We start from the raw sequence: 42,814 nt of genomic DNA on the forward strand, positions 1-42,814 counted from the left end.
TGCGCCTCGCAATGACAGTGGCGAGCGAAATTTGTCTGATTTGTCATTGCGAGAATTTTGCGCTAGCAAAATTCGTGGCAATCTACGAGTATAAACCGCCAGACACTGTAATTCGTGTCATTGCGAGACGGCAACGCCGTCGAAGCAATCCAGTAAAATTTAGAGTGAGTTTTTTAAAATTCCATAAAATATAAATTCCGATAAATTTTTCTGTGAATTAAAATTTGTTTGAATTTCCATGGATTGCAACGCTGGGCTCGCAATGACAGCAAATTTGGCGCAAGGAATTTTAAAGTCGTAGATTGCCACGCCGTGCAAGCACGGCTCGCAATGACAAATTAAAAGTCAATGAAAATCCCATGGATTGGCATGTTAGCTGCGTTTGCTTGCAAATGACAAATCATAGAAATTTATAAGCCCAAATTTGGGCTTATAAAGTAGAATTTGGCCTAAAAATTGCTAAGGAAATCGTCTAGCAGAAGGTATTTTTTATCAATACTACCTTTGTAAAATTTCTCGAAAGTATCGGTGTATGCGTGTTGGAAAAACTCCGCCTTTGTTAGCTCAATAATCGCGTTATTTACGAAATTTACAAGCTCTGCGTTGCCTTTTTGCGCGCCCACACAGATATAATCTATCTCGCCTACGCTTTTGATGCCAGTTTCTAAGCTAGGATTATTCATCACAACTGCGGCGGCTGTGATATTTGTGTGCATGTAGCCATCGACTTCGTTTGATAGCATTTTTTCCGCGCACTCTACGCCATGTTCGCAGTAAGAAACATCAAAACTATATTTTTGTGCATTTGTTTTGAGCCAATCATCGCTTGTGGTACCCTTTTGGACTATGATTTTTTTGCCCTTTAAATCAGATAGTTTTGTAACTCCGTCAGCTTTTCTGGTGACTACGACTTGCACATCTGCTAGGTATGGCACTGAAAAATCCACTTCCTTAGCGCGCGCTGGTGTGGCAGAAAAGTTGCCGACCACTAGGTCTAAATCGCCGTTTTTAAGCATAGGAAGTCTATCTTTTGCCTCGATGACTACTAAGTCGATTGAGCCGTCGCTTCCTACTAGCTTTGTGCCGATTTCTTTGGCCAAAGATACCTCAAATCCCTCGCTCCCTCCATTTACTTGCGAACTAAATGGAGGCAGGTTTTCTCGCACACCGATTTTAACCTTTTTGCTTGATTGAATTTCTTGCAAAGAGGCACCAAATGCACATGCACAGCCAAGTGATAAAAGTAAAAACTTTTTCATTATATACTCCTATAAATGAAATTTTAGTTTTTTTTAAAAAGATATTAGGAGTAATTTTACCGTGAAATTTTAAAATAAAATTTAAATTTCACGGCAAATGCGGGTAAATTTGAAGAATTTCTAGTATAAATTTTTAACCAAAAAGGCTATTTACGCTCTCGTCGTGATATACGCGACGGATAACCTCGCCAAATAGCGATGTTACCGAGATGACTTTGATTTTATCGCACTCTTGGCGCAACGGAATCGTATCTGTGACGATTAGCTCATCTAGCGCGCCCTCATTTAGCCTTTCATAAGCTGGTCCGCTTAAAACCGCGTGTGTGCAAAACGCCATAACGCTAGTCGCGCCCCTTTCTTTAAACGCAGCGGCGGCTTTGACGATAGTGCCAGCTGTATCGATCATATCGTCGATTAAAATCACATCTTTGCCATTTACATCGCCGATGATATTCATAACTTCGCTTTTGTTGGCTTCTTCGCGTCTTTTATCTACAATAACCATATCCAAATTTAACTTTTTAGCAAAGGATCTTGCGCGCGCCACACCGCCGACATCTGGGCTAGCGATGATAGGGTTTTTTAAATTTTTGTTTTTGAAATAGTCCAAAAATGCCAAAGATCCATATAAATTATCTACCGGAATATCGAAAAATCCCTGAATTTGTCCAGCGTGTAGATCCATTGTCACCACTCTATCAATGCCCGCTGTTTGCATCATATTTGCGACGAGTTTGGCGCTGATTGGCACTCTTGGGGCTGCCTTGCGGTCCTGTCTAGCGTATCCGAAATACGGCACCACGGCTGTGATTGATCTAGCGCTTGATCTTTTTAGCGCGTCGCTTAGGATTAAAAGCTCCATTAAATTTGAGTTAGCCGGAGCGCAGGTCGGTTGTATGACGAAAACATCCTTACCGCGCACACTTTCGCCGATTTGCACGCTAATCTCGCCGTCGCTAAATGTCTTGATAGAACACTCGCTAAGTGGCAGGGATAGGTATTTTGAGATTTTTTTTGCGAAGTCAGGATTGGCACTTCCTGATACGATTTTATAGCCACGCATATTTTGCCTTTGTGATAAGATGAGCCCTAATTTTACACCAAAGCTGATAAATTTAAGCTAATTTTCTACGATTTTACTCGGTTCGCCGAAAAGATTTGCAAGCTCGGTTTTTAAAATTTCTTCCTTGCTCACAGCCTCGCTTGCAAGCTTGGCAAGCTCGCTTCTGGTCTTTTGCATATCGGGCTTGGCTGCTTCGGCGCTGATTTCGTAATTGCTCAAATTTGTCTGATTTAGCAAATTTAGCTTGGGTAAATCCTTTGGCGGGGTTGTTAAATTCGGTTTTGGCTCCGCCTCGCGAAGTGGGGCATTTTGGGTGATTAAAATTTTAGCATTTTCGCCAAAAGTCATTTTCAAAACGCTATTTATCGCCTTTGACGCGGCGCGCAAATACTCTTTGTCCTCGTTTTTGGCGCGAGAAATCAGATACAAAGTGGAGTTTTCAAATTTGACAAATTCAATGCAATTATCAAATTTCTCGCCTAGCTCGTAGCTTCTATCGTATAAATTTGAGAGAAATTTATCATACGCCGAATTCGCATTTAGCGTATCTGCGCCTGTTTTTTGCGCTACTTTTTGCTCTAAATCGTTTAGTTTTTGGCTAGTGCTGTTTTGCGCAGGGGCTGGATTTTGCGCTGAATTTTGCGTAAAATTTGGCGCATTTCGCGGTGCGCTGAAATTTGCATTTGCCTGCGCGCTTTTTGGCGTAGCAAAATTTGGCGCAGAGCCCAAATTCGCCCCGCTTGCACCGCTATCACCAATGGATTTTGAAATTTCGATTAACTCGTCGATTTCTTGCAAATTCACAGCTTCCATCATCAAAAATATCATCATCAAAAGCGAGTAAGTATTATCCGAACTCACGCCTAGCATGCTTTTTGCGCCGGCTAAAATTCGGAAAAATCGCTCATAAATTAGCATGCTAAATTTGGTATCATTTCGCAAAAATTTCTCTTTTAAATTTGCAATCATCTCGTCGATTATGGTCTCGGCGTTGTAGTTTTCGATCTCTTTGACGATTTCGATAGCGCCCACGCGGTCTTGGCGCAAAACGATTTCTAAAATTTCATTGATTTTGGCGGGATCTAGGAGCCCCAGCATATCGGCTACTGCGGTTTGCGTGACATTTTCTTCGCTATAAATTATGGCTTGATCTAAAAGCGTGAGAGTATCTCTGAGCGAGCCAGAACCGCTTCTGGCTAGGATTTTGAGCGCGCCGTTTTCGTAAGAAATACCCTCGTTTTGCAAAATCGCTTCAAGGTGCGAAATAATCGCTAGTTGGGCGATTGGTTTGAAGCGGAAGTGTTGCGTGCGCGAAAGCACGGTCGCTGGTAGTTTGAGCGGGTCTGTGGTGGCTAGGATAAATTTCACATACGCAGGCGGTTCTTCAAGCGTCTTTAAAAGGGCGTTTGAAGCCTCTTTGGTAAGCATATGAACCTCGTCTATGATAAAAATTTTAAATCTCGCACTAGCCGGGGAGTATTTGGTCTGCTCGATTAGCTCCCTGATATCGTCGATTTTGCGGTGGCTTGCAGCGTCCATTTCGATGATATCGATATGGCGACCCTCGTTTGCCATTATGCAGTTATCGCAACTCTCGCAAGGCTTCGAAGTGGGTCCGTGATCGCAAAGCAGGGCTTTGGCGAAAATACGCGCGGTCGAGGTCTTGCCAGAGCCTCTAAGTCCGCTAAAAAGATACGCATGTCCTAGTCTTGCGCCGTCGAGTGCGTGCGCTAGGGAGCTTGCGATTGCGTTTTGTCCGATTAGGGCGTCGAAGTTTTTGGGTCTGTATTTTAGTGCGAGTGCTTGCAAAATTTCTCCTTGATTTAAAACCTTTAATAATACAAAAAAAACTATAAATTTAAAATTTATCGCTATATTACGCCAAATTTTTCAAAAAAGGATCAAAATGAAATCAATTTTTGTCGCAATCTTTGCACTTTTAATCGCAGGGTGTTCGAGCAATACGCCTGTTTTGGGGCTTAGTCCATATATTTCTGGTGTTGCGCCACAAGCAAAAACCAAAAGCGCTGGCGAGCTAAATATCAAAGACTCTCGCCAAAATACACTAATTATCGGCACTATCAACGATAATAGCGGAAATTTAATCGATGAGGTTTTGCTTAAAACAGATTTGAGTTCGTGGTTTGAAAACGCCCTTAAAACCGAGCTTGGCGCGCGTGGCGTAGCCATAGGCGCAGGTGGGGCTAGCATAAGCGTGGATATCAAAACCCTAAATGCCGCAATCGAGGGGTATTCTAAACAAAACATGAGCGCAAAAGCCGAAGTTTTCATCACTATCGTAAATGGCACCAGAACGATTACTAAGCGCGTAGCCCAAGATCAAAGCGAGTTTGCAGCCCTTCGCAATGCCCGCACAATGGAGCCTTTCGTCGAAAGTATGCTAAGAGATATCATCAAAAAATCAGCTGATCAAATCGTCTCTTCGCTCTAAATTTTAAATGCGTTGCATTAATTGTGGCGCATTTTCCCTGCGCCTTTTTTGCGCCTCTTGTGCGCGAACCCTCTCGCAAAACCGCCTAAACGCGCGTGTGGTGGAGGATTTCGTGGTATTTTATTATTACGGATACTCGGAGGTTAAAAATTTAATCCTTTCCAAGCACCATTTGCACGGAAGTGCGGTTTTATCGCGCTTGGCTAAATTTAGCCTGGCGAAATTTCCAAATGAATTTAAGGCTTTTTTAGATGAGAATTTGCCAAATATCACGCACGAAATACCAAATTTCAAATTTCAAGCCCTCCCGCTAGATGATGATATTGGCTCTGGATTTTCGCATACTGCCGTTTTAGCCCGCGCGCTAAACTCGCGCGAAATAACGCCAACTTATGGCGTAATCAAAGCCCAAAACAAGGTCAAATACGCAGGTCAGTCCTTGGAATTTCGCTTAAAACACAGGCGCGATTATAAAATTACAAAAGAGCCAAAATTTCCCGTGATTTTAGTCGATGATATCGTTACAACCGGGCTTAGTATGTTGGAGGCTAGGGAGGTTTTAAAAAAGGCTGGATTTAGAGTGGTTTTTGGCATAGTTTTGGCAAATGCACAAATTTAAGCAAATTTACGCGAATTTTAGGTTACTCAAAAGGTTTTTTTGCTAAAATCAAAAGTTTAAATTTGCAATAAGGAAAGATATGCAAGAAAGTATTTTTGACACACAAGAAATCATAGACATAGATGTTGAAGAATCAATAAAAACAAGCTATTTAGACTATTCGATGAGCGTTATCATAGGTCGCGCCTTACCTGATGCCAGAGACGGCTTGAAGCCTGTGCATAGGCGAATTTTATACGCTATGAACGACCTTGGAGTTAGCTCTCGCCAACCATATAAAAAATCAGCGCGTATTGTGGGCGATGTCATTGGTAAATACCACCCACACGGCGATACAGCGGTGTATGATGCGCTAGTGCGTATGGCACAAAGCTTTTCTATGAGAATTCCAACCGTCGATGGTCAGGGAAACTTCGGCTCGATTGACGGAGATGGCGCAGCTGCTATGCGTTATACAGAGGCTAGAATGACGCCACTAGCCGAAGAGCTTTTGAAAGATTTAGACAAAGAGACGGTCGATTTCATACCAAACTACGATGAGAGCCTAAGTGAGCCTGATGTGCTTCCTGCGCGCGTGCCAAATTTGCTTTTAAACGGATCAAGTGGTATCGCTGTGGGTATGGCGACAAATATCCCGCCACACAGCCTTGATGAGCTTGTTGATGGGCTTTTGCTTTTAATCGACAATAAAAACGCTAGCCTTGAAGAGGTCATGCAATACATCAAAGGTCCAGATTTCCCAACTGGCGGACTTATTTTTGGTAAAAAAGGCATAATCGATGCTTATCGCACTGGGCGTGGCAGGGTCAAACTCAGGGCCAAAACGCATATCGAAAAAAAGGCCAACAAAGATGTCATCGTAATCGACGAGCTTCCATATCAGACAAACAAAGCCCGCCTTATCGAGCAAATCGCGGATTTGGTCAAAGATAAGCAAATCGAGGGCATTAGCGAAGTGCGCGATGAGAGCGATTTCGAGGGAATTCGCGTCGTAATCGAGCTCAAACGCGACGCTATGAGCGATATCGTGCTAAATAATCTTTTCAAACAAACCACCATGGAGGGCACTTTTGGCGTAATTATGCTAGCAATAGATGGCAAAGAGCCAAAGGTATTCTCGCTAATCGAGCTACTTAAACTTTTCTTAAATCACAGAAAAACCGTCGTCATTAGACGCACGATTTTCGAGCTTCAAAAGGCGCGCGCTAGGGCGCACATTTTAGAAGGCCTTAAAATCGCGCTTGATAATATTGACGAAGTGATCGAAATCATTAGAAATTCAGCCGATACTGCGATAGCTAGGGAAAATTTAATGGCTAAATTTGGCCTAAGCGAGCTTCAATCAAACGCGATTTTGGATATGAGGCTAAGCAAGCTAACTGGCTTGGAGCGCGAAAAAATCGAAAACGAGCTAAAAGAGCTTTTGGTCGAAATTTCACGCCTTGAAAATATCCTAAAATCTGAAAATTTAATCGAGCAAATTATCAAAGATGAGCTCTTAGAAATCAAAGATAAATTTAAATGCCCGCGCATTACAGAAATCGTCGATGACTACGATGATATCGATATCGAGGATCTCATACCAAACGAAAATATGGTCGTAACTATCACGCACCGCGGATATATAAAACGCGTGCCAAGCAAGACTTACGAGAAGCAAAAGCGTGGTGGCAAGGGCAGGGTAGCAGTGACTACATACGATGATGATTTTATCGAAAATTTCTTCACTAGCAACACCCACGATACGCTTATGTTTGTTACAGATCGCGGACAGCTTTACTGGCTCAAAGTCTATAAAATCCCAGAGGGCTCACGCACAGCCAAAGGCAAGGCGATTGTAAATTTAATCAAACTCGTAGGCGATGAAAAAATCATGGCGATAATCCCGACTACCGATTTTTCAGATAGCAAATCGTTAGTATTTTTCACCAAAAATGGTATCGTAAAACGCACAAATTTAAGCGCGTTTTCAAATATCCGCTCGCTTGGCGTAAGGGCTATCAGCCTAGACGATGATGACGCGCTAGTAACCGCGCTAATCGTGCCAAATGAGGCAGGCGAGAGCGCACCGATTGAGAGCGATGATGAAAATGGACAAAATTTAGAAATTTCGCAAGAAATCGAAGAAGTTGAGAGCGAAATTTTAGATGAAAACAGCAGCGAAATCAACGAAAATATGATTTTCATCGCTACTAAAAAGGGTATGTGCGTTAAATTTAAACTCGGTAAAGTTCGCCAAATGGGACGCGTAGCCAGAGGCGTGAGAGGGCTTAAATTTAAAGAAGCTGGCGATGAGGTGATTGGAGCGACATTTATTTTAAATGATAATTTAGAAATTTTAAGCGTGAGCCAAAAAGGTATTGGCAAACGCACCACAGCTAGCGAATATCGCCTTACAAACCGCGGTGGCAAGGGCGTAATCTGCATGAAGCTCACAAACCGCACCGGCGATTTGGTGGGCGTAGTAATGGTCGATGAGGAAATGGATCTCATGGCACTAACCACAAGTGGCAAGATGATTCGCACAGATATCCAAAGCATACGCAAGGCCGGACGCAACACAAGTGGCGTCATCGTGGTAAATGTCGAGGGCGATGATGTGGTAAGCATTGCTACTTGTCCGAAAGCAGAAAGCGATGATGAGGGCGAAGTGGGCGAAGAAAATGGTGGCGAGAGCCTAAATTTAGAAAATAGCGAAAATCAAATCATACAAGGAGAGGGTGATGAATAGATATAACATCGCAATCGTTGGCGCAACAGGCGCTGTTGGCGAAGAGATACTTAGAGTTTTGTCTGAGTTAAATTTCCCAGTAGCAGATATTTTGCCACTAGCTAGCGCGCGCTCGGCTGGTGAGGTCGTAGAATTTGAGGGCAAAGAGTATGTGGTAAAAGAGCTTACTGAGACTACTTTTGAAGAAAACGAGATTGATATCGCGTTTTTTAGCGCAGGTGGCAGTATTTCGGCGCATTTCGCACCGCTTGCAGCAGCTAGTGGCGCAGTGGTAATCGATAATACAAGCCATTTTAGAATGCAAGATGATGTCCCTCTTGTGGTGCCTGAGTGCAATCCCGGCGATATCGAGCTATGGGAGCAAACAGGAATCATCGCCAATCCAAACTGCTCAACTATCCAAATGGTGCAAATCCTAAAACCACTAAACGACGCTTTTGATATCGAGCGCGTAGATGTGAGCACATATCAAGCCACAAGTGGCGCAGGTAAAGAGGGTATGAGCGAGCTAGTCGAACAGCTTCAAGCGTTTTTTGCCTTTAAGCTTGATGAGTGCGAGCCAAAGGTTTTCGCTCACCAAATCGCAATGAATGTAATCCCTCATATCGATGTTTTCAACGAAAACGGCTTTACCAAAGAAGAGCTAAAAATGGTAAATGAAACGCAAAAAATCCTACACAAAAACTTCCCAGTAGCCGCCACTTGCGTGCGCGTGCCTGTCATGAGAAGCCATAGCGAGGCGATTACGATTAAATTTAAACAAGATTTCACGCTTGAAAAGGTGCGCGAAATTTTAGCAAATGCAAAAAGCGTCGTGCTTTACGATGATCCAAGCGAGAAAAAATACCCTATGCCAATCGTCGCTACCGATACGAACGAGACTTTCGTAGGTAGAATTCGCCGTGATATTTATGATGATAAAATTCTCCACCTTTGGTGCAGTGCCGATCAAATCCGCGTCGGAGCGGCTACAAATGCCGTTAGAATCGCACTTGATTGGATTGAACTTCAAGAAAACAAATAAATTTATGGGCGCAAATTTAAGGCGCCCATTTTAAATTTTGCAAATTTCACTAAATTTAGCCTATTTAAGGAGCAATGATGATTTTTATCGACGCATGTTTGAAAAAGCCGACACCTTATACGCCTGTGTGGATGATGAGACAAGCTGGGCGTTATTTGCCAGAATACATGGCAGTGCGAAAAAGCGTGGGCGGATTTTTGGAGCTTTGCAAAAATTACAAAAAAGCTAGTGAAGTTACTATCCAGCCCGTGGATATTTTAGGCGTCGATGCGGCGATTTTATTTAGCGATATTTTGGTTGTTCCGCTTGAAATGGGGCTTGATTTGGAATTTGTCGCAGGCGAGGGTCCAAAATTTAAAAATCCTTTGAAAAATTTGGACGATTTAAAGGCTTTAAGTCCCGAAAAAGCCGTGAAAAATCTGCAATATGTCTATGATACGGTTGCACTAACAAGGCAGAATTTAAGCGATGATAAGGCGCTGATTGGCTTTTGTGGTTCGCCTTGGACGGTGGCGACATATATGATCGAAGGCGGCACGACAAAAACTTATGCGATTTGCAAAAAAATGGCGTATTCTAACCCTGAGCTTTTGTACGAAATTTTGCGAAGCGTAACCGAAGCCACCAAACTTTACCTTGAAAACCAAATCAAAAATGGCGTAAATGCCGTGCAGATTTTCGATAGCTGGGCGAGTGCGTTGGAAGAAAGCGCGTTTTTCGAGTTTAGCTGGAAGTATATTTTAGAAATTTGCGACTATTTAAAGGCGAAATTCCCGCAAGTGCCGATTATTGTCTTTCCAAAGGGCATTAGCGGATATTTGGATAAGATTAGCGGTAATTTCGATGTTTTTGGCGTGGATTGGAGTACTCCGATAGAGTTAGCTGCGGCAAAACTTGGGCAGAAATACACGCTTCAAGGAAATATGGAGCCAACCCGCCTTTACGATAAAAATGCCATAAAACAGGGTGTTTCGCAGATTTTGGAAGTTATGAAAAATCGCCCGCACATTTTTAATTTGGGGCATGGAATTTTGCCTGATATTCCTGTGGAAAATGCGAAATATTTCATAAATTTAGTGCATGAAATGAGCGCGAGATAATGAAATACATTTTCGGTCCCATAAGTTCGCGCCGTTTTGGGCAGAGCCTTGGGATTGATTTAAGCCCAAATTCGAAGCAATGCAACTTTAACTGCGCGTATTGCGAGTTAAAGGCGAAAAAGCCTATTTCGCAGATGAGCGAGATTTGCGATATTTTGCCCGTGCTTGATGAGCTAAAAACGGCTTTGGATAAATTTAAAAATACCCAAGTCATCACGCTTACGGCTAATGGCGAACCTAGCCTTCACCCTAAATTTGGCGAACTTGTAAGCGAAATTAAGGCTTTAAAATTGCCCCAAAAACTGCTAGTTTTATCAAATTCAAGCAGAATTTCGCAAAACCGCGAAGCGTTTTTGAAATGCGATATTTGTAAATTTTCCCTTGATAGCGTGGTTAGTGAAACTTTTAAAAAAATCGATAATCCGCATAGCAGTGTAAATTTGGACGAAATTATCTCAAATTTGATTAAATTTAGCTCTGAATTTAGGGGCGAATTAGTTATTGAAATTTTGGTTGTCGCAGGTCTTAATGATACTGCCGCCGAATTTGAAGCGCTAAATTCGGTGCTTGAAAAAATAAATCCCACTCGCATTGATTTAGGCACGATTGATCGCCCGCCTGCGTTTAAAAATGCTAAGCCAGTAAGCTACGAGAGGTTAGAATTTTTAAGCAAATTTTTGAAAAATCAGAGCGTAAATATAGTCGCAAAACCAAAATATGATAGCGAAAAGCTCGATTTTAGCGAAGATGAAATTCTATCTATGCTAATTCGCCGTCCCCAAAGCCTAAGCGATGTAAAAGCCAAATTTAGCGAACTCTCAAAGGCAAATTTAGCAAATTTGCTAAATTTAGGGAAAATCATTTTAAAAGACGGATTTTATAAAATTTCATAAATTTTGCAAAATACTGCCCTGAAATTTGCTTGTTATTGTCATTGCAAGAGTTTTGCAAATTTGTTTAATCTGTCATTGCGAGCTTTCGCAGAAAGCGAAGCAATCTACGAATTTAAAATTTCGGGGCAGTGTTTTTGCAAAATTTGTGTTAGGAATTTTATTTGCGTGAAAATTTTGCAATGACAAATCTGGCGCAGTGTCCCGCAACCCAGCTACTTCACACCTTCCCACCATCTGTTTTGCGGTAAATTTGACAGGTTGAAAACTTCTCCCACAAGCGGCGTTGCGATAGTGTATTTCGCCCCAGCTTCCTTACTAGCGCGCACCAATCTCTCCATTGGCTCGCTCCATTTATGATAGGCTAAATCAAATTTCGCCCAGTGTATCGGCAAAATTGCGCGCGCACCAAGCACGCTGGCGTTTTTAGCGCTTTGCTCTGGCATGGAGTGGATCTGCGCCCAAGCGCGGTTGTAGGCGCCGTTTTCTAGCATGGCGATATCAAAGTGTCCGTATTTTTGCGCGATTTGCGCGAAATGCTCGCCATCTCCGCTATCGCCTCCGTAAAAAATCCTAGCCTCATCAGCGATAATCGCATACGAGCCCCACAGCGTGGTATTTCTGTGAAATCTACCGCTAAAATGCCTAGCGCGTTCGAGCGTGAAACTCACACCATTTACGCTTGCGCTCTCTTCTAAATCTAGCTCCGTGATTTTCGCGTCCTGCACGCCCCAGCGAAGCAGGTGGGCGCGCACGCCAAGAGGCACGATATAGCGCTCTGCTTTGGCGTCAATCTCCCTGATAGCGCGCATGTCGAGGTGATCGTAGTGATCGTGGCTGATTACCACGCATAGCTTATCTGGCAGGTCCGAAATCCTAGGCGTTATCTCATACGCAAATGGCGCACCACCCACGAAAATGGGCGAGGCGCGGTAAAATACAGGGTCGGTGATGATATTTAAATCATTTATGCGAAATAGCACACTCGAATGCCCAAACCAAACAAAATCGCCGTTTTTGAGGGCGCTAGGCTCAAATTTCACGCTAGGAAGCGCACGGGAGGGGTTTTTGCCCTCGGGGGTAAAAATCATATCATAAAGCCAGCTTAGCATGCTTGGCATTTCATCGCTGGTCGCAAGCACCGTAGGCTGAGCGTTTTCGAAGGTTTTGCCATTGTATGCCTTGCTGGCGCGGATTTTCGCCATAGAAATCTCATCTGGCACTCCACCAAAAACAGGGTGAAATTTCACGAAGCAAAGCACGAGCGCGCCCAAAAACAAAACCGTAGCAAAAAACCAAAAAATCGATTTTAAAATCATTTTTTCCCTTTGAAATTTTTGGTTTATATTAGCGAAATTTTGAAATTTTGCTTAGACAAATTCTCCAAATTTATTGCCCAATTTTGCAAATTTTAGTAAAATGCGCCCAAAAATAGGAGAAATTTTGATTTACGATGTGATTGTTGTGGGCGCGGGTGCGGCTGGACTTTTTATCGCGATAAATTTGCGCGCAAAAAGCGTTTTGATTGTGGAGAAAAACGCCTTGGCAGGGCGCAAAATTTTAGCCAGCGGTGGCGGGCGGTGCAATATCACAAATGCGAATTTGAGTGCGAAAAATTATTTAGGAGATGAAAATTTTATCTCGCAAATACTGCGCCGGCTAAGCGTAGATGAGCTTTTGAGCGTATTTGCGCCTTTGGAATTTGGCTTAGAAAAAAACGCTCAATATTTTTGCAAAAACCACTCGCGCGCAGTATTGCAAAAACTACTATCTATGGCGCAAAAGAGTTGCGAAATTCGCACAAATTGCGAAATTTGCGAAATTTCAAAGAGTGGCGAAATTTTTAATGTGCTTAGCATTAAAGGCGAGAAATTTTGCGCCAAAAATCTCATAATCGCCACAGGCGGGCCTAGTTTTAGGGCGCTTGGCGCAAGTGATAGCGCGCTAAGCTTTGCGGTGAGTTTTGGCATAAAGTGCGAGAAATTTCGACCAGCACTCGTGGGGCTTTGCGTGCAAAAGAGCGAGTTTTGGTTTAAAAATCTAAGTGGCGTGAGCCTTGGTGTGCGCGCAAAGCTCGCAGGGCGCGAGATTGTAGGCGAGGCGCTATTTACGCACAGAGGCATTAGCGGGCCAGCGATTTTAAATGCGTCGCTGTTTTGGAGAAGCGGTAAAATCACTCTAAATTTCGCCCCAAATCACAATATGCAAAGCCTAGAAAAGGCCCTAAATGGCGGGAAAAAACAGCTTTCGAGTTTGCCATTTTTGCCAAAACGCTTTGTTTTGGAGTTTTTGCGCTCGCAAAATTTGCAGGATAAAATTTTCTCAAAATACAGCGAAAGTGAGTTGGAAAAAATCGCGCGAATTTTCTCTTACGAGTTTGCGCCTGCTGGCACTTTTGGCTTTGAAAAGGCCGAAATTAGCGCGGGTGGCGTTTGCACGGACGAGCTAGGCGCAGATTGTGAAAGTAGGAAAATCCCCAGGCTGTATTTTGCAGGCGAGTGTATAGACGCGTCCGGAATGCTAGGGGGATATAATTTGCATTTTGCCTTTGCTAGCGCTCTTTGCGTGGCACGCGCGATAAATTCTAAACTTAGCGCGTGAAATTTGGCTAAATTTGGTTAAATTTGCAAATTTGAGAAATTTTAAAATTCGCCAAATTTCGCAAATTTAGCCCAAAATTATCGCTCAATTTTTTCGATTATGATATCGCCTGATTTTAGCCCTTCGAGCGTGGTTTTGGCCTTTTCGTCGTCTTTAAACTCGGCGCAGTAAATCTCTAAATACTCAATCCCTTTGGCGTTGTTTTGATTCATTAGCTCGATTGCTGCGAGTGCCAAATACGGGCGTTTTGCGCCAAGAGCTGCGGCGCGAGATAAAATTTCTTTTGCCTTGTCTGTGCGAGTGGAATTTAGCAAAAACTCGCCATAAGTGGTTAAAACCTCGGCGTTTTGGCTATCGCGCGCTAGTATTCTCTCATAAATCGCGTCGGCTTTTTCCTTCGCACCTAGCACATCGAAATTGTGCTGGGATACATAAATTTGGGCGAATTTCATATCGAATTGCGTGCGGTCTTTGGCGTCGATTTTATCGGTGATAATCTCTTTGTTTATGTATTCAAAAACGCTCGCCATGAGCACGGAGTCGTTGTATCCTTGCTCGGCTTCGTCCTCGCTGTCAAATTTCAGCGGATACTCGCAGGCGTGTTTGCACAGCGCGTCGGAGTATTCGTAGAGTTTGGCGATGTCTAGGTTCGCACCACCATTAGGATTTTTTTTCATTACAGCGTCGTTTGAATACGCGCTATACGGCTCGGCGCAAAGTGCGCTAAATAGGGCGAAAATCGCGATTAATATGCGGTTTGTCATTTTCTTATCCTTAAATAAAAAAGTTACTAATTCTAGTGGAAAAATTTAAATAATTACTGAATTTAGACTAAATTTTTAAATTTCATTTTCAAACGCACTTTTTGGATACAGACCGATTAGTTTTTTTACCATTTTGCCGTTTTTATCGAAAATAAGCGAGGTTGGCGTGCCAAATATCCCGCCAGCGACATTTGATAGGTATTTCACAGAGGCTGGCGCGCTAAGCGTAGGGAATTTTACCCCTTTTTCGCGCGCGGTTTTAAGATCCGTTTCTAGCTCACCGCCACCACCTAAAACGCCGATTACAAGGGCTTTTTGTGAGGCGTGGATTTCATTTAGGATAGGGGTTTGCACCCCGCATGCCCCGCACGAAGCCGTGAAAAAAAACAAAATCACAGGTTTGTCGTTTCCGCCGACTATAAAAGAGCGAGTTTTTGGGTCAAATTTCGTCGCGATACTCTCGCCATTTAGGGCCAAATGGCGCTTTTCGCCATCACATGCACCAAGCATTAAAGCGCACGCTAGCCCTAGCGCAAATTTTAAAATTTTAAATTTCATTTAAAACCTCGATCTTATCTAATTTTCCGTGCCTTAAACGCACGACTTTATCGGCGTATTTGCCTAATTCTTCATTGTGCGTAACGAGTATGAGGCTCTTTCCCTCGGCGCGCAGTCCCTTAAAAAGCTCCAAAATCACAGCCTCGTTCGCCTCGTCTAGATTGCCCGTAGGCTCATCTGCGATGATGATATCAGGCTCGTTGATTAGGGCGCGCGCGATACAAAGCCGCTGCTGTTCGCCACCACTCAGTTCGCTTGGTCTATGCGCCAGCCTGTGCGCTAGGCCGACTCTTTCGAGCGCGCTTTTTGCACTTTTTTCATCGACACAGGAGTGGTAGTATTGATTTAGCATGACATTTTCAATGGCGTTTAGGTATGGTATGAGGTGGAATTGCTGAAAAACAAGGCCGATTTTTTTACGACGAAATTCTAAAATTTGCGCTTCATTTAGCGAGCTAGCATCATCTCCGCCTAGCAAATACTCGCCCTTTGTGGGGCTATCCATCAAAGAAAGTATATTTACAAGCGTGCTTTTGCCACTCCCGCTTGGACCCATTATGCTCACCCACTCGCCCTTTTTCGCGCCAAAGCTAATGTCATCTAGCGCTTTTACATCGCCAAAATATTTACAAATACCATTAAATTTTAAAATTTCCATATTATTCCTTTAATAAATTTGCCAAATTTGGATTTAGCGCCCGTTTTATGGGATAATAACTCGCACTAAGCGCGAAAATCAATGATAAAATCACCGCCATTACAAGCCCTATAAATCTAAAATCCACTCCGCTAGAAAATAAAATTTGACCCAAAATTATGGCTAAAAAATACCCGATTATCGCGCCAAATACTGCCCCGCTAACGCACAAAAGCAAAATTTCGCCCAAAATTATGTGAAAGATATTGGCTCTGTTTGCGCCGATTGCGCGAAGCAGGGCAAATTCTTTAATGCGAGAGAGTAGGACTTGGCTAAGGCTTGTATTTATGCAAATCGAGGTTATGGCTAAAATCGTAAAACCGCTTAGTAGCATTAAAAGCTTGATTTTATCTAGGATTATGCCTTGTGTTTTGGATACTTTGCCCACGACATTAAAGCTCATTTTCTCATCGCTCAAATTTTGTGAAATTTCGCTAAGACCCTTAAAATCGCTATCTACAATCGCTTCGGCGTAGTTAATTTCGCCTTTGGCGTTAAAGATATTTTGCGCCAAATTTAGCGAGATTAAAAGCAAGCCATCTTCCTTGCCTCCGTCAAAAACAATGCCCTTTATGCGGACTTTGTGAGTGAAATTTGCGCTCCCAGAGTGCGGAGAAATGCCGATTTCATCGCCAAGCTTCACGCCTAAAATTTTGGCTAAATCCTCGCCGATTAGGGCGTTTTTATCGTCGAAATCCACTCTGATTAGCTCGCCCTCTTTGAGTTGCAAAAATGGCATTGTTTTTGCTAAATTTGAAAACTCCACGCCCATTACCACAGCCGAATTTACCCCTAAATTCGCACTTTTAAACAGATAGCTATTGTGCGCTTTGAGATTTGGAATACTACGAAATTTCGCCCTTAGTTCATCTTCGCTAATGATAAAATTCTGCGAGGAATTTGGCGAGATTATCAAATTTGCCCCATAAGAGTTTAGCTCTCCTGCGACCTTTTTGTCGATATCTGCCCAGATATTCACAAACGCTGCGCAAACTGCCGAGCCAAGGGCGATTGCGATAAAAATCACAAACGAGCGCAAAGAGTTGGCAAAAATGCTTTTTAAGACTATCGTGCGATAAAATTTATTATTTTCTACCATATAAAACCTCCGCTGGTGGCAGTTTTAGCGCGCTACGAAGTGGCAAAATCGAGCCGATTAGACAGATTACAAACCCAAATGCAATGCTTAGTGGCAAAACTAGCAGAGCAAAGCCCAAAAACGAGCCAAAGATTTGCTGTGCGATAATTTGGCTTGCTAAGTATCCCGCGCTCGCCCCTAAAATCGAAGCGAAAAGGCACACGACGAGGGTTTCGGCGATGAATTGCAAATATATAGCCAAACCGCTAGCCCCAAGCGCCTTTAAAAGCCCGATTTCCTTTTTGCGCTTGAAGGTTTCGTTGCTAAGCAAGCTTGCAATGCAAATGCTAGAAATGATGAGCGAGAGGATACTCACCACGCCCATTAGGCCTTGGATTTTTTTGGTGATTCCGCTCTGGGCTTCGCTCACGCTAAGGACTGCTTTGGCGCTTGCGTTTGGGAAATCCTCGGCGATTTGGTATGCTATGGAGCTAACATAGGCTGAGCAATACCAAGTATCGTGCTCGACGGCGTCTAGGCTGTCTAAATTTCGCCTAGCCTTTACCGATAAATCATCTTCTGGGATTGTCATTGCAGATACTTCTGCTTTGGCGATTTGACCCTCGCGGTGAGTGAGCTTTTGCACGAAGGCTAAATTTGCGATAATTTTACCGCTGTATTCCTCCGCATCGTGCAAAATCCCCACCACGCGCACGGTGTAAATGCCTAGATCAATCTCATCGCCGATTTTTAAACCCAGCTTTTCGCCTGCGAGGACTTCATCATTTGCGCCATCCTTTGCCCACTCGCCCTCCATGCGCCAAAATGGATAAAGGTGCCTTACTCCGACCCTAAAATCAGGCTCATCGCTCACTCCTGCGGGTCTGTCGAAGTATGTCCCAACGACCTCAAATTCATCGATTTGCTCGGATAAAAACGGCGCGTAGCTTGTGATATTGTTGCGCCAAAAAATCTCTTTGATTTTTACCAAATCGCTTTCGGCTAAAAAATCATCGTTTGCAAGTGGCGAAAAATCGCGCCCTGCAATTTCGATATTTAGGTTAGCAGATCTGGGCAAAACCACGATATTTGCGCCATATCTTCCAAGCTCGCTTGCTAATTTGTCGCCGATTTTAAGAGTGATATTTAGCATGCAAGCGATTAAGCCAACAGATAAAAAAATCGTCAAAAACGCTAAAAATTTCGACTCCTTAGCCCCAAAAATCGAAGCTTTTAAAATTCTAAAAAACATTATTTAAGCTCCTTCAAAGTGCCGTTTTCATCGACGAAATTTTGTGGATTAAGGGTGAAAATTTCTTCGTTTTTTTCATTTTCGAAAAAGTAAATCCTGCCATAATACAAATAGCTAAATTTCGATGAATTTGAAATTTGCGCGCGCGAAACAGGGTCGATGACCTGTTTTTCGACGATTTCGCTAAAATAACTTGCCCCGCTTAAAATTTCGCTAAGCGCGATTTTTACGCGCTCGCCGTCAAAGTCAAATTTCATAGGGATTGGGTTGCAGCCACCCATTTTACCCACACTTGGCAAGAAAATTCGCACATTGCACGCTATGCAGATTAGCTCGCCCTTTTTTTTGACATAGCCCATATCTCCGCAAATCGAGCAGGCGTCAAAGACCGCAACCGGCGAGAGATGAGTGCTAAATTTATTTAGCAAAAAAAAGCGAATTTTATGCCCGTCGTCGCTGATATAGGCGTATCTGTGAAGGCGCCCGTCTTGCAAAGCCTGCGCGTCAAAGACAAACTCGCCATTTACGGGCTCTACGAGCGTAGGTGTATCGATCGTAGGCGGGCGAGAGGCCACTAGCAGATAATAGAGGCTAATAGCGCAAAATATGGCGCAAAGTGCGAGTGTGCAGAGGAAAGTGCGCCAAATTTTAAACCTTGCGCTTTTGTTTATGCGCCAAGCGATGATATTTTTATCTCGCGCTAGTTTTTTGGGGGCTAAATTTAGGTAGTAAATCCCCATAAATAGGGCGATTGCGCACAAAATCAATATCAAATGCTGGTTGTTGTGGTAGATGATTTTGGCGATTATGCTTAGAAATTCGCTCGAATTTATAAATTTTAGCGAGGCGAAATTTGCGAAGTATCCGCCTTGCCTAATCCCTAGCCCCACAAATCCGAGCTTTGCGATGAATAAGAGGGCGCAGGTTAAGGTAAGGGCGACAAAATTTGCGCGCGCACGATTTTTTAAAATTTCGCTATAAAGCAGGTAAAATAAAATTAGGCACGAAAGAGCTAAAATCACCATAAAAAGGTTGAGAATCGCCCCACTATCAAGGAGTTCGGTGCTAAAAATTTTAAAATTTGCGCTGATTAAAAAATACTCAAAACAGGCGCAAACGCCAAGAGTAAAAATGCAAAATTTAGCCAGTTTCGCAAGGCAAAATTTAGCGCAAAAAGGCAGTAAAAATAGCGCAACCAAAGCCAAAATATCAAAGAAAATTTTGCCCTCTTGCGCGATTAGACTATGATTTAGCGCGCTAAAACAGGCACCCCCAAACACTGCTCCAAAAAAGGCAAATGCAAAATCTTTTTTGCCAAAGTGCGCGGTGATGATAAATAGTGGCAAAAATGCCAAAACAAAATGGTAAAAAAATATCGACAAAACTGCAACCTAAATGTGAAATTTTAGAGCTGTTTGAAATAAAACGCAAATTTAAAATTTAAATTTTGTCTAATTTGTCATTGCGAGAATTTTGCGTTAGCAAAATTCGTGGCAATCTACGAGCTAAAATAACCAAAACATTTACAAGCGTGTCATTGCGAGCGAGTGTAACGAGCGAAGCAATCCAGAGAAATTTAAATTTAAAATTCAACCTAAATTTAGAATTGAATTATTTTTTAAATTTTAGGCAAAATTTTGCTTTTCTCGTAAGGGGGAAGGGGGCAATTACTCTGCTTCGCTTCGCTCGCAAGAAATGCCGGCTGTCGCCGTCGCTACGCTCATTTTGCGAGGTCGCGCCCCTTCCCCCTGCATTTAATTCGCACGCAAAAGCGCTGTTCGTGCCTTTTGCACCGTGCGAATTTCCCCCGACGACGCTTTACAAGGTGGCTAAATTTAGAAAAACGAAGTTTTTCTAAATTTAGCTGGTTTTATTTTTACGGAAATGCTTCGCATTTCTCACAACGCTAAATTTGCAAAATTCTTTTTCAAACACTTCTAAAATTTCACCCAAAAAGGGTGAAATTTCGTTATTCTTTTGGAGTTCCAGTGTATGCAAATGTGTATTTCACATCAAATGCGCCCCACCATTTGCCCACGCCTGTGGCCTTGTCAGCGTGGCGACCAAAGCCGTTTGCGCCTGGATTTTCGATATGGAAAATCAGCTCATAATTTCCCACGCCATTTTCCATTTTGACATTTGCGCCATAGTGTGGGCCGTCGCTTGCGACCATTGGCATGAAATTTCCCTTTTGGATTTTGCCGTTATCTAGGTTTTTTAACTCGTAGCCGATTTTTAGGTATGGGATCCACTCGCCCTCGCCAAAGCCGTTTGCATTGCCCTCGATCGCGTGGATATCAGCCTCTAAGTGAATATCAGCTAAGCTAGGGGCTAGATCAATGCCCTTTGGCTCCATATCGATTGGTTGTAGATACACAGCAGCGATCTCCATGCCGTTCATTTCGACTGGTTCGCCGATAGGTTGCTCGCCAGCGAAGGCGATACTTGAAGCAAGGCTTAAAGCCAAAACTGATGAAAATAATTTTTTCATAAATTCTCCTTTGAAATAGATTTGTTTTTTTGCTTAATTATCAAAATTCCAACTATTAAAGCCACGATTAGCGCAGCTTGCGGGATAAGGCTCTCTTTGTAAGGGTAAAATCCTAGCCATGTAATCGTAGGCAAGCCCTCGATTATGCTAGGCGTAAATACCTTGCCCTCGACTAACTCCATTATTCCCTTGCCGACAAAGACAATCGACATATAAAAAATAATCGCCGAAGTTATCATAAAAAACGGCTTGATTGCGATACGAAGCGAGAATTTTTTGATTAGGATATAAACCACGAGCAGTGCGATTACGCCTACGACAAACCCCGCGCCCACCATACCTAGCGCGCTCGGAGTTTTAGCGTCGATTATGAGCGTTAGATAAAACAGCACCGTCTCGGCTCCCTCGCGATATACTGCCAAAAAGACCATCCACCATAGCATTTTGCCGTCTTTTTCGCTCAGGCTTTGCGAAATTGCTCCACTGATATACGCGCTCCATTTTTTCGAATTTGCATTTGAAAGTAGCCAAAACCCGACATAAAACAGCAATCCCACGGCTACTAGCATGACCGCGCCTTCTAGGATTTCGCGACTTTGACCTGCTTTTGCGGCGCCAAAAATCGCGCTTATGCCCCACGCTGTGGCAAAACTAAGCGCAATTGCGACCGCAAGCGCGCTATAAACGATTTTTAGTTTGCCCTCGTTACCTGATTTGATAAGTAGGGCGATGACGGCAGCCACGATGATTAGGGCCTCCATACCCTCGCGCAAAATGATTATGAGCGAGTATAAAAACAGATCCCATGCGCTAGAATTTTGCGTCAAATTTAGGCTCTCTTCAAGTTGCGCAAAAAGCTCGTTTTGCGCTGCGATAATCTGCTCTTTTGGCGCGCCAGAGCTAATTAGGGCTGAAATTTTATTAAAGCTAGCCTCGGTGTCAAGTTTGAGCTGGGAGTTTTTCGCCCCCACGAGGGCTTCCATACCGCTTTCTTCGTATTCGTCGAAGTAGATATTTCCGCTCTCATCGATTGCCTCATCGGTTTTGCCAGCCTCATACAGAGCCAAAACCTGCGCCATTTTGGATTTTATGTTTGCTACGGTTTGGCTAAAATCTGCATTTTGCGCCACTTCGCTTTCGCTAGCCTCTTGCGCGCTTTGTGGGGCTAGGGCGTAAGTTTGGCTAGGCAAATTTTGTGTGGCACTAAGAAGCAAATCGTCTAAATCTTTTAGAGATTGGTTAAATTTCGCTTCGCCCGTATTTAGGCTATCGCGCAATAAATTTGAGATAATTCGTTGAATCATTTGGTCGTTTTTGCTAGAAACATATTTTCGCACGACCTCTTCGAATCTAGTGTTGCGATAAATGTCAAATTTAGCCTTGTTTAGAGCCGATTTTAGCGCGGTTTCGTCTTTGTTATCAAAGGCAGTTTTTGCATTATTTAACTCGGTGATAAAATCATTATAAACGCTAAGCCATGGAGAATTTGGGTCGGAATTTGGGGTTTGATTTGCCGAATTTGCACCCGAATTTGCACCCGAATTTGCACCCGAATTTGCACCAGAATTTGCACCAGAATTTGCACCTGAATTTGCGCTAGAATTTTGCGTGGTGTTTGGGGCAGAATTTTCGCTTTGATTTGCGTTAGTTTGAGGCTGTTCTTCGCCTTCGTTTTGATACTGGGCGACTAGTTTATGACCGCTTTCGATGACTGGCAAAATTTCAGTGATTTCGCTATTTAACTTCGCTATCATAGCCTCGATTTCGCCCCTTGGAGTGCCTGCTTTAAAGGCTTTGCGGATATTTCCAAACTGCTTTTCCATAGCGTAGGATTTTTTTTGCCCTAAATTTATGCGAATTCCAGCTTCTAAATTTTCAAAATGGCTAAAATACGCCTCTTGGGTTAGTTTGCGCGCACTAGCGCTATCGCCGCTATCATACGCGCTCAAAGCCTGCTCAAATTTGGCCTTTATCGCCTGGGCATGGACTTGGTAATCTGCGCCAAAAAGCGATGATAAAAACAGAAAAATCAGTAAAAAAGATGATTTTAGGATAAATTTCATAACCTGCCTTTTTGCTAATTGGTTTCAAAATCAGTTTGGGATTATACAGCAAAATACTTAAACTATAATAAAAATGTTTATCAAAAACAAGGATAAATGATAGCCGAAATTTAGCCAAATTTAAGGCAAAATTTATGCGGATTCAAAATCGAAATTTAGCAAAATTTAAAGATTAAATTTGAGAAAATTTATTGGAATTTAGGAGATAAATTTAAAAGTAGTCGGCGAACCGACTACTTAGTTTTAGTGAAGTTTCGACCAAACTTTGCTTTTCCAAAGTCCAGCGAAAACTGATAAAATCGCGAAATATAGCATTATGTAAAGTGCTGTTTTTTCGCGCTCATCTTTTTTGCTATCGCCGACTTCTTCGAGGTAAGCGACGACTTGATTTTCAGCTTCTTGTGTCAAGCCAACGCGAGGCATAGATGTGCCCGGGAGTTTCTTTTGTGTATCGTTGATAAACTCGTGCAAATAATCAGGCAACTTCGAGCGAATCATCATTGATAAATCTGGCGGTGTAGAGCCCATGTAGGCTGCGACTTTCTCCATATCGCTTGTGACTTTGCGACCAGCATATTTGACATCGTGGCATCTTTGGCATGAGTCCTCGAAAACCTGCGCGTTTTCCATTGCGCTTGGTGCGATTGAGCGTAGATATGCTACGATATCTGCGATTTCTTGGTTTATATCATCGCCAAGTCCGTAAAATGCTGGCATTGGGTGCGGGTTTTCATCGCCAAATTTATGATCTAGCTTCATCGCCATTACAGGATCTTTGATAAGAGCGGCTAGGAATTTTGGTGAGTATAGATATCCTGCACTGCTAAGATCTGGCGGATTTACGCCATAAGCTTCGCTAGCGCTTGTCGCGTCCATTGGAGCGTCCATGCCAAGCTTGCTTACGCCGTGGCATGCCACACAACCTGCGTTCATAAAGGTATCAGCGCCTCTTGTGGCATCACCTTTGATAATGTCGATTTTGTTGATTTCGTCCCAAAATAGCGTAACTTTGTCTTGCTGGTTTTTCGCGTCTTGAAGCGTTCTTGTCGCACTTGCGATCATACCCTCATCGCCTGAGTTTTGGGCTGTTTCTAGGGCTTTTTGCGCCTTTTCTACATTTGTAGTAGCAAGGGTGATATCCTCGGCTGCAAAGTCATAATTAGCAGGATCGACATGCGGGCTAAGTCTAGTATGAGCAAAAGGCTCAATCATCCAGTATAAAACCGCTACTAAAACAACGAGTATTGCTAATGTTTTTATCTCTTTCATCTTAACCTCTTTTCTTTCTTTCTGCGATTGTTATCAAAGGCAAGACAACTACTATCAATGCGATATAAAGTATCGATAAAATAAAGCCCCATTTTGTATTTGACATGCCAAGCTCTGCGCCGTCTGCTGGGAGTTTGCCAAATAGGCTTAAAAGTATCATATCGATTAGTAATACCCAAAACCAGATAAAATATGCTTTGTTTCTGTGAGCTGGGGCTACGACAGAGCTTCTATCCATCCATGGAACTATCATTAATGAAACGCCAGCGAACGCAAACGCCATAAGTCCGATATCTGCTGCCTTTAATGGTCCAACATCAAAGAAAAATCCGCGTAAAATTTCATATTGCCACAAGAAATACCACTCTGGGTAGATATGGTTTGGTGTTTTGAGGCTGTTTGCAGGGTCGAAATTTATCGGATCCATTGCGAAATTGAATTGAAAGCCAACTAAATAGAAGAAAAATATCATAAAGATTGAAAGATATAAAAAGTCTTTTGATAAAAATCCTGGCCAAAATGGGATAACTTTCGCATTTTTTGTATCGCCACTTAGGAATTTTTCACTTTCAACTTCAAAATCGATTTCCTCGCCGTCTAGGTTATTGACATGAGGGACGCGAAGCGCGTAGAAGTGAAGCGCGATGACAGAGATTACGACTATCGGAAGCAAGCAGACATGAAGCATAAAAAATCTTGTCAAAGTCGGATCGCTTACAGCGTAATCGCCTCTGATCCACTCGACCACAGCTGGTCCTATGACTGGAATTCCGCCGAATAAATTTGTAATAACCATAGCCGCCCAGTAGCTCATTTGTCCCCAAGGAAGCATATATCCGCTAAAAGCTTCGGCTGAAAAAAGTATGAAAAGTAGCATACCGCTGACCCAAATCATCTCTCTGCCTTGCTTATATGAGCGATAGTAAAGTCCCACAAAAGTGTGGATATAAATCACCAAAAACACGACCGAAGCAGCCACTGCGTGGATATGTCGCCATAGCCAGCCATATTCTACCTCTTGCATGATAGTTTTATTTACGCTATCAAAGGCCAAAGCGGCGTCTGGTTTGTAATACATTACAAGCATTAAACCGCTTACGAAAAGCACGATAAATAGCGTCATCAAAATAACGCCCATAGCCCATAAAAAGCTGATGTTTTTCGGAATCCAATACTCCGTCATCATAACTTTCATAAATTTATTAACAGCAAGTCTTTGATCTAACCAATCCAAGATGCCTGTTGATTTTCTTACATGCATATCAATCCTCCTACGCTTTGCCCATTAGAGCTTGATATTCAGGGCCCTCTTCGCCAAGGACAAGTTTAGTTCCGTCGATTTTAAACGGAGGTATATCCATACCGCGTGGTGGCGGACCAAACACAGCTACGCCGTCAGTGTTGAAAACGCCTCCATGGCATGCGCAAACGAATTGTTTAGAAGCTGGTTTGTAGCTAGGGATACAGCCTAAATGCGTGCATAAACCGATACAAAGCGTGTATCTAGCGCCACCTACGACGACATCTCGTTCATCGTTTTTGCCCATATCGGCTGTCTTTTTGAGAATAAATATTGGCTTTTTGCGCCACTCTGTCCTGTATAGCTCTCCGTCTTTAATCGGGCTTAAATCCACAGTCGTTACGCCGGCTGCTTTGACGCTAGGAAGCGGATCCCAGCTTTTTTTCATACCGCCTAATGCAAATACGCCACCCACAGCAGCGACCGCACCAAACGCAAGTCCGATAAAGCCTCGTCTATTTTCACTAAAATCAGATTTAACAGACATCTTTACCCTTTCTTTTTGTGAAATAAAAGGGTAATTCTAGCCAAATAAATATTAAATTTAATTGATTTGAGTTAAGAATTTTGGCTTAAAATGCCTATTTAAGGGAATTATTTAATGAAATTTTAAAATTTAGAGTTTGAAATTTTATTTTTGCAAACTCTAAATTTCATATAATAAATTTTACAATCTAGCCGATTTTCCCGAGCGAAAATATGCAACGATTGCCAAAATAAACATGGAAGCTGTCATTATATACGCCCAGCTTGGCACAGGGATTTTTTCGCCCGCTGCGTAAGAGTGCATACCTGTGAGGTAAAAATTTACTCCAAAATATGTCATTATGACGCTAAAATACGCAAACATCGATGCTACGGCGAAGGCAAATTGTGAATTTAGCTTTGGCATAAATCTAAAATGCACCACGATAGCATAGACAAAAATCGTAATCAAAGCCCAAGTTTCCTTCGGATCCCAGCCCCAATACCTGCCCCAGCTCTCGTTCGCCCACACGCCACCTAGGAAGTTTCCAGCTGTTAGCAAACAAAGCCCTAGAATCATCGACATTTCGTTGATTCTAGTGGCTTCTGTGATATTGCGCGCGATTTCTGGGTTGTTTTTGCCGAAGCAAAACATCAAAAGCGTGAAAATTCCAAGCAACATACAAAGCCCCAAAAATCCGTAGCTTGCGGTGATTACAGATACATGGATTGTCAGCCAGTGGGATTTAAGGACTGGTTGTAGGTTTGTGATTTGTGGATCCATATCGCTTAAATGCGCCACCATTAGCGTAATTCCCGCCATAATCGCCGTTAGCGCCAAAGAAATCGCAGATTTGCGCGAAAAGAAAATTCCACTTAATGCTAGCGCCCACGCGATATAAATCATCGACTCATACGAATTCGACCACGGCGCGTGTCCTGATACATACGCACGAAGCGCAAGTCCGAAAGTGTGGATCAAAAACGCCACTACATTTACAAACCAAACTAGATTAAACGCCCATTTTAAGCCTAAATTTGGCTTCATCATACGGATAAAAATAAAGATTAAAAGCAAAAATCCAGCGATTGTATAAATCGAAAAAAGCCGTTTGAAAATATGCGCGTTATTGTATAAAATTTCATATTTTATCGCACTCTCGCTAGGTGCTAACTCGCCACCATTTTTGAGTTGATAATCCTTGATAATGCTTAGCATTTTGTTTGCGCTTTGCCAGTCGTTTTTGTTTTGGGCGTAAATCACAGCTGTGGCAAACATCGCACTCATATCGCGCACCTTATCTCGCTCGCTTTCGCCTAGCATTTCAAGGGTTGCAAACGGCGAAATCCAGGTGCTATCGTTTGACTTTCCGGCAGGGATTATACGGAAGTATTCGCCCATAATCGCGCCGTAAAACACATTTACTCTCTCATTTACTTTGATGATTTCTTTATCGAGCGTAGAGCGGTTACCAAGGGGTTTGCGGTTGATTTCCTCGCTTAATTTATCAAGTTTATAAAAGCTCTCATTATCCTTCATTTCGAAAAAATCCATCATCGAAGCGTATTTTTGATTTTCGCTAAGACCTAGAATTTTGCGCAGTTCCTTATCGCCTACGCGTATGATTTTGGCGGTGCGCCAATAATCTTGATTTAGCATAAACGAAAGCAAAGCCTCGTTGTGATTGAGCGTAATCCCGTCCTCGCCCTTGTAGGTTTCGCCACGGTAAATTTTGTGCAAAATTTCGCGCGAAACTGTATCAAATGGCTCCATACGACCATTGAAACCTTGCACGACTAATTTGCCTAGTTCTTTGCTAAATTCCTTATCAAAATTTGGCAAATTTAGCTTGATTTCGTTTAAATTCACACTCTCGTTTCCCTCTGCATGGGCTAAATTTGGCGCAACACAGGCGAAAATTACAGCCAAAATCGCCACGCTTTTTGCTAGGTGAGTGTTTTCGCTGATGAGTTTAGAAAGCTTGAAAAAGCGCGAATTTGGGTTTAAAAAGTTTAAAAACATGCCAAGGCAGAGCAAAAAATATCCTAGATATGTCGGGAATTTACCAGGGTCGCGATTTACAGATAGCACGGTGCCTCCCTCGTCCCTGTCATACGAGCTTTGGAAAAATCTATATCCGCCGTGATCTAGGACATGGTTCATATAAATATCGTAATCATAGCTGTTTGCGCCGTCTTTGACTGCGACTTCGCTCTTGTATCCTGAGGGCGAGTTTGTGCCTGGGTAGCGATCCATGACGAAATCGCGCAAAGCTAATTTAAACGGCAAATTTACCATTTTTGGCCCCAAAAGCGTGATAAAATTTGCGCCACCGACTTCGTATTGAAGCCCCTTTTCGCCTTGGATTACTAGCACCTCTTTGCTTTCGTTGTTATAGCTAAGATCTGCGATAATGCCACCCATACCGGCTAAATTTTCCTCGACCCTAACAAATTTTTCCACAGCTGAGCTTAGCAGGCTAACTGGGGCGAAATTCGTCCCCTCAAAGCTATAAAGCGATAGATCATCGATTAGATTATCCTCATTTTTATTTAGTGCGATTTTTTCGCTAGTGCCCATTTTAGTGGCGTTTATGTCGAAATTCGAGTTTATATAGAATTTATCGGCGTCGTTTTTGACATAGATAAAATATTTGGTTTTTGGCATGGTATTAAAGCTAATGCTAACCTCGCCTAGCTCGATACTCTGCCCAGAAAGTAGCGAAAGGGGCTGTTTTTGGGTATCGTTTGAGAACAAAAACTCGATTCTAGCGGGTGCGCTTTGGCTCTCGTCTTTGACCCATTTTAGCTCGCCGTGCGGGATAAATTCTTTAAATTTCAAATTTGCGTTTTTGCCATTTACATCTAAATTTAGATCAAATTTCATCTTTCCTACGCTGCTTAGGTAGTTTTTTTCATCGGCTGAGATGAAATTTTTATCCTCGCCTATGCTGATTAATTGCACAAATTCGTCCTTGGTGCTAATTAGCGAGCTTTCCTCTCCCTCTCTAATGTGCAAATTCCCCTCAAATCCAAAATATCTCGTAAGCCCAGCCCCAAGCAAAATAAAAAGAAAGCTTAAATGAAATATAAAGGTCGGAAGTTTTTTGATATCGCCGAGGCGATAGCGGTAGATATTGTAGGCCAAATTTAGCCCCAAAAGTAGCATTATCAGCCCGAACCACCATGCATTATACACACTCGCCCACGCTACTGGCGTGCCAAATGCAGTCTCCACAAATGTCGCCACCGCGCACGCGATAGCCAGCAGGGCAAGCATAATGCTGGCAGATTCCATGCTAAAAATAGATTTCATATTTTTCCTTGCTAAATGATAAATTTTATTAAAGGGGCGATTTTAACAAAAAATTCTTAAATTTTCGTTGCGATAAATCAATAAATAAATCATCACAAAAAGCGTATCGATACCAATGCAAAATTTAGCGAAATTTTACATTAAATTTTACCCATAAGCATAATTGCAAAGAATTTTGCGAAGCAAAATTCCATAAATAAGCGCGTGCGTAGCACGCCACTTTGCAAGCGTCGTCGGGGGTTAGGGGGTTGGTAAGGGGGGAAGGGGAGCGACCTCGCAATTCAAGCCCCCTTCCCCCCTTACAAAAAATTTAAAAGAATTTTAAAATTTTATAGAATTTAAAATTTTAAAATTTTTTGCCATTTTGGCGGTTGGCAATTTAAAATTTGGCGATTGCTTCGCTTTGCTCGCAATGACACTTAAAAGCAAAATTTCGGGTTAGTATTTCATGGTTGCGGACAGCGAAATTTTTATTTTTTATATGCAAATTCACACACCTTGCCTACGGCTTGATTGCACGGAATTGCTGAGATAGAATTATCTGGTGAGCCGTCGATGATTTTATCTGAATACACTAGATAAATTATGCTCTGGCTTGCTTCGTCAAACATACGCACGACATGGGTTTTTTTAAAGATTAGCGAGGATTTTTTCGCAAATATATCTTCTTTTTTAAGCTCCTCTTTGATTATGATTTTTGGGGCTGTTTGGCTGCATGAAACTGAGGCTTCTGAGCGGTCTTCTTCGACGCCTACAATCTCTTTGGCGCCACCTTTTTTGGCGTATGAGATAAAGCATGTAACCCCGTCGATTTTAGGGTCGCTGACACTGATAACCTCGATTCTATCGTTTTTGCCAAAAATTCTAAACGAAGTATTTACGCTATCAATCACCTCATAATCCTTAGCAAAAACTGCGCCCAAAATCGCACAAACAAGAAAAATTTTTTTCATTTTGACTCCTTAAATTTGACAAATTTTAACATTTATAATTTAAAATATTGTAATTTTTTTGTTAAGGAATTTTATGATTGAAGATATTTTTAGAGAATACGATATCCGCGGAATCGTGGGCGAGGATCTAAACGAAGAGAGCGTTAAGGCGATTGGTTTTGCCTTTGGTATGCATTTGCGCCATTTAGGCCGTGAGCGCATCAGCGTAGGCTATGATGCGAGGCTAAGCGCACCAGATATGTTTGAATACCTAGTAAGTGGGCTTAATTACGCTGGGCTTAGGATTTTTGATATTGGTCTTTTGCCTACGCCTGTGGGGTATTTTGGCGTATTTACGCACAAATTTGACGCAAACATTATGATTACAGGCTCGCACAATCCGAAAAATTATAACGGCTTTAAAATCACAATCGGCACGGATAGTTTTTTTGGCGCACAGCTTAAAACACTCGGCCGTCAAGTGGCTGAATTTATGGCTAGTGGCGTAGAGATTCCAACAAATACATTTTGCGAAAAATATAATATCTTAGGCGAGTATTTGGATTATTTTGAAAAAGAATTTGCAAATTTGAAAAATTTCAAAACACCATTTGTGATTGATTGCGCAAACGGCGCAGCAGGTGTTACGGCGTGCAAAATCGTAGAAAGATTGGGCTTAAACGCTAAAATTTTATTTCCAGAACCTGACGGAAATTTCCCAAACCACCACCCAGATCCAAGCGAAGAGAAAAATTTAGTCGATTTAAAAAATGCAATTAGCGAAAACGGGCTAAATTTGGGCTTTGGTTTCGATGGAGATGCCGATAGAATCGCCGTGCTAACAGCGAAGCGAAATATCAAAGGCGACGAGCTAGCCTGCCTTTTATCACTAAATATGAAAGAGCCGAAAATTTTGGGCGAGGTGAAATGCTCGCAGGTAATGTATGATGAGATAAACCGCCGTGGTAAGAGCTTTATGGGCAAAACAGGTCATAGCAATATCAAAAAGGCTATGAAGGAGCTTGGCATTGATTTGGCTGCTGAGGTGAGCGGGCATATATATTTCAAAGAGCGATATTTCGGCTTCGATGACGGCGTGTATGCGATGATGAGAGTGCTAGAACTCGTCGCAAAGGGCATTGATTTAGACGCCGAGCTTGACGCTTTGCCTGTAATGCACAGCACCGATGAGATTAAATTTAAAACCACAGATAGCGCAAAATTTGAGATAATTGAAAAATTTAAAAATTTAGCCAAAAACGGCATTTCTGGGCTTCCAGCCGTGCGCGATATGATAGAAATCGACGGGGTTAGATTGAGGTTTGATGATGGCTGGGCTTTGGTGAGAGCTAGCAATACCACACCGATAATCGTAACGAGATTTGAGGCTAAAAGCCCTGAATTTCGCGATGAAATGCAAAGGGTGATAATGGGCGCATTAGAGGAGATTGCAAAATAATGGAAAAAGAGCTAGTCGAGCAAAATATAAAAGAGCTTCTTGGCGCTAGGGCTGAATTTTTCGCGCTACTAGACGAAAAAGTGCCAAAAATAGGGGGCACAGATGTGTTTGATTTCGCAAACGCAAAAGAGGCAAATTTAAAGGAAATTTACGCCAAATTTTACGGCTATGATTACGCTATTCGCAAGCTTTTGCCGTATTTATACAAGGCGTATGGAGTGAGCTTTAATGTCTGAAATTTTGATTGATAAATCAGCGTATTTTCACAATCTTTCGCAAATTTCGCAAAAAGTAGCCAAAGAGCGCATTATGCTGGTGCTTAAAGACAACGCTTACGGGCATGGCATGCGCGAAATCGCGGGTTTGGCGCGCGAGTTTGGTATTAAAAGAGCCGTTACTAGGACACAAGTTGAAGCAAGCGAAATTTCGGAATTTTTCGAGAAAATTTTAATTCTTTCGCATATCCCAAACGGAAACGAAAATCCAAATTTCATCTATGCCGTAAATGATATGAGCTATTTTTCGCGCCTAAAAACAGGCATGAATATTCATATTGTCGCAGATACAAATATGCATAGAAATGGAATTTGCGCGCAGGATTTGGGTGAGGCTTTGGCACTTTGTAAAAAACACTCGCTAAATTTGCGTGGATTTTTTACCCATTACCGCGCCAGCGATGAGCTAAGCTCTGATTTTTACGCGCAAAGGCAAAATTTCGCCGAATTTAAAAAAATCGCCAAATTTAAAGCAAATGAAGCTGGATTTAATGAGCTTATTTTCCACTCTTCAAATTCAGCCGCGATCGAGCGTAGAGCGGGGTTTGATGATGAGTTTGTGCGCGTGGGTATGGCGCAGTATGGATACGCTCAGTTTGATGAGAGCCTAAATTTGCACCCTGTGCTTAGCTTGTGGGCTGATTTAATCAGCCAAAGAGTGCTTAAAAAAGGCGAAAGGGTAGGCTATGGCGGGGTGTTTTGCGCGCCGTGCGATATGAAAATCGGCACCTATGATTTAGGCTATGCGGACGGACTTTTGCGATACTCTGGGCTTGGGGATTTGCGATTAGCTAGTGGCGAAAGGCTACTTGGCAAAATGTCTATGGATAGCTTTTGTGCTGAGTTTGGTGGCGAGCGAGTGTGCGTGATAAATGACGCCAGAGAGTGGGCGAGATTTTTTGGCACGATTGAGTATGATGTGTTAGTTAAACTTCATGAAAAAATATCAAGGAGAGTGGTATGAACGAGTTAGAAAACCAAAATGGCGCCGAACAAATCGGCTATGACGGCGAAAAAGGCGCAAAAGGTGCAGAGCAAAGCCAAACTTACAATGGCTCTGCTAATGTCGAGAAAAAATCATCAAAAGGCTGGCTAAAATGGCTGATTATCGCTGGCATAATTTTGGCTGTGTTTGCGATTTTCGCCGTGCCTGTGTATAACAAACTGACCCTAAAAGACGAAGATGTCAATGCGGCCTGGGCGCAGGTGCAAAACCAATATCAAAGGCGCGCTGATTTGATTCCGAATTTCGTCGAAACCGTCAAAGGATACGCAAGCCATGAAAGAGGCACCTTAGAAGGCGTAATCGAGGCTCGCGCGAAGGCAACGAGTGTGAAAATCGACGCAAACGATATCGCAAATAACCCAGAAGCCTTTACACAGTTTAACAACGCACAAGGCGAGCTAAGCTCGGCTCTATCGCGCTTAATGCTGGTTGTAGAACGATACCCTGAGCTAAAAGCAAACTCAAATTTCACGGATTTGCAAAACCAGTTAGAGGGCACCGAAAACCGCATAGCTGTGGCTCGCAAGGACTATATCGCCGTGGTGCAAGAGTATAACAAGATGATTAGGGTTTTCCCTACAAATATCATCGCCAAACTCGTAGGCAAGGGCGGAGCTAAGCCTGTATTTAACGCAGGTGAAGCCAATCAAAACGCGCCAAAAGTTTCGTTTTAGATGATTGAGCAAATTTACAAAGACGCCATAACGGATAAAATTTCAAAGGCCGAAGATGCAAGCGACGCTGAGATTATCTGCGTGCTAAGTGGCGAGGCTTTGGACTTAGAGCCCCTTAGCTGGGGCGTGGCTTGCACGATTGCCTTTGTAGTGGGCACTGCGCTGATGTTTTTCCAGCAAGTAGGCAAAGTAGGCGCGTTTGAGTTGATTGCGATTGTATTTTTGCTCTTTAAATTTCTATTTTCTAAATTTCCTAAATTTTTAGAATTTTTTATCCCTAAATTCTTTAAATTTAGGCTTACTTACGACTTTGCCGTGAGTAAATTTGAGCTGTTTGGATATGATAAAATCCCAAACGCTGTGATTTTTTGCGTTTGCAAAAATGAAAAAATCGCGCATATAGTCTGCGGTGAAAATATCAGCGCGAAGATTGATGATTCTGAATTTTTGCAGATTGTGCAGGAATTTTGTGTCCAGGCAAAAACTGCGAATTTTGGCGAGGCTGTGAGTGCGGGTATAGATAGGCTTTGTGCGCTAATAATGGCGAAAATCCCCCATGAAATGGGCGATAAAGATGAAATAAAAGAAAAGATTGTGGAAATAAAATGAGAAGAATTTTACTTTTTTTATTTTTGGCTTTATCTTTTTCGCAGGCTAAAATTTCAGACTATCTAGCCTTGCCAAACGACACGGCTATTATCGACGAGGCGGGTATTTTGCGCGCCTCTACGGCTGGTGCGTTAAATGAAATTTTGCTTAAATTTGACGAAAATTCCACCAATCAAATCATGGTCGTAACCCTAAAAACGCTCGGGGATTACTCTATCGAAGAGGTCGCGAACGAGCAGGCTAGGGCGCTTGGCATAGGGCAGAAGGGCTATGATAACGGCGTGCTTTTGCTTGTCGCGCCAAACGAGCGCAGGGTGCGTATCGAGGTCGGATATGGCTTGGAGGGCGTGCTGACTGACGGTGTGTCAAAACGCATAATCGAGTATAAAATTTTGCCCCATTTTAGGGCTGGGGATTTTGAGGGCGGAATAGTTTCTGGGGTGCTTACGATCCTTGATTTTATCGAGAGTGGCGACATAAAATTCGCCAAAATCGAGCGCGCTCAGGGCGAGGAAATCGACATTGATTTCATAATCTTTATGCTTTTCTTTTTCTTTGTATTTTTTATGATGATGAGAAATAAATCACGCTCTCATGGGGATTATGGCAACACTATCATTTTAGGCGACGGGCTTGATGAAATTTTGCGCGGTGGCTTTGGTGGCTCTGGCGGATTTGGTAGAAATGGCGGATTTGGCGGTGGTTTCGGTGGCTCGCGTGGCGGTTTCGGCGGTGGCTCTGGTGGATTTGGGCGTAGTTCGCGAGGAGGTGGCTTTCGCGGTGGCGGAGGCGGGTTTGGCGGTGGCGGTGCCAGCGGTGGGTGGTAAGCCTGCAAATTTCAAATTCAAATTTTAAAATTTAATCAAAAAGGCGAAAATGTATATCATACAGCGCGAATTTAGCGCGAATTTAGAGGTCAAAAAGTCAAATTTCATCGCGCATTTGGTGCCGTTAGCTGAGTTTGAGCGCGTGCGTGAGCGACTAAAAGACGAACACCCCAAAGCCCGCCACATCGTCTGGGCGTATCGAGCGCTAAATGAGTATTCCCAAATCGTCGAAAACCAAAGCGACGACGGCGAGCCAAAATCCACGAGCGGGCCATCGTGCCTAAATGCGCTTCGTGGCGCAGGTCTGATTGACACGGCTGTGCTTGTGGTGCGGTATTTTGGCGGGATTAAGCTAGGCACTGGCGGGCTGGTGCGCGCGTATGGCGGGGCTGTAAATTTGGCGATAAATGCGAGCGAGCTAGTATTATACGAGCTCAAAAAGCCTTGTGAATTTTTCGTGCCGTTTGCGCAAATTGCGAAATTCGAGCATTTTATGAAAAAACAAAATTTCGCTTACACGCTAAATTTCACCGACACAGGGGCTGTATTTTCGTGCGCTCTCTCTCAGGCGCAAACAGCGATTTTCGTGGATTTTGCGCAGGGTTTCATCGCGCCATTTGAGATAGTTAAATTGCCTGAATTTTAAAATTAGCGCATAATATTATTGTTATTTTTTTATTTTAAGTTAAATTTTATAAATCACTTTGTAAAATTGAGAGAAATTTTATCGTAAAGGAAAAAAATGCCAAGACCAACCCCTAAAAACAACGAAATCAAGCTAGATCCAGGCAGATATATCGTCTCGCGCACCGATCCTAAGGGTATCATCACATTTGGCAATGTGTATTTTTGCGCTATTTGCGGGTACAGCGTCGAGGAGCTACTCGGTCAGCCACACAACATAATCCGCCACCCAGATATGCCAAAAATCGCGTTTAAGCTTATGTGGGAAACGATCCAAAAAGGTCGCGATTTCGTCGCAGTCGTCAAAAATATGGCCAAAGACGGTAGTTATTACTGGGTCATGACCGAATTTATCCCTAAAAAAGACCCCGCCACAGGCGAGATTGTCGAATACACAGCCTATCGCAAAGCCCCGCCACGCGCTGCTATCGACATCGTCGAACCGCTGTATAAAAAGCTTTGCGCCGCAGAGGAGCAAGGCGGTATGGAGGCTAGCGAGGCGCTTCTAAACGAGTATCTCAAAAAACAAGGCGAGACTTATGAGAGCTGGATTGTGCGCATTACTGGCAAGTCAAATCCGATTACTGCGCTGTTTTTCAAGGCGATGAGGAAGCTTTTCGGCTAAATTTGGCTTGAAATTTGATGATTTAAATTTGCATGAATTACGAATTTTGATTGTTTAAATTTTAGTTATTTAAATTTTGGTTTTTTAAATTTTTGGTTTGAAATTTTGGTCATTTAAATTTATGATTGAAATTTTGATTATTTGAAATTTTACTTGAAATTTTGTTTGAATTTTAAATTTCATTTCCCCCTTTTGCCTAGACCTTGCGTCTAGGCTTTTTTATTTCGCATTTTTTTCCGCTAGCGCAACTTCTAAACACTGCCCCGAGTTTTTTGTATGCTATTGTCATTGCAAAAGCAAAGTAAATTTTGCCTTGATTTGTCATTGCGAGCATAGCGAAGCAAATTTGCCTTAATCTGTCATTGCGAGGAGCGAAACGACGAAGCAATCTAGGGAAATTCTAAAAAATTTTAATTCACAGATAAATTTCTAATCAAAAGTAAAATTTTTAGAATTCTTTCTAAATTTTTCTGGATTGCTTCGAAATACTTCGTATTTCTCGCAATGACAGATTAAATGTTATTGCGAGGAGCGAAGCAAAATTGTTTTGATTTGTCATTGCGAGGAGCGAAGCGACGAAGCAATCTAGGGAAATTTAGATAAAATTTAATTCACAGATAAATTTCAAATTATCAAATGAATTTTGACAAATTTTAGAATTCTCTCTAAATTTTTCTGGATTGCTTCGCTACGCTCGCAATGACACACAAAGGCGAATTTTAAATCTCATAATACAAATCAATCCATTTTGGATTTACGCTTTCAATCAAAGCTAGTTTTTGTTTTCTGCTTCCACCTTTTAGCTGTTTTTCGCGCAAAATCGCGCTCTCTACGCTATCGCAACTCTCAAAATACCCGAGTTTATCTACGCCATATTTTTCGGTAAAACCTTTGAAAATTTTGTTTTTGTGCTCGTAAATTCTGCGTTTTAAATCATTTGTTACGCCGATATACAAAGTGCCGTTTCGTTCGCTAAAAAGGATATAAACGAAGTATTGTTTCAAATTTTTGCCTTTATTTTTGTAAAGTATATCAAAATTCGTCTGATTTGTCATTGTGAGGGGTAAAGCAAATTTGCCTTGATTTGTCATTGCGAGGAGCGAAGCGACGAAGCAATCTAGGGAAATTCCGATAAATTTCAATTCACAGATAAAATTCAAATTATCAAATGAATTTTGACAAATTTTAGAATTCTCTCTAAATTTTTCTGGATTGCTTCGCTACGCTCGCAATGACAGATTAGGCAAATTCTCAAAAATGACATAACTAGCGAAAATTTCCATGCTCGCAACCCTCAAAATTTCCCCAAAATTTCCCCCAAAACGCCGCAAAAAAAAAACGGCGATAAATTTTATCCTTTACAAATGTGTAATTAAACTTCGTTTAATTTTTAAAGAGTTAAAATACGGAGTTATTTATCACATTTTGCGATTGAGTTCGCAGAAAAAAGGAGTTTTTCATGAACAAGGTCTATAAGCTCAAAAGGAGCTCACACGGCGTCAAGGTCGTTAGCGAGATCGCTAAGGGACACAGTGGCGAAAAAACTGTGCGCGAGGGGTTCGGTAGCACGATTTTTTCAAGCATTGGCAAGATAGCGAGCGCGCCTGCTCTGGGACGGCTGGCTATGTCGCTAGCTACGATAGTGGCTATCAGTGCGCCATTTGCGCCAGAGGGTTTGTATGCAGAACAGATTGAGAGAGGCACTGGTGCTCATGCGAACAAGTCCCAGTCAGTTGCGATAGGTGATGGCTCGATAGCAGGTGCTGGTGAGGGTGCGCCAGCAGTTGGACTTTTTAAAGGTGCATATAGAGATGCGCCTTTGGTAAATTTAGAGGTTAAAAGATATACTAGCGAAGAAATGGATGCTTTTGGTCATGCTGGTGCGACTAAAAATTTCTACTATTTAGGTTATACAGATTCTTCTGGTCGATTTATCAAAATCGGCGGTTTGGCTGATGATACTGATTTGCGTGATAGCAATGGAAACTTACGCCCAGATGTAATCCAAGCGTATAATTATGATACTGCTATGGAGAGTGATCCTAATCCAAGACAAAATTGGGTTGGCGACAATAACAATACAGTCTTTAATAATATAAAACAATTTATAAAAAATAATAAAAAAGGCATTTTTACGGCTGATACTGGTAGTAAAGCATTTGCGTTTGGCGTAAATTCTATCGCTTATGGCAATAATGCATTAGCTGGTATGGGCGGGGTTGCGTATGGTGAAGACTCTATTTCTGTCGGAGGTAACTCAGTGACAACTGGCGATAAAAGCACAGCCATAGGTAAAAATACATTTGCAAAAGATGCCGGAACCGTAGCTATCGGTGGCGGAGATAGGAGTGCAACTGCTTGGATGCCTGCTGATAAGAACCAGAAGATGTATTGGAACGGCGTAGAGATTTCAAAAGATAGATTTGGAAGATATGAAATAGGGATTGCTGGCGCACAAGCAATTGGTGAGGGTAGTGTTGCGTTAGGCTCTAATTCTTGGGCTGATAGTGGTACCGGTCAAGGCAATGTCGCTATCGGATACCTAGCTATCGCAAAGGATTTATCAGAACGCTCTGATAATGCCGGACAAAGCGTAGCTATCGGAACGCAAGCTAAGGCTATTGGTTCGCAAACATTAGCGATCGGTGCAAATACTGTGGCTAGTGGATATGGTTCTATCTCTATCGGCGGTGATGATATCGGTGCTCATACAGATAAAGATCCTAACAACCCATACAATAAATATAAACTAATAACTGATTATATAGAAGTTGTTGGCGGACCTAACAATGTTTCCGAGAGAGTTAAACTTTTACAAGAAGCCTTTTATAGTGACGATAGAATAGAGGACTCTAATCCTGAGAGCAGATGGATGAAAGGTAAAGGATACAAGGCGACAGAGGCTAGCGGGCTTTCTTCTATGGCGATAGGTCAGAGCTCTGAGGCTAATAACACATTTGCAAATGCTCTTGGTTTTACAAATACCGCTGGTGGTATCGCCTCTAACGCTATCGGTGTAAATAATATCTCCGCGGGTAACCTCTCTACCACAATCGGTGTAGAAAATAAAGTCTATGACGCAAATTCTACTGCAATCGGTGTAATAAACTATATCGACGAGCGCTCTCAAAATGCTATGGCATTAGGTAACCGTAATAGGATGTATGACTCTAACTTCTCTATCGCAGCTGGTTACTATAATACAAACAAAAACGAAAATACTATTACCGTCGGTTTGGAAAATACCGCAGATGGTAACACTAGTTCAGCCGTAGGTCTAAAAAACTATGCTCATGGCAATGGTGCTATTGCTGTGGGTGGAGGAAATATAGCGTGGGATGCAAATTCAACCGCATTTGGTATCAGAAATGAGGCTTGGGTTGCAAATACCCTAGCTATCGGTTCAGAAAACAATGCGACTGGTTTGCATTCTATGGCGTTGGGTTCAGAAAACAACGCTACTACGAAAAATTCTGTTGCTGCTGGTATGAGAAATTTAGCTGCTGGTGAAAAATCGGCTTCTCTTGGTTATGAAAACAAAGCATTAGCGTCGGAATCTTTCGCTGTGGGTTCTGGTAATATCGTAACTATAGATGGCAATAAATCTATCGCTCACGGTTTTGATAATACCGTAAGCGGTAAAAACTCTATCGCTATGGGTTCTGGCAATACCGTAAAAGGCAATCGCTCAGGTGTGTTTGGTGATCCGAGCAATATCGACGGTGATGATAGCTATGCCATAGGTAATAATAATAAAATCAAAGACGACAAAACATTTATTTTGGGTAATAATGTCCAAATTACTACTGAAAATTCTGTCTTTTTGGGCGATGGTGCAGCGTATGTAGCTGCAAATGCAAATTCTAGCGTAATAACAGGTAGCACGGCAGGAAATACAAATTATGCCACTAATTATTCTACAATAGGGAGAATTGCGGCAAACAAATTAAGCTTTGCAGGTGCTAAACCTGAGGGCGTAGTGAGCATAGGCAACGCCACTGCTCCACGCAGAATCCAAAATGTCGCCGCTGGTCTGATCTCTGCTGCTAGCACAGACGCAATAAATGGAAGCCAACTATACTCTGTGATAGAGAATTTGCCAAGTGGCGGTAGTATCACTAGCGACAACAGAGTCGTAAGAATCGATGATGATAAAATAGTAAGCCCATATATACACATAAACGGTGTAGGCTCTGCGACTAATGTTACTTCTGCACAAGCAAAAGCTTCAAATGCTATTGCAATCGGTATAAATTCAGAAGCCAATAAGACAAGTGCCGTAGCGATAGGTAATGGCTCTAAGGCAGGGGGCGAGAACTCTGTGGCGCTTATGGGAACAAAGGTAACTGGTAATAGAGCTATGGCATGGGGCGATGCTGGCAATCAAGCTACTAATTGGCGTTCTACTGCTTGGGGTAAAGGCACAGAGGCTAGCGGGCAACAAGCCACAGCATTTGGCGAGGGAACAAAAGCAACCAAAGATAATTCTACTGCTTGGGGTAAAAATACAACAGCTAAACAAAATCAAGCTACTGCATTTGGCGATGGCACAACAGCTAGCAATTATCGTGCTACTGCTTGGGGTAAAGACACAGAAGCTAGTGGTAGCGACTCTACTGCATTTGGAACAAACACAAAAGCAACTAAAAATAACGCGACAGCCTTTGGTTCTAGCACGGCGGCTAATTCCACAGGCGCAACTGCTTTTGGTGCGAACACAAATGCAGGAACGGTATTTACATATAAAGGCGAAGTCGTTACACCTTTAAGAAGAGTTATAACGCTAGAAGATGAAGCGGGAAAAAGAGAAAAAGAAGTTTGGGTTCTTTTAAAACAAGATGGCACTATTCTTAAAGAAAAAGTGATGTTCTATAATGAAGGCGATACCTATAAAGATCATGTTGCAGTTAATGGCGAAGCATACGCTTATAGTTATAGTGCATTATTTAATAAAAATACCAATCCTAATGCACTAGGCGATGGCGATAAAGATGCAAATAACATTGCCACTTATGCTACTGCTTTTGGTGAGCATACGATAGCCTCCGGTCAAGACGCTACTGCGTTTGGTTGGCGTTCAGCAGCTACTGCATGGAATGCCACTGCATGGGGTCATGAAACTGCTGCTACTGGCAAGAGAGCTACTTCTTTCGGAACAGAAACTTGGGCTAGTGGTAGTCAAGCAACCGCATTTGGTTATAGAACAGAAGCTAGCAATGAGAACGCTACTGCTTGGGGTTCAAATTCAAAAGCCACAAGCACAGGAGCGACAGCATGGGGAAGTCATACCTTAGCAGGCGGTGATAATTCTACTGCATGGGGTAAAGATTCGGAAGTTTATTCTGGTGAATGGACAGACCCTATTACTGGCAAAAAATATACAGACATTAGTATCCAGTTTGAATTAAGAACAGGTGATAATCCTGATGGTGATACATATAAAGTGCCAGTGCTTGATGAAGAAGGCAATCAAAAGCTTGATGAAAATAACGAACCAATATTTGAAGAAAAAATTGTTCAAGTCCAATTAGGTACTTACTGGGTGCAAGGTCGAAATGAGGCAGGTGAGTTAGTAGAGATTGAAAGAAAAGATGAGTGGGAATGGGTCTATTCAGGAGAATTTGACCAAGACCATAGAGAAGATGTCAAAAGATGGATTAGAAAAAATGGCAATACAGCAGGAGATTACTCTACTGCCTTTGGTGATAGCTCAAAAGTATATGCCGAAAATGCACTTGGTGCATTGGGTGGTATCGTAGAAATAGATGGTATAAATTCAGCTGCTATCGGCAAGGGCGCGACTGTATCTGTGGCTGATACCATAGCGCTTGGTAGCGGTTCGGTGGCTAATAGAGATAATCTAGGCGAAAATAACGCTACTTGGCTTGCTCAAACTTATAAAGGCTACGATGTTCAAACAAAAACAGCAGGCGATAAGAATTTAAAAATGCCTGATAATGCTGTATGGATTGGCACACGCAATGCAATCTCGGTAGGCGATTTTGATAATAATATCACTCGCCAAATCACAGGCGTAGCAGCTGGTTGGCATGATACAGACGCAGTCAATGTCGCTCAACTAAAACGAGCAGTGAGCGGTGCTGGCACAATCTGGTCTGTGGGTATAGACAAAAATGGCACTGGCACGAACAAAGACGGAACTCTTACATTTGGCAAACACACAGTAGGCACTGAGGATTATAATAAAACTGGTCTTGACTTTATCGCTGGGGATAATGTAGATATCTCGTATGTCGAGCTAAGCAAAGATAATAATGAAACTAGTAGTGCGTATGGCATTAAATTTAGCGCGAAAGATACAAATGTAACTTCTAAAAACGGAACAGTTATCATAGCTACTACACGCAGCGATGATAATATGACAACAAACTATGATTTGAAAGTCCCTGTTAAGCTAGGTGGTGATAACAATGACACTATTACTCTTGTTTCATATAACAAGGCGGGCGAGCCTATATATGATAAAAATGTAACATTGACTAATGTCGCACCTGGCGTAGATGACACTGATGCTGTTAATGTATGGCAGTTGAAAAAAGGCGTAGAGGGTAATAAAACAAAAGTTACTGTAAATGGTGGCACAGTCGCTCCGACAGACGGCACTTACACAGATGGTAACCTAAAACTTACTCATGGCGGTGAAGATAACAACACCTATGACCTAAAACTTGCTAATAACCTAGTAATAGGCAACGATGGCAAAGACGGAC

General features: G+C 42.4%; 34 protein-coding genes. 16 read left to right on the plus strand and 18 right to left on the minus strand.

The features are described 5' to 3' along the window. Positions 1-449 precede the first annotated feature (449 nt). The 3 genes from OFO10_RS08070 to OFO10_RS08080 all read right to left on the minus strand — a co-directional run bounded on the left by OFO10_RS08070 (position 450) and on the right by OFO10_RS08080 (position 4,134). On the minus strand, positions 450-1,259 hold the full coding sequence (locus tag OFO10_RS08070) for a transporter substrate-binding domain-containing protein (protein WP_270866793.1): 810 nt from the start codon (positions 1,257-1,259) through the stop codon (positions 450-452). A 133-nt stretch (positions 1,260-1,392) separates the two neighbouring features. Continuing rightward, positions 1,393-2,322 carry a ribose-phosphate pyrophosphokinase gene (locus tag OFO10_RS08075; protein ID WP_270859651.1) on the minus strand — a complete coding sequence of 310 codons (930 nt, stop codon included), beginning with the start codon at positions 2,320-2,322 and terminating at the stop codon, positions 1,393-1,395. Positions 2,323-2,379: 57 nt separating this feature from the next. Then, a complete protein-coding gene (locus tag OFO10_RS08080; RefSeq protein ID WP_270866818.1) occupies positions 2,380-4,134 on the minus strand; it encodes a DNA polymerase III subunit gamma/tau in 1,755 nt (584 codons plus the stop codon). Positions 4,135-4,228: 94 nt separating this feature from the next. On the opposite strand from OFO10_RS08080, the gene OFO10_RS08085 reads away from it, so the two are divergent. From OFO10_RS08085 to OFO10_RS08110, 6 genes are all read left to right on the plus strand, one after another. Further along, positions 4,229-4,774 (plus strand): YajG family lipoprotein, encoded by a 546-nt coding sequence (locus OFO10_RS08085; RefSeq protein ID WP_270866794.1) that lies wholly within the window; start codon positions 4,229-4,231, stop codon positions 4,772-4,774. Between the two features lie 7 nt (positions 4,775-4,781). Beyond that, entirely contained in the window at positions 4,782-5,393 is a 612-nt protein-coding gene (locus OFO10_RS08090) for a ComF family protein (protein ID WP_442868006.1), read from the plus strand. A 79-nt stretch (positions 5,394-5,472) separates the two neighbouring features. After that, positions 5,473-8,124, plus strand: a complete 2,652-nt coding sequence (gene gyrA, locus OFO10_RS08095; RefSeq protein WP_270866796.1) for a DNA gyrase subunit A — start codon at positions 5,473-5,475, stop codon at positions 8,122-8,124. Next, positions 8,117-9,148: an aspartate-semialdehyde dehydrogenase gene (locus OFO10_RS08100; protein WP_270866797.1), complete on the plus strand. Its 1,032-nt coding sequence runs from the start codon at positions 8,117-8,119 to the stop codon at positions 9,146-9,148. Before gyrA ends, OFO10_RS08100 begins: the two co-directional genes overlap by 8 nt. Before the next feature lie 77 nt (positions 9,149-9,225). Then, a complete protein-coding gene (hemE, locus tag OFO10_RS08105; protein WP_270866819.1) occupies positions 9,226-10,248 on the plus strand; it encodes a uroporphyrinogen decarboxylase in 1,023 nt (340 codons plus the stop codon). Further along, positions 10,248-11,141, plus strand: coding sequence for a radical SAM protein (locus OFO10_RS08110; RefSeq protein ID WP_270866798.1), 894 nt, complete (start codon positions 10,248-10,250; stop codon positions 11,139-11,141). Before hemE ends, OFO10_RS08110 begins: the two co-directional genes overlap by 1 nt. Positions 11,142-11,353: 212 nt before the next feature. On the opposite strand, the gene OFO10_RS08115 is transcribed toward OFO10_RS08110, so the two are convergent. Then, positions 11,354-12,457 (minus strand): MBL fold metallo-hydrolase, encoded by a 1,104-nt coding sequence (locus tag OFO10_RS08115; RefSeq protein ID WP_270866799.1) that lies wholly within the window; start codon positions 12,455-12,457, stop codon positions 11,354-11,356. A 124-nt stretch (positions 12,458-12,581) separates the two neighbouring features. On the opposite strand from OFO10_RS08115, the gene OFO10_RS08120 reads away from it, so the two are divergent. Further along, entirely contained in the window at positions 12,582-13,739 is a 1,158-nt protein-coding gene (locus OFO10_RS08120) for an NAD(P)/FAD-dependent oxidoreductase (protein WP_270866800.1), read from the plus strand. Positions 13,740-13,816: 77 nt separating this feature from the next. Here OFO10_RS08120 and OFO10_RS08125 read toward each other — a convergent pair whose 3' ends face one another. From OFO10_RS08125 to OFO10_RS08185, 13 genes are all read right to left on the minus strand, one after another. Beyond that, positions 13,817-14,503: a tetratricopeptide repeat protein gene (locus OFO10_RS08125; protein WP_270866801.1), complete on the minus strand. Its 687-nt coding sequence runs from the start codon at positions 14,501-14,503 to the stop codon at positions 13,817-13,819. Between the two features lie 75 nt (positions 14,504-14,578). Beyond that, on the minus strand, positions 14,579-15,061 hold the full coding sequence (locus OFO10_RS08130; RefSeq protein WP_270866802.1) for a TlpA family protein disulfide reductase: 483 nt from the start codon (positions 15,059-15,061) through the stop codon (positions 14,579-14,581). After that, a complete protein-coding gene (locus OFO10_RS08135) occupies positions 15,051-15,719 on the minus strand; it encodes an ABC transporter ATP-binding protein (RefSeq protein ID WP_270866803.1) in 669 nt (222 codons plus the stop codon). Before OFO10_RS08135 ends, OFO10_RS08130 begins: the two co-directional genes overlap by 11 nt. Before the next feature lies 1 nt (position 15,720). Next, the gene (locus tag OFO10_RS08140; RefSeq protein ID WP_270866804.1) at positions 15,721-16,857 is read right to left on the minus strand and encodes an ABC transporter permease; all 1,137 of its coding nucleotides are present in this window, start codon (positions 16,855-16,857) and stop codon (positions 15,721-15,723) included. Next, complete coding sequence (locus tag OFO10_RS08145) at positions 16,844-18,088, minus strand: ABC transporter permease (protein ID WP_270866805.1); 1,245 nt, start codon at positions 18,086-18,088, stop codon at positions 16,844-16,846. The genes OFO10_RS08140 and OFO10_RS08145 overlap by 14 nt, the downstream gene beginning before the upstream one ends. Further along, positions 18,088-19,470 (minus strand): Fe-S-containing protein, encoded by a 1,383-nt coding sequence (locus OFO10_RS08150; protein ID WP_270866806.1) that lies wholly within the window; start codon positions 19,468-19,470, stop codon positions 18,088-18,090. The genes OFO10_RS08145 and OFO10_RS08150 overlap by 1 nt, the downstream gene beginning before the upstream one ends. 587 nt (positions 19,471-20,057) lie before the next feature. Further along, a complete protein-coding gene (locus OFO10_RS08155) occupies positions 20,058-20,579 on the minus strand; it encodes an iron transporter (protein WP_270859954.1) in 522 nt (173 codons plus the stop codon). After that, positions 20,576-22,642: an FTR1 family iron permease gene (locus OFO10_RS08160; RefSeq protein WP_270866807.1), complete on the minus strand. Its 2,067-nt coding sequence runs from the start codon at positions 22,640-22,642 to the stop codon at positions 20,576-20,578. The genes OFO10_RS08155 and OFO10_RS08160 overlap by 4 nt, the downstream gene beginning before the upstream one ends. 243 nt (positions 22,643-22,885) lie before the next feature. Next, entirely contained in the window at positions 22,886-23,911 is a 1,026-nt protein-coding gene (locus OFO10_RS08165; protein WP_270862102.1) for a c-type cytochrome, read from the minus strand. Between the two features lies 1 nt (position 23,912). Further along, positions 23,913-25,172: a cytochrome b gene (locus OFO10_RS08170; RefSeq protein ID WP_270866808.1), complete on the minus strand. Its 1,260-nt coding sequence runs from the start codon at positions 25,170-25,172 to the stop codon at positions 23,913-23,915. Between the two features lie 10 nt (positions 25,173-25,182). Then, positions 25,183-25,698: a ubiquinol-cytochrome c reductase iron-sulfur subunit gene (gene petA, locus OFO10_RS08175; protein WP_270859958.1), complete on the minus strand. Its 516-nt coding sequence runs from the start codon at positions 25,696-25,698 to the stop codon at positions 25,183-25,185. 180 nt (positions 25,699-25,878) lie between these two features. Next, entirely contained in the window at positions 25,879-28,992 is a 3,114-nt protein-coding gene (gene ccsA, locus OFO10_RS08180) for a cytochrome c biogenesis protein (protein ID WP_270866809.1), read from the minus strand. A gap of 470 nt (positions 28,993-29,462) precedes the next feature. Continuing rightward, positions 29,463-29,945: a CreA family protein gene (locus OFO10_RS08185; protein WP_270865173.1), complete on the minus strand. Its 483-nt coding sequence runs from the start codon at positions 29,943-29,945 to the stop codon at positions 29,463-29,465. 73 nt (positions 29,946-30,018) lie between these two features. On the opposite strand from OFO10_RS08185, the gene OFO10_RS08190 reads away from it, so the two are divergent. The 8 genes from OFO10_RS08190 (at position 30,019) to OFO10_RS08225 (ending at position 36,083) form a co-directional block, all read left to right on the plus strand. Then, complete coding sequence (locus OFO10_RS08190; protein ID WP_270866810.1) at positions 30,019-31,383, plus strand: phosphomannomutase/phosphoglucomutase; 1,365 nt, start codon at positions 30,019-30,021, stop codon at positions 31,381-31,383. Next, positions 31,383-31,619, plus strand: a complete 237-nt coding sequence (cmeU, locus tag OFO10_RS08195) for a CmeU family protein (RefSeq protein ID WP_270866811.1) — start codon at positions 31,383-31,385, stop codon at positions 31,617-31,619. Before OFO10_RS08190 ends, cmeU begins: the two co-directional genes overlap by 1 nt. Continuing rightward, positions 31,612-32,622, plus strand: a complete 1,011-nt coding sequence (locus OFO10_RS08200) for an alanine racemase (RefSeq protein WP_270866812.1) — start codon at positions 31,612-31,614, stop codon at positions 32,620-32,622. Before cmeU ends, OFO10_RS08200 begins: the two co-directional genes overlap by 8 nt. Beyond that, the gene (locus OFO10_RS08205; RefSeq protein WP_270865169.1) at positions 32,619-33,338 is read left to right on the plus strand and encodes a LemA family protein; all 720 of its coding nucleotides are present in this window, start codon (positions 32,619-32,621) and stop codon (positions 33,336-33,338) included. The genes OFO10_RS08200 and OFO10_RS08205 overlap by 4 nt, the downstream gene beginning before the upstream one ends. Next, complete coding sequence (locus OFO10_RS08210; protein WP_270862093.1) at positions 33,339-33,947, plus strand: TPM domain-containing protein; 609 nt, start codon at positions 33,339-33,341, stop codon at positions 33,945-33,947. Beyond that, positions 33,944-34,774: a TPM domain-containing protein gene (locus OFO10_RS08215; protein WP_270866813.1), complete on the plus strand. Its 831-nt coding sequence runs from the start codon at positions 33,944-33,946 to the stop codon at positions 34,772-34,774. The genes OFO10_RS08210 and OFO10_RS08215 overlap by 4 nt, the downstream gene beginning before the upstream one ends. A 49-nt stretch (positions 34,775-34,823) precedes the next feature. Next, the gene (locus OFO10_RS08220) at positions 34,824-35,420 is read left to right on the plus strand and encodes an IMPACT family protein (RefSeq protein ID WP_270866814.1); all 597 of its coding nucleotides are present in this window, start codon (positions 34,824-34,826) and stop codon (positions 35,418-35,420) included. A gap of 96 nt (positions 35,421-35,516) precedes the next feature. After that, entirely contained in the window at positions 35,517-36,083 is a 567-nt protein-coding gene (locus OFO10_RS08225; RefSeq protein ID WP_270866815.1) for a PAS domain-containing protein, read from the plus strand. 719 nt (positions 36,084-36,802) lie between these two features. Here the strand turns inward: OFO10_RS08225 and OFO10_RS08230 are convergent. Beyond that, the gene (locus OFO10_RS08230; protein ID WP_270866816.1) at positions 36,803-37,087 is read right to left on the minus strand and encodes a GIY-YIG nuclease family protein; all 285 of its coding nucleotides are present in this window, start codon (positions 37,085-37,087) and stop codon (positions 36,803-36,805) included. Positions 37,088-37,542: 455 nt separating this feature from the next. On the opposite strand from OFO10_RS08230, the gene OFO10_RS08235 reads away from it, so the two are divergent. Further along, the coding region (locus tag OFO10_RS08235; protein ID WP_270866817.1) for a hypothetical protein at positions 37,543-42,814 on the plus strand (5,272 nt) is incomplete at its 3' end.

This window comes from Campylobacter sp. VBCF_06 NA8, from assembly GCF_027737825.1.
Classification (GTDB): Bacteria; Campylobacterota; Campylobacteria; order Campylobacterales; family Campylobacteraceae; genus Campylobacter_B.

Coding starts and splice junctions, on each gene's coding strand:
- OFO10_RS08070 (WP_270866793.1), bottom strand. CDS start 1,259: ATGAAAAAGTTTTTACTTTTATCACTTGGCTGTGCATGTGCATTTGGT.
- OFO10_RS08075 (WP_270859651.1), bottom strand. CDS start 2,322: ATGCGTGGCTATAAAATCGTATCAGGAAGTGCCAATCCTGACTTCGCA.
- OFO10_RS08085 (WP_270866794.1), top strand. CDS start 4,229: ATGAAATCAATTTTTGTCGCAATCTTTGCACTTTTAATCGCAGGGTGT.
- OFO10_RS08090 (WP_442868006.1), top strand. CDS start 4,782: ATGCGTTGCATTAATTGTGGCGCATTTTCCCTGCGCCTTTTTTGCGCC.
- gyrA (WP_270866796.1), top strand. CDS start 5,473: ATGCAAGAAAGTATTTTTGACACACAAGAAATCATAGACATAGATGTT.
- OFO10_RS08100 (WP_270866797.1), top strand. CDS start 8,117: ATGAATAGATATAACATCGCAATCGTTGGCGCAACAGGCGCTGTTGGC.
- hemE (WP_270866819.1), top strand. CDS start 9,226: ATGATTTTTATCGACGCATGTTTGAAAAAGCCGACACCTTATACGCCT.
- OFO10_RS08110 (WP_270866798.1), top strand. CDS start 10,248: ATGAAATACATTTTCGGTCCCATAAGTTCGCGCCGTTTTGGGCAGAGC.
- OFO10_RS08115 (WP_270866799.1), bottom strand. CDS start 12,457: ATGATTTTAAAATCGATTTTTTGGTTTTTTGCTACGGTTTTGTTTTTG.
- OFO10_RS08125 (WP_270866801.1), bottom strand. CDS start 14,503: ATGACAAACCGCATATTAATCGCGATTTTCGCCCTATTTAGCGCACTT.
- OFO10_RS08130 (WP_270866802.1), bottom strand. CDS start 15,061: ATGAAATTTAAAATTTTAAAATTTGCGCTAGGGCTAGCGTGCGCTTTA.
- OFO10_RS08135 (WP_270866803.1), bottom strand. CDS start 15,719: ATGGAAATTTTAAAATTTAATGGTATTTGTAAATATTTTGGCGATGTA.
- OFO10_RS08140 (WP_270866804.1), bottom strand. CDS start 16,857: ATGGTAGAAAATAATAAATTTTATCGCACGATAGTCTTAAAAAGCATT.
- OFO10_RS08145 (WP_270866805.1), bottom strand. CDS start 18,088: ATGTTTTTTAGAATTTTAAAAGCTTCGATTTTTGGGGCTAAGGAGTCG.
- OFO10_RS08155 (WP_270859954.1), bottom strand. CDS start 20,579: ATGAAAAAATTATTTTCATCAGTTTTGGCTTTAAGCCTTGCTTCAAGT.
- OFO10_RS08160 (WP_270866807.1), bottom strand. CDS start 22,642: ATGAAATTTATCCTAAAATCATCTTTTTTACTGATTTTTCTGTTTTTA.
- OFO10_RS08165 (WP_270862102.1), bottom strand. CDS start 23,911: ATGAAAGAGATAAAAACATTAGCAATACTCGTTGTTTTAGTAGCGGTT.
- OFO10_RS08170 (WP_270866808.1), bottom strand. CDS start 25,172: ATGCATGTAAGAAAATCAACAGGCATCTTGGATTGGTTAGATCAAAGA.
- petA (WP_270859958.1), bottom strand. CDS start 25,698: ATGTCTGTTAAATCTGATTTTAGTGAAAATAGACGAGGCTTTATCGGA.
- ccsA (WP_270866809.1), bottom strand. CDS start 28,992: ATGAAATCTATTTTTAGCATGGAATCTGCCAGCATTATGCTTGCCCTG.
- OFO10_RS08185 (WP_270865173.1), bottom strand. CDS start 29,945: ATGAAAAAAATTTTTCTTGTTTGTGCGATTTTGGGCGCAGTTTTTGCT.
- OFO10_RS08190 (WP_270866810.1), top strand. CDS start 30,019: ATGATTGAAGATATTTTTAGAGAATACGATATCCGCGGAATCGTGGGC.
- cmeU (WP_270866811.1), top strand. CDS start 31,383: ATGGAAAAAGAGCTAGTCGAGCAAAATATAAAAGAGCTTCTTGGCGCT.
- OFO10_RS08200 (WP_270866812.1), top strand. CDS start 31,612: ATGTCTGAAATTTTGATTGATAAATCAGCGTATTTTCACAATCTTTCG.
- OFO10_RS08205 (WP_270865169.1), top strand. CDS start 32,619: ATGAACGAGTTAGAAAACCAAAATGGCGCCGAACAAATCGGCTATGAC.
- OFO10_RS08210 (WP_270862093.1), top strand. CDS start 33,339: ATGATTGAGCAAATTTACAAAGACGCCATAACGGATAAAATTTCAAAG.
- OFO10_RS08215 (WP_270866813.1), top strand. CDS start 33,944: ATGAGAAGAATTTTACTTTTTTTATTTTTGGCTTTATCTTTTTCGCAG.
- OFO10_RS08220 (WP_270866814.1), top strand. CDS start 34,824: ATGTATATCATACAGCGCGAATTTAGCGCGAATTTAGAGGTCAAAAAG.
- OFO10_RS08225 (WP_270866815.1), top strand. CDS start 35,517: ATGCCAAGACCAACCCCTAAAAACAACGAAATCAAGCTAGATCCAGGC.